At 43.0% G+C, this 56,572-nt stretch carries 68 protein-coding genes and 1 tRNA gene (2 of these 69 cut by a window edge); 15 read left to right on the top strand and 54 right to left on the bottom strand.

Annotated elements, in window-relative coordinates; genetic code table 11:
- A protein-coding gene (locus H2245_RS09150) for an NAD(P)H-hydrate dehydratase (protein WP_182407078.1) crosses the window boundary here: on the bottom strand, window positions 1–917 show its beginning. The gene continues 931 nt to the left of window position 1, outside the view; 917 of the gene's 1,848 nt are visible here — the first part of the coding sequence; it begins with the start codon at window positions 915–917; its stop codon lies off the left edge, out of view.
- 168 nt (window positions 918–1,085) lie between these two features.
- Here H2245_RS09150 and queG point away from each other — a divergent pair, with 168 nt between their 5' ends.
- The gene (gene queG, locus H2245_RS09145; RefSeq protein WP_182407077.1) at window positions 1,086–2,264 is read left to right on the top strand and encodes a tRNA epoxyqueuosine(34) reductase QueG; all 1,179 of its coding nucleotides are present in this window, start codon (window positions 1,086–1,088) and stop codon (window positions 2,262–2,264) included.
- A gap of 157 nt (window positions 2,265–2,421) precedes the next feature.
- On the opposite strand, the gene lysM is transcribed toward queG, so the two are convergent.
- The 6 genes from lysM to H2245_RS09115 form a co-directional block, all read right to left on the bottom strand.
- Window positions 2,422–2,931, bottom strand: a complete 510-nt coding sequence (gene lysM, locus H2245_RS09140; protein WP_182407076.1) for a peptidoglycan-binding protein LysM — start codon at window positions 2,929–2,931, stop codon at window positions 2,422–2,424.
- Window positions 2,932–3,294: 363 nt separating this feature from the next.
- Window positions 3,295–3,531, bottom strand: coding sequence for an acyl carrier protein (gene acpP, locus H2245_RS09135; RefSeq protein ID WP_182407075.1), 237 nt, complete (start codon window positions 3,529–3,531; stop codon window positions 3,295–3,297).
- A 257-nt stretch (window positions 3,532–3,788) separates the two neighbouring features.
- Window positions 3,789–4,523 (bottom strand): 3-oxoacyl-ACP reductase FabG, encoded by a 735-nt coding sequence (fabG, locus tag H2245_RS09130; protein WP_310734131.1) that lies wholly within the window; start codon window positions 4,521–4,523, stop codon window positions 3,789–3,791.
- Entirely contained in the window at window positions 4,514–5,482 is a 969-nt protein-coding gene (gene fabD, locus H2245_RS09125) for an ACP S-malonyltransferase (RefSeq protein WP_182407073.1), read from the bottom strand. Before fabD ends, fabG begins: the two co-directional genes overlap by 10 nt.
- Window positions 5,483–5,765: 283 nt before the next feature.
- Window positions 5,766–5,948, bottom strand: coding sequence for a 50S ribosomal protein L32 (gene rpmF / locus H2245_RS09120; protein WP_182407072.1), 183 nt, complete (start codon window positions 5,946–5,948; stop codon window positions 5,766–5,768).
- A 321-nt stretch (window positions 5,949–6,269) separates the two neighbouring features.
- Window positions 6,270–6,869, bottom strand: coding sequence for a DUF177 domain-containing protein (locus H2245_RS09115; protein ID WP_182407071.1), 600 nt, complete (start codon window positions 6,867–6,869; stop codon window positions 6,270–6,272).
- A 251-nt stretch (window positions 6,870–7,120) separates the two neighbouring features.
- On the opposite strand from H2245_RS09115, the gene H2245_RS09110 reads away from it, so the two are divergent.
- On the top strand, window positions 7,121–7,804 hold the full coding sequence (locus tag H2245_RS09110) for an elongation factor P hydroxylase (protein ID WP_259365150.1): 684 nt from the start codon (window positions 7,121–7,123) through the stop codon (window positions 7,802–7,804).
- Between the two features lie 162 nt (window positions 7,805–7,966).
- Window positions 7,967–8,584, top strand: coding sequence for an L-threonylcarbamoyladenylate synthase (locus H2245_RS09105; RefSeq protein WP_182407070.1), 618 nt, complete (start codon window positions 7,967–7,969; stop codon window positions 8,582–8,584).
- Between the two features lie 151 nt (window positions 8,585–8,735).
- Here the strand turns inward: H2245_RS09105 and rplQ are convergent, their stop codons facing one another.
- From rplQ to H2245_RS08940, 33 genes are all read right to left on the bottom strand, one after another.
- Window positions 8,736–9,095, bottom strand: a complete 360-nt coding sequence (rplQ, locus tag H2245_RS09100) for a 50S ribosomal protein L17 (RefSeq protein ID WP_182407069.1) — start codon at window positions 9,093–9,095, stop codon at window positions 8,736–8,738.
- Between the two features lie 19 nt (window positions 9,096–9,114).
- On the bottom strand, window positions 9,115–10,122 hold the full coding sequence (locus H2245_RS09095; RefSeq protein ID WP_182407068.1) for a DNA-directed RNA polymerase subunit alpha: 1,008 nt from the start codon (window positions 10,120–10,122) through the stop codon (window positions 9,115–9,117).
- 81 nt (window positions 10,123–10,203) lie between these two features.
- The gene (gene rpsD / locus H2245_RS09090; RefSeq protein WP_058025563.1) at window positions 10,204–10,845 is read right to left on the bottom strand and encodes a 30S ribosomal protein S4; all 642 of its coding nucleotides are present in this window, start codon (window positions 10,843–10,845) and stop codon (window positions 10,204–10,206) included.
- Window positions 10,846–10,893: 48 nt separating this feature from the next.
- Window positions 10,894–11,283 (bottom strand): 30S ribosomal protein S11, encoded by a 390-nt coding sequence (rpsK, locus tag H2245_RS09085; RefSeq protein WP_045454458.1) that lies wholly within the window; start codon window positions 11,281–11,283, stop codon window positions 10,894–10,896.
- A gap of 20 nt (window positions 11,284–11,303) precedes the next feature.
- A complete protein-coding gene (rpsM, locus tag H2245_RS09080; protein WP_182407067.1) occupies window positions 11,304–11,660 on the bottom strand; it encodes a 30S ribosomal protein S13 in 357 nt (118 codons plus the stop codon).
- A 258-nt stretch (window positions 11,661–11,918) separates the two neighbouring features.
- Window positions 11,919–12,035, bottom strand: a complete 117-nt coding sequence (rpmJ, locus tag H2245_RS09075) for a 50S ribosomal protein L36 (RefSeq protein ID WP_010196721.1) — start codon at window positions 12,033–12,035, stop codon at window positions 11,919–11,921.
- Window positions 12,036–12,066: 31 nt separating this feature from the next.
- On the bottom strand, window positions 12,067–13,398 hold the full coding sequence (gene secY, locus H2245_RS09070; protein ID WP_182407122.1) for a preprotein translocase subunit SecY: 1,332 nt from the start codon (window positions 13,396–13,398) through the stop codon (window positions 12,067–12,069).
- Window positions 13,399–13,417: 19 nt separating this feature from the next.
- Window positions 13,418–13,858, bottom strand: a complete 441-nt coding sequence (gene rplO / locus H2245_RS09065) for a 50S ribosomal protein L15 (protein ID WP_182407066.1) — start codon at window positions 13,856–13,858, stop codon at window positions 13,418–13,420.
- Complete coding sequence (gene rpmD / locus H2245_RS09060) at window positions 13,858–14,037, bottom strand: 50S ribosomal protein L30 (protein WP_182407065.1); 180 nt, start codon at window positions 14,035–14,037, stop codon at window positions 13,858–13,860. Before rpmD ends, rplO begins: the two co-directional genes overlap by 1 nt.
- A gap of 20 nt (window positions 14,038–14,057) precedes the next feature.
- Window positions 14,058–14,573, bottom strand: coding sequence for a 30S ribosomal protein S5 (gene rpsE, locus H2245_RS09055; RefSeq protein WP_182407064.1), 516 nt, complete (start codon window positions 14,571–14,573; stop codon window positions 14,058–14,060).
- Window positions 14,574–14,575: 2 nt separating this feature from the next.
- Window positions 14,576–14,926 carry a 50S ribosomal protein L18 gene (gene rplR / locus H2245_RS09050; RefSeq protein WP_182407063.1) on the bottom strand — a complete coding sequence of 117 codons (351 nt, stop codon included), beginning with the start codon at window positions 14,924–14,926 and terminating at the stop codon, window positions 14,576–14,578.
- An 11-nt stretch (window positions 14,927–14,937) separates the two neighbouring features.
- Entirely contained in the window at window positions 14,938–15,471 is a 534-nt protein-coding gene (gene rplF / locus H2245_RS09045; RefSeq protein ID WP_182407062.1) for a 50S ribosomal protein L6, read from the bottom strand.
- A gap of 175 nt (window positions 15,472–15,646) precedes the next feature.
- Window positions 15,647–16,045: a 30S ribosomal protein S8 gene (rpsH, locus tag H2245_RS09040; protein ID WP_182407061.1), complete on the bottom strand. Its 399-nt coding sequence runs from the start codon at window positions 16,043–16,045 to the stop codon at window positions 15,647–15,649.
- A gap of 11 nt (window positions 16,046–16,056) precedes the next feature.
- Complete coding sequence (gene rpsN, locus H2245_RS09035) at window positions 16,057–16,362, bottom strand: 30S ribosomal protein S14 (protein ID WP_182407060.1); 306 nt, start codon at window positions 16,360–16,362, stop codon at window positions 16,057–16,059.
- A 12-nt stretch (window positions 16,363–16,374) separates the two neighbouring features.
- The gene (gene rplE / locus H2245_RS09030; RefSeq protein WP_182407059.1) at window positions 16,375–16,911 is read right to left on the bottom strand and encodes a 50S ribosomal protein L5; all 537 of its coding nucleotides are present in this window, start codon (window positions 16,909–16,911) and stop codon (window positions 16,375–16,377) included.
- A gap of 21 nt (window positions 16,912–16,932) precedes the next feature.
- Window positions 16,933–17,250 (bottom strand): 50S ribosomal protein L24, encoded by a 318-nt coding sequence (rplX, locus tag H2245_RS09025; RefSeq protein ID WP_182407058.1) that lies wholly within the window; start codon window positions 17,248–17,250, stop codon window positions 16,933–16,935.
- Window positions 17,251–17,258: 8 nt separating this feature from the next.
- Window positions 17,259–17,627 (bottom strand): 50S ribosomal protein L14, encoded by a 369-nt coding sequence (gene rplN / locus H2245_RS09020; protein WP_010196702.1) that lies wholly within the window; start codon window positions 17,625–17,627, stop codon window positions 17,259–17,261.
- A 182-nt stretch (window positions 17,628–17,809) separates the two neighbouring features.
- Window positions 17,810–18,085, bottom strand: a complete 276-nt coding sequence (gene rpsQ / locus H2245_RS09015) for a 30S ribosomal protein S17 (protein WP_011512856.1) — start codon at window positions 18,083–18,085, stop codon at window positions 17,810–17,812.
- Complete coding sequence (gene rpmC, locus H2245_RS09010; protein ID WP_182407057.1) at window positions 18,082–18,279, bottom strand: 50S ribosomal protein L29; 198 nt, start codon at window positions 18,277–18,279, stop codon at window positions 18,082–18,084. Before rpmC ends, rpsQ begins: the two co-directional genes overlap by 4 nt.
- On the bottom strand, window positions 18,279–18,692 hold the full coding sequence (gene rplP / locus H2245_RS09005; protein ID WP_182407056.1) for a 50S ribosomal protein L16: 414 nt from the start codon (window positions 18,690–18,692) through the stop codon (window positions 18,279–18,281). Before rplP ends, rpmC begins: the two co-directional genes overlap by 1 nt.
- A gap of 3 nt (window positions 18,693–18,695) precedes the next feature.
- The gene (gene rpsC, locus H2245_RS09000) at window positions 18,696–19,421 is read right to left on the bottom strand and encodes a 30S ribosomal protein S3 (protein ID WP_182407055.1); all 726 of its coding nucleotides are present in this window, start codon (window positions 19,419–19,421) and stop codon (window positions 18,696–18,698) included.
- Window positions 19,422–19,424: 3 nt separating this feature from the next.
- Complete coding sequence (rplV, locus tag H2245_RS08995; protein ID WP_182407054.1) at window positions 19,425–19,754, bottom strand: 50S ribosomal protein L22; 330 nt, start codon at window positions 19,752–19,754, stop codon at window positions 19,425–19,427.
- A gap of 10 nt (window positions 19,755–19,764) precedes the next feature.
- A complete protein-coding gene (gene rpsS / locus H2245_RS08990) occupies window positions 19,765–20,040 on the bottom strand; it encodes a 30S ribosomal protein S19 (RefSeq protein ID WP_010196682.1) in 276 nt (91 codons plus the stop codon).
- Between the two features lie 12 nt (window positions 20,041–20,052).
- Entirely contained in the window at window positions 20,053–20,877 is an 825-nt protein-coding gene (rplB, locus tag H2245_RS08985; RefSeq protein WP_182407053.1) for a 50S ribosomal protein L2, read from the bottom strand.
- 11 nt (window positions 20,878–20,888) lie between these two features.
- Window positions 20,889–21,239 (bottom strand): 50S ribosomal protein L23, encoded by a 351-nt coding sequence (rplW, locus tag H2245_RS08980; RefSeq protein ID WP_182407052.1) that lies wholly within the window; start codon window positions 21,237–21,239, stop codon window positions 20,889–20,891.
- Window positions 21,236–21,838, bottom strand: a complete 603-nt coding sequence (gene rplD / locus H2245_RS08975) for a 50S ribosomal protein L4 (RefSeq protein WP_182407051.1) — start codon at window positions 21,836–21,838, stop codon at window positions 21,236–21,238. Before rplD ends, rplW begins: the two co-directional genes overlap by 4 nt.
- A gap of 14 nt (window positions 21,839–21,852) precedes the next feature.
- Complete coding sequence (gene rplC / locus H2245_RS08970) at window positions 21,853–22,491, bottom strand: 50S ribosomal protein L3 (protein ID WP_182407050.1); 639 nt, start codon at window positions 22,489–22,491, stop codon at window positions 21,853–21,855.
- A 49-nt stretch (window positions 22,492–22,540) separates the two neighbouring features.
- On the bottom strand, window positions 22,541–22,852 hold the full coding sequence (rpsJ, locus tag H2245_RS08965) for a 30S ribosomal protein S10 (protein ID WP_010196670.1): 312 nt from the start codon (window positions 22,850–22,852) through the stop codon (window positions 22,541–22,543).
- Window positions 22,853–23,404: 552 nt separating this feature from the next.
- Window positions 23,405–25,030, bottom strand: a complete 1,626-nt coding sequence (locus H2245_RS08960) for an Rne/Rng family ribonuclease (RefSeq protein WP_182407049.1) — start codon at window positions 25,028–25,030, stop codon at window positions 23,405–23,407.
- Window positions 25,031–25,233: 203 nt separating this feature from the next.
- A complete protein-coding gene (locus H2245_RS08955; RefSeq protein ID WP_182407048.1) occupies window positions 25,234–25,968 on the bottom strand; it encodes a nucleoside triphosphate pyrophosphatase in 735 nt (244 codons plus the stop codon).
- Window positions 25,969–26,114: 146 nt separating this feature from the next.
- Window positions 26,115–26,597 carry a rod shape-determining protein MreD gene (gene mreD, locus H2245_RS08950; RefSeq protein WP_182407047.1) on the bottom strand — a complete coding sequence of 161 codons (483 nt, stop codon included), beginning with the start codon at window positions 26,595–26,597 and terminating at the stop codon, window positions 26,115–26,117.
- A gap of 111 nt (window positions 26,598–26,708) precedes the next feature.
- Entirely contained in the window at window positions 26,709–27,563 is an 855-nt protein-coding gene (gene mreC / locus H2245_RS08945) for a rod shape-determining protein MreC (RefSeq protein WP_182407046.1), read from the bottom strand.
- A gap of 74 nt (window positions 27,564–27,637) precedes the next feature.
- Window positions 27,638–28,669 carry a rod shape-determining protein gene (locus H2245_RS08940; RefSeq protein WP_182407045.1) on the bottom strand — a complete coding sequence of 344 codons (1,032 nt, stop codon included), beginning with the start codon at window positions 28,667–28,669 and terminating at the stop codon, window positions 27,638–27,640.
- A 548-nt stretch (window positions 28,670–29,217) separates the two neighbouring features.
- Between H2245_RS08940 and gatC the strand changes: the two genes are divergently transcribed.
- From gatC to H2245_RS08910, 6 genes are all read left to right on the top strand, one after another.
- Window positions 29,218–29,532, top strand: a complete 315-nt coding sequence (gene gatC, locus H2245_RS08935) for an Asp-tRNA(Asn)/Glu-tRNA(Gln) amidotransferase subunit GatC (protein WP_182407044.1) — start codon at window positions 29,218–29,220, stop codon at window positions 29,530–29,532.
- A 67-nt stretch (window positions 29,533–29,599) separates the two neighbouring features.
- Window positions 29,600–31,096, top strand: coding sequence for an Asp-tRNA(Asn)/Glu-tRNA(Gln) amidotransferase subunit GatA (gatA, locus tag H2245_RS08930; protein WP_182407043.1), 1,497 nt, complete (start codon window positions 29,600–29,602; stop codon window positions 31,094–31,096).
- The gene (gene gatB / locus H2245_RS08925; protein ID WP_182407042.1) at window positions 31,096–32,607 is read left to right on the top strand and encodes an Asp-tRNA(Asn)/Glu-tRNA(Gln) amidotransferase subunit GatB; all 1,512 of its coding nucleotides are present in this window, start codon (window positions 31,096–31,098) and stop codon (window positions 32,605–32,607) included. Before gatA ends, gatB begins: the two co-directional genes overlap by 1 nt.
- Before the next feature lie 113 nt (window positions 32,608–32,720).
- Window positions 32,721–32,797 (top strand) — tRNA-Pro (locus tag H2245_RS08920).
- 175 nt (window positions 32,798–32,972) lie between these two features.
- Window positions 32,973–34,037, top strand: coding sequence for a hypothetical protein (locus H2245_RS08915; protein WP_182407041.1), 1,065 nt, complete (start codon window positions 32,973–32,975; stop codon window positions 34,035–34,037).
- A gap of 389 nt (window positions 34,038–34,426) precedes the next feature.
- Window positions 34,427–35,515: a DUF1853 family protein gene (locus H2245_RS08910; protein WP_182407040.1), complete on the top strand. Its 1,089-nt coding sequence runs from the start codon at window positions 34,427–34,429 to the stop codon at window positions 35,513–35,515.
- 16 nt (window positions 35,516–35,531) lie between these two features.
- Here H2245_RS08910 and H2245_RS08905 read toward each other — a convergent pair whose 3' ends face one another.
- The 7 genes from H2245_RS08905 to H2245_RS08875 form a co-directional block, all read right to left on the bottom strand.
- Window positions 35,532–36,038 carry a DUF2726 domain-containing protein gene (locus H2245_RS08905; protein WP_259365149.1) on the bottom strand — a complete coding sequence of 169 codons (507 nt, stop codon included), beginning with the start codon at window positions 36,036–36,038 and terminating at the stop codon, window positions 35,532–35,534.
- A gap of 229 nt (window positions 36,039–36,267) precedes the next feature.
- Window positions 36,268–37,506 carry a LysM peptidoglycan-binding domain-containing protein gene (locus H2245_RS08900; RefSeq protein ID WP_182407038.1) on the bottom strand — a complete coding sequence of 413 codons (1,239 nt, stop codon included), beginning with the start codon at window positions 37,504–37,506 and terminating at the stop codon, window positions 36,268–36,270.
- Between the two features lie 202 nt (window positions 37,507–37,708).
- On the bottom strand, window positions 37,709–39,052 hold the full coding sequence (locus H2245_RS08895; RefSeq protein ID WP_182407037.1) for a folylpolyglutamate synthase/dihydrofolate synthase family protein: 1,344 nt from the start codon (window positions 39,050–39,052) through the stop codon (window positions 37,709–37,711).
- Between the two features lie 265 nt (window positions 39,053–39,317).
- The gene (accD, locus tag H2245_RS08890) at window positions 39,318–40,265 is read right to left on the bottom strand and encodes an acetyl-CoA carboxylase, carboxyltransferase subunit beta (RefSeq protein WP_182407121.1); all 948 of its coding nucleotides are present in this window, start codon (window positions 40,263–40,265) and stop codon (window positions 39,318–39,320) included.
- Window positions 40,266–40,497: 232 nt separating this feature from the next.
- The gene (gene trpA / locus H2245_RS08885) at window positions 40,498–41,325 is read right to left on the bottom strand and encodes a tryptophan synthase subunit alpha (protein ID WP_182407120.1); all 828 of its coding nucleotides are present in this window, start codon (window positions 41,323–41,325) and stop codon (window positions 40,498–40,500) included.
- A 144-nt stretch (window positions 41,326–41,469) separates the two neighbouring features.
- The gene (gene trpB / locus H2245_RS08880; protein WP_220464404.1) at window positions 41,470–42,762 is read right to left on the bottom strand and encodes a tryptophan synthase subunit beta; all 1,293 of its coding nucleotides are present in this window, start codon (window positions 42,760–42,762) and stop codon (window positions 41,470–41,472) included.
- 148 nt (window positions 42,763–42,910) lie between these two features.
- A complete protein-coding gene (locus tag H2245_RS08875; RefSeq protein WP_182407036.1) occupies window positions 42,911–43,582 on the bottom strand; it encodes a phosphoribosylanthranilate isomerase in 672 nt (223 codons plus the stop codon).
- Between the two features lie 202 nt (window positions 43,583–43,784).
- Here H2245_RS08875 and H2245_RS08870 point away from each other — a divergent pair, with 202 nt between their 5' ends.
- Window positions 43,785–45,491, top strand: a complete 1,707-nt coding sequence (locus tag H2245_RS08870) for a deoxyribodipyrimidine photo-lyase (RefSeq protein ID WP_259365148.1) — start codon at window positions 43,785–43,787, stop codon at window positions 45,489–45,491.
- A 10-nt stretch (window positions 45,492–45,501) separates the two neighbouring features.
- On the opposite strand, the gene H2245_RS08865 is transcribed toward H2245_RS08870, so the two are convergent.
- From H2245_RS08865 to ffh, 7 genes are all read right to left on the bottom strand, one after another.
- Entirely contained in the window at window positions 45,502–46,125 is a 624-nt protein-coding gene (locus H2245_RS08865) for a DUF4112 domain-containing protein (protein WP_182407117.1), read from the bottom strand.
- 49 nt (window positions 46,126–46,174) lie between these two features.
- Entirely contained in the window at window positions 46,175–47,098 is a 924-nt protein-coding gene (ubiA, locus tag H2245_RS08860; protein WP_182407035.1) for a 4-hydroxybenzoate octaprenyltransferase, read from the bottom strand.
- Window positions 47,099–47,201: 103 nt separating this feature from the next.
- Window positions 47,202–47,438 carry a hypothetical protein gene (locus tag H2245_RS08855; protein ID WP_182407034.1) on the bottom strand — a complete coding sequence of 79 codons (237 nt, stop codon included), beginning with the start codon at window positions 47,436–47,438 and terminating at the stop codon, window positions 47,202–47,204.
- 63 nt (window positions 47,439–47,501) lie between these two features.
- Window positions 47,502–48,419: a class I SAM-dependent methyltransferase gene (locus H2245_RS08850; RefSeq protein WP_182407033.1), complete on the bottom strand. Its 918-nt coding sequence runs from the start codon at window positions 48,417–48,419 to the stop codon at window positions 47,502–47,504.
- 54 nt (window positions 48,420–48,473) lie between these two features.
- The gene (locus H2245_RS08845; protein ID WP_182407032.1) at window positions 48,474–49,316 is read right to left on the bottom strand and encodes an undecaprenyl-diphosphate phosphatase; all 843 of its coding nucleotides are present in this window, start codon (window positions 49,314–49,316) and stop codon (window positions 48,474–48,476) included.
- Between the two features lie 145 nt (window positions 49,317–49,461).
- A complete protein-coding gene (gene tsaB, locus H2245_RS08840) occupies window positions 49,462–50,145 on the bottom strand; it encodes a tRNA (adenosine(37)-N6)-threonylcarbamoyltransferase complex dimerization subunit type 1 TsaB (protein ID WP_182407116.1) in 684 nt (227 codons plus the stop codon).
- A 217-nt stretch (window positions 50,146–50,362) separates the two neighbouring features.
- Entirely contained in the window at window positions 50,363–51,919 is a 1,557-nt protein-coding gene (ffh, locus tag H2245_RS08835; RefSeq protein ID WP_182407031.1) for a signal recognition particle protein, read from the bottom strand.
- A 287-nt stretch (window positions 51,920–52,206) separates the two neighbouring features.
- On the opposite strand from ffh, the gene H2245_RS08830 reads away from it, so the two are divergent.
- The 5 genes from H2245_RS08830 to ureC form a co-directional block, all read left to right on the top strand.
- Window positions 52,207–52,998 carry a cytochrome c biogenesis protein CcsA gene (locus H2245_RS08830; protein ID WP_182407030.1) on the top strand — a complete coding sequence of 264 codons (792 nt, stop codon included), beginning with the start codon at window positions 52,207–52,209 and terminating at the stop codon, window positions 52,996–52,998.
- Between the two features lie 549 nt (window positions 52,999–53,547).
- Entirely contained in the window at window positions 53,548–54,411 is an 864-nt protein-coding gene (locus tag H2245_RS08825) for an urease accessory protein UreD (protein WP_182407029.1), read from the top strand.
- Between the two features lie 215 nt (window positions 54,412–54,626).
- Entirely contained in the window at window positions 54,627–54,929 is a 303-nt protein-coding gene (locus H2245_RS08820; RefSeq protein WP_062533700.1) for an urease subunit gamma, read from the top strand.
- Window positions 54,930–54,940: 11 nt separating this feature from the next.
- Complete coding sequence (locus H2245_RS08815; protein ID WP_182407028.1) at window positions 54,941–55,261, top strand: urease subunit beta; 321 nt, start codon at window positions 54,941–54,943, stop codon at window positions 55,259–55,261.
- Window positions 55,254–56,572, top strand: the 5' portion of a protein-coding gene (ureC, locus tag H2245_RS08810) for an urease subunit alpha (RefSeq protein WP_182407027.1). It continues 388 nt past the right edge of the window; the window shows 1,319 of its 1,707 coding nt (coding positions 1–1,319); it begins with the start codon at window positions 55,254–55,256; the stop codon falls past the right edge of the window. Before H2245_RS08815 ends, ureC begins: the two co-directional genes overlap by 8 nt.

Raw genomic sequence — 56,572 nt, 5'->3', positions numbered from 1 at the left:
TAGCTGTTCTGTCGACGTGCAGGCATCACCCTTGCCTTTGTTAATAGCATCGCTGTAGGCACTATTTCAGGCTCATAAGGTATTAGCGGTATATCAATCACGGTGCCCGCGTAGTCCATACCGTCTCTTGTATGTAACCCAAATTTACGAGCAATAAGACACAAGGTCACGTCTGCTTGTATTGCCACGTCGTCATAAACCTGACCTGTTGATGCCACAAGTCCACTAGGTATATCAAGAGCAATAACCCACGCCTTATCAGCTTTTGCAAAGTGATTAAAACTTGTGATAGCTTGTTGATAAATACCCATAGGCTTACGGTCAAGCCCAATGCCAAATAGCGCATCGACATAAACTTCTGCATAAGGTAATTGTCTTTGAGATTTAGTCTTATTTAGATTAGTACCAATGTTTACAATATCCTCGAAACGTTGATAAGGGCAATTTGCTATGACTGCCATTTGCTGCGCCTTTCTTGCATCGGATACAGTTATTAAATGGCTATTTTTAGTGACCCACTCATTTACATCAGCGTCTTTAACAATGTCATCATCTTCAGCCTTATCCTGACCAACCGTAATAACCATCACTTCCCAGCCCGCTTGCTGCAAATATAATGCTACCAGCCAACCATCACCCCCATTGTTGCCATTTCCTACCAAAATATTGGCTCGTGGTAGCTGTTTCCTACTATCTTGCTGATAGCGATTGTCATGAGACACATACATGAACTGAGGGTAGTATGCTTTAATAATATGCTGGCTCATCTGCCACGCCGCTTGCTGCATCAGCGCAAAACTACTATACCCTTGAACAAACCATGCCTGTTCCATAGCATATATTTGCTCACTGGTATATAAAGCGACAGGTTTAGTTGCAGTGGATGACGATACCGCAGAATAGTTATATTTATGCATCTGTTATACCTCTATTATTGTCTACTGTTTCAATCAATCGTTAGCACTAGCCTAGCAAACTTTGCATCACTTAACGCCACCATAACCATAATTTTTTGTTTTTTACCCTTGCGTGATAATTTATCTGGCTTATTATAGTGACATTCATTTCAGCCTATTTTGATCTTTATGACTATAAAACCCATTTCAAACAAACCTTCAACAATTACCATTACAACGGCTGAAACTTTAAGTTTCAATACGCCTATTGATGTAAAAAATTGGATTAAATTACAAGCGCAGAGTTTAGGATTTGCCGACTGTGGATTTTTATCGGTACATCATCCGTTATTTGCTGAACAAATCATTCAGTTACAACGTTGGCTGGATAAGGGTTATGAAGGACAATTGCAATTCATGCATAATAATCATGAATTGCGTGCTAATCCTGCTCAACTGGTCGAAGGTGCAAGAACTATCATCAGTGTGCGGATGGATTATATTACCCAAGCGCCAACACCGCGCACTGTTACTGATAATAACCGTCCTAACAGTGGCATCATCGCCCGCTATGCGCGTGGGCGCGATTATCATAAGACCATGCGCAACCGCCTCAAACAGCTTGCCCTAGATATTGAAGCCATGCTTCCTGAATGGCAACACTTAGACATTGGTCATAACACTGATTTTGTATTTCGTCCCTTTAGTGATTCAGCACCTATTTTCGAGCGACCGATAGCAGATGCCGCAGGGCTTGGCTGGACTGGCAAGCATACTTTGCTACTCAATAAACAAGCAGGTTCTTTTTTTGTATTAGGCGAACTGTTTATTAGCTTAGAGCTGCCTGAAGACAAGCCTGTTGCTTCCCATTGCGGTAGCTGCCGTGCCTGTATTGATGTTTGTCCCACTCAAGCGATTGTCGCACCTTATGAGGTGAATGCTGCCGCCTGCATCTCTTACCTAACTATAGAGCATAAAGGTGCGATAGATATTAAATATCGCCGCGCTATTGGTAATCGAATATTTGGTTGCGATGACTGTCAACTGGTTTGCCCGTGGAATCGCTATGCAAAAATAACTGCTATAGAAGATTTCGCCCCACGTCATAATCTTGATAACAGTGACTTACTTACTTTATGGAACTGGAATGAAGATGAGTTTTTGCGAAAAACGCAAGGCAGTCCTATTAGGAGAACAGGCTACGTTAGTTTTTTAAGAAATATTTCTATCGCATTGGGTAATACAACTGGTCAGCAACGTCATATTGACCAGCTACGTTCTAAGCTTGGTATGTATGATGACATGCTTGACGAACATATTATCTGGGCAATCAAAGAACAAGAAATGAAAATAAATGATTCTGAATGAAGCTACCTTAGAATAATGCCTGAATAAGATTTTTCACTCTTAAACACTCATTCTGTGCTAATGAAACCATAAAAAAGCCTTCTGTATTAGAAGGCTTTTTTATGACAAGCTACTTTAAAATAACGTCTCTTACATTAATAGATAAACTGACGTCAAACTATGATTTTGGAATACGTAATACTTGACCCGGATAAATCTTATTAGGATCAGATAACATAGGTTTATTGGCTTCAAATATTTTCATGTAATCAGAAGTGCTTCCATAAACACTTTGGGCAATTTTAGATAAGCTATCACCAGACTTAACGGTATACATGGTTGATTCCGGTGCATCTTGTTCAATACTAATATTATCAATAACTTTAGCAACGTTTTGAACGTTGCCAACAGCAATAATAGCTTTTTCACGGTCAGCTTGAGTCTTGGCTGAACCGCTGATTTCTGCCGTGTCAGTGGTTCCGTTATATTTTACTCTTAAGTCACTAATATTAAGATTCTGTTGTTGAATACGACGTAATAAAATATTAGCTACCGATTGCGCGCTGGGTTCACTTTCTTTGACCGGCGTACTCGTCGAAGCGTGAGTCTCTACTTTTGCTTGATGCTTATCATCATCTCGATTAAAAATTTTATCGCCAATATCTTTTGCAAAACTGAAAACACCCATGTAATACCCCTTACTTTTATTATTAATCATTGTTGTTAGTTATAATCTAAATATGGAAACACACTAAATTAATACGTCATATTGTTTATAATTTCCATTGACCAAAATCATAACAGAGGCAAAATACTTTTATAGTAATCGTATGTTGAATAATGTTGTATTCACGTGGTCTATGTTAATAGAGTTTAGCCCTTCTTAAGAAATTAATAATACTAAAGACGTGACTAAATGAATCATAAAGCTTATAAGCGCTTAATAAATATAAGAAATGTTAAAGCAAAAAAAACCGTCTATCTATCAAGATAAACGGTTACAAACACTGCTTATAACTTAGCTTCATACTATAAAAGTATCAAAGATAAATTATAGTTGTGCTTGTACATAGTCAATAGCTTTTTGGACAGTGGTCAATTCAGCTGAATCTTCGTCAGGAATAGTGATACCAAAATCACTTTCGAATGACATAACAAGCTCAACCAAATCTAATGAATCAGCACCAAGATCTTCCATGAAAGAAGATTCGTTTTTAACATCTTCAATGTTCATACCCAATTGCTCTGCAACTGCTGCTTTAACTCTTTGTTCAGTATCATTACTCATATGTATTGCTCCTATTTATTAATTTAAAAAAAACCATAAAGTTATAGAATTACTTGACTGCCAATCAGGCCATTTAACAGTTTTAGTCTAAGCATATTATTATGTTATAACAGCTTTGGCAGCCATTGAATGCATACTATCAGTAAATAATAATAGCAGTCTTTAATAAAAAGTATCCAGTATTATAGCACCGTTAATTATAGTTTACACTCGTTCACACAGTTTTTTATTATCGAAGTGTAACGTTTTAATTCACGTTACATGTACATACCACCGTTAACAGGAATAACGGCTCCGGTAATGTAGCTGGCTTCATCACTGGCTAAGAATGATACAGCAGCTGCGATGTCTTCAGGTTGTCCCAAACGCCCAATCGGCACTGCATCTAACATAGAGTTCAATAAGCGCTCGTCAAGCTCATCAGTCATATCCGTTTCAATAAGACCCGGTGCTACACAGTTAATCGTTACCTGACGTGACCCTATTTCACGGGCAAGCGTACGGCTAAAACCTTCTACCCCCGCTTTAGTCGCCGCATAGTTTGACTGTCCAGCGTTGCCCATTTGCGCAACCACAGAGCTGATATTGATGATGCGACCACGGCGGGCTTTCATCATGCCACGCACCGCACGTTTGCTCATGCGATATATCGATGTCAAATTGGTATCAACAACGTTTTCCCAATCATCATCTTTCATACGCATTAGCAACCCATCTTGGGTAATACCAGCATTATTGACCAATACTTGCACCGCACCGTATACACTTTCAATCTCTTCAAATAGCTTATCAATCTGAGCGCTATCACGGACATCCAATACTCGCCCGATACCACCCGCATCGTGCAGATAACTATCAATAAGTGCGGCACCTTTTTCAGTAGTAGCAGTACCAATAACAAAATGGCCTTCTTTAGCAAAACGCTTGGCAACGGCTTTACCAATACCACGGCTGGCACCAGTAACTAGAATAATCGTACGGCTCACGATAATACCTCCATTAATTTGTCGAGTCGGGCAGGTTTGTCAACAGGATAGCTGGCAATCGGTTGGGCTTGACGCTTTGCTAAATTACTCAATACATTGCCACTACCACATTCGATTAAAACATTAATTTGTTTCTCAGACAACGCTTGCATGGTTTGTGACCATAATACTGGTTCACTCAGCTGCTCAGTTAGTGCTTGCTTTATGCCCTGAATCCCTGTCTCGACGCGCGCATGACGATTTTGGATGACCGGAATAGTAGCTTGATCAAATTTAATAGCAGCCAAAGCTTCAGCAAGTGCACTACTGGCAGGTGTCATTAATGCACAATGTGACGGTACACTTACCTTTAATAGAATGGCTTTTTTACCAGTATTCTGTACTTTATCAATCACTGCATTAACGCCTGCTGCATTGCCTGATATCACCACTTGCCCAGGACTATTAAAATTCGCCGCGCCAACCACAGCGCCATCCACATGCTCAGTCGCCTGCTCACATAATGTCTCGACTCGATTATCCTCAAGCCCCAATACAGCTGCCATCGCTGTATCAACATCTATCACTGCTTGCTGCATCAACTGTCCACGCTTATGCACCAATTGCACTGCATCAGCAAAAGAGAGCACACCAGCGGCACATAGGGCACTATATTCCCCTAAAGAATGGCCTGCCAAATAACAAGGCACATGCGTAATCTTATCTTGCAAAATACGCCACAGAGCGATACTTACCGTCAATAATGCAGGCTGAGTATACTGAGTTTGATTCAGCTGCTCTTCATCCTGGCAAATTGCCCACAAATCTTCGCCCAGCGCTGCACTAGCTTCAGCAAAAGTTTCATGAATTTGAGGATATATCTCAGCAAGTTCAGCTGCCATATTAACCGCTTGTGAACCTTGCCCAGGAAAGATAACCGCAATGCGAGGTGGCTGTGTTATTTTTATATCAGGTACAGATGCCATAGCCCATATTCCTTAGGTGAGTTGGAGAGGTACTGAGAATAAATAAAACGGTAATTTAAAATAGAAGAACAATCTAGAATCAGGCAAAAATAGAGTTTTAAACTCTATTACAGAAAATTCAAATCACAAAAAAGCCAAGTTATCCAGCCACATAATATATGATAGCGAAATAACTTGGCTTTTGTTAGCTTAACATTTACCGTCTACTAGCAACAGATTAGAATTGTTATGGTTCATAGTAGCGAACACAGCATTTCTAAACCTCCTACTTTATAGTGATAAATTAAGCCTCTTGACTAACTTTGAACAATTGACGGCCACGGTAAAAACCATCTTTAGTCATGTGGTGACGACGATGTTTTTCACCTGTGGTAGCATCAACGCTGAGTTCAGCCACAGTCATACGGTGATGTGAACGGCGCATGTCACGACGTGAACGGCTTTTGCGGCTTTTTTGAACGGCCATGATATAGCTCCTATACTTAAAGGGATAAGCTTGAAATTCAGCTTTAGACGATACTGACACAGGCTATCTAATCACAACAACCTAAGCCTTACGCATCATTAAATTATTTGATGTGCCACATGTTATAAAGGCCGATTAAATCTAAACTCTATGGATAATTTGATCAATCGGTTTTTATTAACAAGTATGCAATAAATCGGCCATTATACGCAGGTTTGAAGCAATAATAAACCCCCATTTTATCGTTCTCATGAAAGCTTATCACCCAAACCTATCTTGACATGTTAAAAACCTGTTTAATAGCTCTCTAGTTAACTAACGTTAGTTAGATAATTTACCTTTTAAAGACAGTAACGCAGCAAAAGGATTCTCTTCTTCCTCTTCCTCTGGTATATCTCCCACTTGCTCAACGCTCATCTCGCAATCGTCATGCTTTGGTGCCAGAGGCGTTTTTAATAACATCTCATCTTCAATTATATTCTTAAGTAACAATAAATTCTCAGGTGTCTGATCACTAACTACTTCTGATAATAATAAGAAATCCTGTTCCTCATTCACGAGACGAACTTGGCTTTCATCTTCAAACAAAGCAATATCATGGTCATCGGATAAATCAACATTAATCGGTTGCAAACAACGTTGACACGTTAACCATATTGCACCAGTAACGGTAAAGGCAAGATGCAATACGTTATTACGACGATACAAATTTACTGAAATCTCTAAATTTGACTGCTCATGCTCGTCACTCAATGCAGGAAGCAGACGCTCAAAAGACAATGGCGCGACTGGTCCTGACCACTCAAAACCAGTATCCGCCCATTTATCCAAAGACAAATATTCAGGAACACTAAGTAACGAAGAGGTTTTAGTATCGTCAGCGCGAACCGCTGATGGTTTGTTTGCTGGAGTGCTGGACATACGCGGCCTCATTAACCAAAACGGTATATAATATTGCCTGCCATACTAGCGGAAAGTGTAATATGACGCTAGGGCTACTATGTTATTATTTTTATATTATTAAGCGTGGCTTAGATTATGGCGCACATCTGATAGAGTATAGATAAAATCAATCCGTAATGTGCTTTAATTAACAGTGCAACTCATTAATCTAACAAATTATTAAAATTCAGGTTCTCTTTATTCACTCTTATTTGGTCAATTGTATCACCATGGTATATCCTCCACCTCACCCAGATTTTAGTATCTTATTTACGCATATTAATAAAATAAGAATGCAGCAGCAGCTTATTAACTTAATTGGTATAGATAATCACCGCGTAGTTCGTTGTGCTGACTTATTGTTCTTAGATAAAACGCCTTTTTCACAAGATGATGAACAGATGGCAACGGAGTGGTTAATGAGCGTATTTAATCAGTTATTTGCCTATCAACATGTCACGCTTGTACGCGGAGAGTGTGAGCCGGAATATTTTCCCGCAACCGAATATCAGACAGCTCGTATACAGTTTGCTCATGGATTTTTTGCCAGCGCGTTGCACGAAATCAGTCATTGGTGCATTGCTGGTAGCAAGCGTAGAGCGTTAATTGATTTTGGCTATTGGTATGCACCTGATGGACGCAGTGCCGCACAACAACATCAATTTGAGCACTTAGAGATTAAGCCGCAAGCTTTAGAATGTTTGTTTACCTTAGCATGCAACAGACCATTTGGTGTATCACTGGACAATCTATTTGCAGACTTCGATACTGAAGGTAGTACCTTTGCCATTGATGTTTATCAGCAAGTGGCTTCTTATATTGATGAGCCGCATCAATTACCGCGCGATGCTAAAATTTGGTTATTAGCATTACTCATGGTCAATAATAGTGAGTCAGTAACTATGGCACTATAAACCCACGTGCGGTTATTTCATCTTAATCATTTTAAGAGTGGAATACGTTTAGTAACGGCATCGCCCTATAACCGCTACTAACTTTACCGCTATAGTAATGTCAGTAGCAAATTGCTCTAACTCAAGAATAACGATAACAGCAGTAATAAATAAGGAATTAATATGCAAACCTTTTATATCCATCCAGAAAATCCGCAACCGCGTCTTATCGAGCAAGCTGTCGATTTATTACGTCAAGATCAGCTCTTGATTTATCCTACGGACACCAGTTACGCTTTTGCTTGTCGTTTAGGTGCTAAAGCAGCACTTGATAAACTCAAACAGATAAGAGAGCTTGACGACAAGCACCAATTTACCTTGTTATGCCGTGACTTGAGCGAGATAGCCATGTATGCAGCAGTAGATAATATGCAATTCAAACAATTAAAAGCACATACTCCTGCTCCCATCACTTTTATTTTAAATGCCACAAAAGATGTGCCTAAGAAAATTGCACATACTAAGAAAAAGACTATTGGTGTACGTGTACCGAGCAATGCAATTGCTCAAGCCTTATTAGCAGCAATGGATGAGCCTATCCTAACCAGCTCCTTGATACTACCCACTCACGAACATGTGCTTGATGACCCTTATGAGATAGAAGAGCTATTGGGTAATCAGATAGATGGGCTGATCAACGCAGGTATGCTAACCATTAAGCTGACCACTATTGTTGATATGACCAGCGGTCAGCCTGAGATTATTCGCCAAGGTGCTGCTGATGTAAGTACTTTATTATGAATATTTAAATTTTTATCCTTAGATAATGGTTAGTCACCCTAAATTATAAGCAAAAAACATAATCTACTCAAAAAAGACATAAAAAAAAGCTCCAATCACTTGGAGCTTTTCTGAAATCATAACATTATTATGCAACAACTTTATCTAATAATTAGTCACGATCAACTAATTCTACATAAGCCATTGGTGCATTGTCACCATCACGATTTCCGCATTTTACGATACGCAAATAGCCACCTGGACGCGTTTGGTAACGAGGACCTAACGTGCCAAATAGTTTGCCTACCATAGCTTTACTACGCATACGGCTGAACGCTAGACGGCGATTTGCAACGCTGTCTTCTTTAGCCATAGTGATTAATGGTTCAGCAACACGGCGTAATTCTTTCGCTTTTGGTAATGTTGTTTTAATCAGTTCATGCTCAAATAGTGAGTTGGTCATGTTCTGGAACATTGCCTTACGATGACTGCTGGTACGACCCAGCTTGACTCCACTCTTACGATGGCGCATGGTCAAATATCCTTAAAGTTTAACGGCTACGATAAGAAAAGCGATCATCAACACGTAAATCAGCTGGTGGCCAATTATCAAGGCGCATGCCCAGCTCTAAATCTTTAGATGCTAGTACGTCTTTGATTTCTGTTAATGATTTCTTACCAAGATTTGGGGTTTTAAGTAGTTCAGTCTCTGAACGCTGGACCAAATCACCGATATAGTAAATGTTTTCAGCTTTCAAACAATTGGCTGAGCGAACCGTTAGTTCAAGATCGTCAACAGGGCGTAATAGCACTGGATCGACCTCTTCTTTTTCTTTCACAGGCTCAGGCGCTTCTTCAGCTTCTAAATCAACAAAGATAGAAATCTGTTGTTGTAGAATCGTTGCTGCTTTACGAATTGCTTCTTCTGGATCGATAGTGCCGTTAGTTTCAAGCTCAATGATAAGACGGTCAAGATCAGTACGTTGTTCTACACGTGCGTTCTCAACCTGATAAGCGACTCGCAGTACTGGACTAAAACTTGCATCAAGTTTTAAGCGACCAATAGCTTTGGTATCGCCATCTTCACGGCGTTGATTTGCAGGCTCGTATCCACGACCCATCACCACACGCAGACGCATTTTTAAATGACCACGCTCACTTAATGTACCCAATACCAATTCTGGATTGATAATATCAACATTATGCGGTAAGGCAATGTCTGCAGCAGTGATAGTGCCTGGACCTTGTTTATCCAAGGTCAAAAATACTTCATTTTGGTCATGAAGCGTAATGGCCAAACCTTTAAGATTTAAAAGTAAGTCCAACACATCTTCTTGCAAACCTTCAAGAGTTGAGTATTCATGGTTAACACCATCAATCTCAGCTTCAATAACAGCAGCACCAGGTAATGAAGATAGCAAGATGCGACGTAGGGCATTACCTAAGGTGTGCCCGAAGCCGCGCTCTAACGGTTCGAGTGTGACTTTCGCGATCGTTTCATTAACCGTGTCCACGTTAATGGCATTAGGCGTTAGAAACTCAGTTGCATTTAGCATCATGATGTCACCTCGATTTATTTAACTGATTTAATTAACGTTAATTGCCCAACGCTGTAAGTACAGCATTGAGCAACACGTTATTTACTTAGAGTATAGCTCAACGATTAAGCTTTCGTTGATTTCAGCAGGTAGGTCGATACGATCAGGCGCTTTTTTAAACGTGCCTTGAAGTTTGCTGTGATCAACATCTAGCCATTCTGGAATACCACGTTGGGTAGCCAGCTCAATTGCGTTTTTAATTCGCAACTGTTCGCGAGACTTCTCTTGGATAGCGATGACATCACCATCTTGTAACTGGATTGATGGAATGTTCACACGAACAAATTCATCACGACCAGCTTTTTTTACCATAACAGTACGATGACTAACTAGCTGACGTGCTTCAGCGCGTGTTGAGCCAAAGCCCATGCGGTAAACAACATTGTCTAGACGACTTTCTAGCATAGCCAGTAAGTTTTCACCAGTAGCGCCACGCTTACGAGCCGCTTCTTTATAATAGTTAGCGAATTGGCGTTCTAAAACACCATAGATACGCTTAACTTTTTGTTTTTCACGCAGCTGTAATGCATATTCCGAAGTCTTATTACGGCTAACGCCATGTTGACCAGGTGGACGTCCAGCTTTTTTCGTTTTTACGTCATAAGGTTTAACACCAGACTTAAGACCTAAGTCTGTGCCTTCACGACGTGATAATTTGAGTTTTGGTCCAATATAGCGGGCCATTTGTATGTCTCCTTAAGCTTTTGGGATAAAAAAGCTTCGTCTTTAATATTAGACGCGGCGCTTTTTCGGCGCACGGCAACCATTGTGTGGAATTGGGGTTACATCAGAGATGCTATTTACTTTATAACCCAATGCACCTAGCGCTCTTACCGCAGACTCACGACCCGGTCCTGGTCCTTTGACCAAAACATCGATATTCTTAACACCATATTCTTGAGCCGCTTTACCAGCGACCTCAGCTGCAACTTGAGCTGCAAATGGTGTAGATTTACGTGAACCACGGAAGCCTTGTCCACCTGAAGTGGCCCAAGCCAATGCATTACCCTGACGATCGGTAATCGTAACAATGGTGTTATTAAAAGACGCATGGATATGGGCAATGCCCTCCGATACCGAACGACGAGTCACCTTTTTGCGACTGCGAGTGTCTTTTGCCATCTTTTAGCTTCCTAAGTTAATTATCTTTTGAGAGGGCGTGTCGGACCCTTACGAGTACGAGCGTTATTCTTGGTGTTCTGACCTCTAACTGGTAAGTTACGGCGATGGCGGATGCCACGGTAACAACCAAGATCAACCAAGCGCTTAATATTCATTGACACTTCACGACGAAGATCACCTTCAGTCGTGTATTCTGCAACTTGTGCACGGATAGCATCTAACTGTGTATCATCTAACTGACTGACTTTAGTAGTAGGGGCAATGCCAACTGCTTCTAAGATTTTCTGAGCAGTGGTACGGCCTACACCAAAGATGTAAGTTAGTGAAATAACAGCATGCTTATTATCCGGAATGTTTACGCCGGCAATACGAGCCATTGATTTCTCTCCATTAAAGAAAAATAAGTCTTGTTGGTTACAACAATGGCTTATTTTTCAGATTTGTTGCTGTCAATATCTATATTCTTATGTCTATTATTATCAGCTAACTTGCATAACAAGCCAGAAAAAACGTTAAGGTATAAAAATTATCGATATAAACTACGGCAAGTGGCGGATGATATCGCATCCGCCGTTATATTTCAAGTATTAATTCAATAAGTAAGACAGCAATTTAAAGCTGTTTTACATAAATTATTAACCTTGACGTTGCTTGTGACGTGGTTCTGCTGTGCAAATAATATGCACACGGCCTTTACGACGTACAACTTTACAGCTACCACAAATTTTCTTAACTGATGCTTGAACTTTCATAGCATGCTCCTTGAGAGATCACACCGCTCATTTAAGGTTGAGTGGGCGATTGAATTAACGTCTGATCGTGATATTGATGGGTCATCAAATGCGCTTGAATCTGTGAGATAAAGTCCATGACTACAACTACCATAATTAGTAACGATGTACCACCAAGGTGGAACGGTACTCCAAATGAAGACTGGATAATCATCGGCATTAAACAGATAACTGTCATATATATCGCCCCAATAAAAGTTAGGCGATTTAATACATGATCAAGATAACGCTGAGTTTGTTGTCCGGGACGAATACCGGGAATATACGCACCACTACGTTTAAGGTTTTCAGCAACTTCACGTGGACTAAAGACTAATGCAGTATAAAAGTAGCAAAAGAAAATAATCATCGCCCCAAACAACACCAAATAAAGAGGTTGTCCTGGAGACAATACTAAAGCCATATTTTGCAGTATCTTCTGCGTAAGCGTTGGATCTGACGATTGACCGACCCATTGCCCTAAACTTGCAGGAAACAGTAACAAGGAGCTTGCAAAAATAGCAGGAATAACCCCTGCCATATTTATCTTCAGTGGCAAATGTGACTGCTGCTGAGCATAAATTTTGCGACCTTGCTGCTGCTTTTGTGCATAGTTAACCGGTACACGACGCTGAGCACGTTCAATATAAACGATACCAGCTGTAACCGCGACACCCAATACTACAAATATGAAAAGGACAATAAGGTTCATTTGACCTTGATTGACCTGTTCAATAGACTGTGAAATCATACCTGGCATACCGGCAACAATACTGGCAAAAATCAGCATTGAAATACCATTTCCTACACCGCGTTCCGTAATCTGCTCACCGAGCCACATTAAGAACATAGCGCCCGCTACCAATGAGGTAACTGCTGGAATATAAAAGGTAAGACCAGAAGATAAGGTTAGGTTTTGACTGATAAGTCCGGCACACATCCCAAGAGACTGTACTAGTGCTAAAGCAAGCGTTCCTTGACGGGTATACTTGTTAAGCTTACGTCGCCCTGCCTCACCTTCTTTTTTCAATGCTTCAAGCGACGGTAGTACCGCCGACATCATTTGCACAATAATAGATGCTGAAATATAAGGCATAATCCCAAGTGCCATGATAGACATCCGCTCAAGCGCACCACCAGAGAACATGTTAAACATGCTTAAGATGGTATTTTCATTGCGCGAAAACAGATCTGCTAAGCTGACTGGATTAATACCAGGTACTGGTATATGAGACCCTAAACGATAGACAATCAATGCACCAATCAAAAACAGTAAGCGTGTCCAAAGCTCGTCATACTTTCGTATAAAAGCAAAAGGATTTAGCGGAATACCAGCCGAGGACATTGATTGTTTTGACACGTTGTTACTCCTCGATGCTACCACCAGCAGCTTCGATTGCTAGCTTAGCGCCTTTAGTCACTTTAATACCTTTAAAGGTATAAGCTTTAGTGACATCGCCTGATAACATGATACGCGCACGCTTCATGTCGTGACGAATAAGGTTAGCCGCTTTTAAAGTTGCAATGCTAACCACATCGCCTTCAATTTTATTCAGTTCAGACAAACGAACTTCAGCAGTCGTCATTGCCATTTTACTGGTAAAACCAAATTTCGGTAGACGGCGATATAATGGCGTTTGACCACCCTCAAATCCTGCACGAATGCTAGAACCTGAACGCGATTTTTGACCTTTTACACCACGACCACCAGTTTTACCAAGACCTGAACCGATACCACGACCACGACGTTGGGCAGTTTTCTTTGCGCCAACACCTGGTGATAATTCATTTAATCTAAGTCCCATTACGCTTCCTCCACTTTTACCAAGTAGTTAACGCGATTAACCATACCACGAGTTGAAGGAGTATCTTCAACTACAACTGAATGATTAATTCGGCGTAAACCCAATCCTTTCAAGCTCGCTTTGTGGCTCTTGAGGCGATGGGCACCTGATTTCACTTGAGTGACTTTCATTGTTTTCATTGTAACTCACCTAGTCTAAGTTAGCCCAAAATTTCGTCTACAGATTTACCACGTTTCGCTGCCATCTTTTCTGGAGTTGACATATCACGTAAACCATTGAACGTCGCGCGAACAACGTTAGCAGTGTTGGTAGAACCATAACATTTAGTCAAAACGTCTTTGACACCAGCAACTTCTAATACAGCACGCATTGCGCCACCAGCGATTACGCCAGTACCTTCAGATGCAGGTTGCATATAGACTTTACTTGCACCATGACGTGCTTTGATTGGATGATGCAAAGTCGCTTCATTCAATTCAACAGTAATCATATTGCGTTTGGCAGCTTCTAGTGCTTTTTGGATAGCAGCTGGCACTTCACGTGCTTTACCACGACCAAAACCAACGCGCCCATTACCATCACCCACTACAGTCAATGCAGTGAAAGAAAAAATACGACCACCTTTAACGACTTTTGCAACGCGATCAACGGTAACTAAGCGTTCTACTAGACCGTCAGTCTGTTCATTTTTATCATTTTTATCATTTCTAGCCATGATTAAAACTCCAATCCGTTTTCGCGAGCGGCTTCAGCTAAAGCTTTAACTCGACCATGATATTTAAAACCACTACGGTCAAAAGCAACTTTGGTAATGCCAGCTGCTTTTGCGCGTTCTGCGATCATTTGACCTACAGAAGTGGCAGCCTCAGCATTGCCAGTCGCGCCTGAACGCAAGCTGCTGTCTAAGGTTGATGCCTGAGCAATCACTTCACCACCGGTTGGAGAGATAATTTGGGCATAAATATGTCTTGGCGTGCGAGTAACCGTTAAGCGATGAACGCCTAAAAAACGGATATGCGCGCGGGTTTTCTTAGCTCGACGCAGACGAGCTGCTTTTTTATCAAACATTTCAACTCACCTTATTTTTTCTTAGCTTCTTTACGAATCACATGTTCGTCGCTATAGCGAATACCTTTGCCTTTATAAGGCTCTGGTGGGCGGAAACCGCGGATTTTAGCCGCTGCTTGACCAAGCTGCTGCTTATCGTTAGATTTTAAAACGATTTCAGTTTGCGTTGGGGTTTCAGCCGATACACTTTCAGGTAACGTATATTCTACTGGATGTGAATAACCCACATTTAGGGTGATTTTATTACCAGTAGCTTGAGCGCGATAACCAACACCAATCAACTGAAGACGTCTTTCAAAGCCTTCGTTAACGCCAATTACTAAATTGTTTAGTAAAGAGCGCATGGTGCCAGTATGCATCATGGCTTCTTTTGAGTCGGCTACAGGTGAGAGAAGAATTGCATCATCTTCCTGTTTTAGCTCGACCAATTCATGCAGGCGTAAAGACATATTGCCGTTCTTGCCTTTAACTTCGACCTGCCGATCGTTCAAAGTAACGCTCACGCCGTTTGGCAGCGTCACTGGGGCTTTAGCCACACGAGACATAGGATTATTCCTTAAAAAATTAACTTCTTTATATTGGCGAAAAAACTAACAGGCTAAAAAGCGTGTTAGTTTAGCATAGTTGACTGCGTTAGACACCTATCAATATGAAATAATTAATTACTACATAATTAATAGATATCTAAGCAAAGCCAAATAGACTTTATCGTCGTATAGCTTACGCTACAAATGCAACGATTTCACCACCGATACCAGCAGCACGTGCAGCACGATCACTCATGATGCCTTGGCTGGTAGAAACGATAGCAACACCCATACCCTGCTTAACAGTGGGGATAGCGTCTTTACCGCGATGCTGGCGTAAACCAGGACGGCTAAAACGTTGGATGGTTTCGATAACCGGCTTACCTTCGAAATATTTCAATTCAATAGATAAGGTAGCTTTGTTATTTGCTTCTTCAGTAACAACAGCATTTGCTACAAAGCCTTCGTTAACCAATAAATCAGCAATTGATTTACGTAGTTTTGAGCTTGGCATTGCTACAGAAACTTTATTAGCCATTTGTGCGTTACGAATACGGGTTAGCATATCCCCAACTGTATCTTGCATACTCATGTAGTTACCCCTTACCAGCTAGCTTTACGAACACCAGGCACATCGCCTTGCATGACACGCTCACGTAACATATTACGTGATAAGCCAAACTTGCGGAAATAGCCATGAGGACGACCAGTGATAGCACAACGATTACGTAAACGTACTGGAGATGAGTTGCGTGGTAGGGCTTGTAGCTCTAACATCGCATCCATACGCGCTTCGTCAGTTGCATTAATATCACTGATAGTTTCTTTTAGCTTAATACGCTTCTCTGCATATTTAGCAACTGTTTTTTCGCGCTTCAATTCGCGATTAATCATGCTTTTCTTTGCCATAACGTCTTTACCTTATTTAAATGGGAAGCCGAATGCTTTAAGTAACGCACGACCTTCATCATCATTAGCTGCTGACGTGGTAATGGTCACATCCATACCGCGGATACGATCAATTTTATCGAAGTCTACTTCTGGGAATACAATTTGCTCTTTGATACCCAATGAGTAGTTCCCACGGCTGTCAAAAGCTTTAGGTGAAAAACCACGGAAGTCACGAATACGAGGAATTGCAACGGCAATGAGACGATCTAAAAATTCGTACATTTGCTCGCCACGTAGCGTTACTTTACAGCCGATTGGCCATTCTTCACGAATCTTGAAGCCAGCAATTGATTTGCGCGCTTTGGTTACTACAGGTTTTTGACCAGCGATAGCGGTCATATCAGCTACAGCACCTTCAAGCAATTTCTTGTCTTGAGACGCGCCGCCTACACCCATATTAAGTGTGATTTTAGTGATTTTAGGCACTTGCATCACATTGTCTAAACCAAGCTCTTCTTTGATCTGCTGCTTTAGTTCGTTGTTATATAAAGATCTTAATCTTGCCATTACCATTACACCCTTAGTGTCTTACGCAGTCGCCACAACTTCACCATTTGAGCGGTAAACACGGTTTTTAACGCCGTCTTCGCCAGTCTGGTAAGATATACGGTCTGCTTTTTGGGTTTGCGCATTTAGAATTGCGACATTTGAGATATGCAGGAAAGCTTCTTGCTTAAGAATGCCGCCTTCAACGCCAGTTGCCTGATTTGGCTTCTGGTGTTTAGTGACAATATTAATGCCTTCAACTTTGATGCGATCGTTTTTTACGGCTTGAACAGTGCCTTGCTTGCCTTTGTCTTTCCCAGCAATCACAATAACTGTATCGCCTTTTCGTAATTTAGCCATGGGTTACCTCACAATACTTCTGGTGCTAGGGATACAATTTTCATAAACTGATCACCACGTAGTTCACGAGTTACCGGTCCAAAAATACGAGTTGCAATCGGTGCTTTGTTTTGGTTCAACAATACCGCAGCATTGTCATCAAAACGTAAAACCGAACCATCAGGACGACGAACGCCTTTTTTGGTACGTACAACTACCGCATTCATCACATCGCCTTTTTTAACACGACCGCGAGGAATGGCTTCTTTAACCGTTACTTTAATGATGTCGCCGACTGATGCATAACGACGATGAGAGCCACCCAGTACTTTAATGCACTGAACTCGTCTTGCACCGCTATTATCTGCAACTTCCAGCATAGATTCAACCTGAATCATAGCGTTACTCCACACGTATGAGCAATAAAAGCCAGTTGCTGCCGCGAGCACAGTATGAGTCGGCGGCATTGTAGTAATAATAACCGCAGCTTACTCTTAATATATACCATATACGCTCGGCGCAATCAGCATTCTTAAAAAGGCGGACATTTTAACAGCTTCTAGCTTTTAATGCAATTTACTTAGATTTTCTCTACTTTTTCAACCACATCAACTAAAGTCCAAGACTTAGTTTTTGAGATTGGACGCGTTTCTTTGATGCGGACAAGGTCGCCTTGTTGGCAAACGTTATTCTCATCATGGGCTTTGATCTTAGTAGAACGACGAAGCTGCTTGCCATATAAAGGATGACGAACCAGACGCTCAATCAAAACCGTGATGGACTTGTCCATCTTGTCACTGACAACTCGGCCTGTCAGAACACTAGCATTGGTCGTTGCTTGATTGTTATCGCTCATGAGTCGCCTCGTTGTTTCTCGTTAATCAAAGTCTGAAGCTGAGCAATCGCACGACGATTGATACGCACTTCATGGGTACTCCCCAACTGACCAGTTGCTTTAGCCATACGAATACGGAAAGCATCAAGTTGCTTTTCATCAAGTAACTGAGTCAGTTCTTCTAATGATTTATCACGTAATTCACTGATCTTCATTACATTATCGTCCGCTTAACAATGGTAGTTTTAAAGGGCAATTTTGCTGCAGCAAGCGTTAAGGCTTCGCGAGCAAGCTCTTCTGAGACCCCTTCGAGTTCATATAGCATTTTACCAGGTTTGACTTCGCATACCCAATATTCTACAGGACCTTTACCTTTACCCATACGTACTTCTAAAGGTTTATTAGAAATAGGTTTGTCTGGGAAAACACGAATCCAAATCTTACCACCACGCTTAATTTTACGAGTAATGGTACGACGTGCTGCTTCAATTTGACGAGCAGTCATACGACCACGAGTCAAAGATTTTAGACCAATTTGTCCGAATGCAACGGTGCTTCCACGATGAGCGAGCCCTGTGTTACGACCTTTGTGCATTTTACGAAACTTGGTACGTTTTGGCTGTAACATAGTTTAACCTCTGTCTGTGTTTCGACGGTTTCCACCACGACCACGGCGTTTTGGCGCACGAGTCTGCTCTTCTTTGACGGGATTGTATACACTGTTCATACCGTCAAGGATTTCGCCACGGAAAATCCAAACTTTTACACCGATAGTGCCGTAAGTGGTTTCTGCACGTACTGACGCGTAGTCAATATCGGCACGTAACGTATGTAACGGCACACGACCTTCACGGTACCATTCAGTACGAGCAATCTCAGCACCGCCGAGACGGCCAGACAGCTCAACTTTAATACCTTTAGCACCAGAACGCATGCTGTTCTGTACCGCACGCTTCATTGCACGGCGGAACATAACACGGCGCTCAAGTTGGCTACCAATACCATCAGCTACCAAACGAGCATCAAGGTCAGGAGATGTGATTTCTTCAATGTTGACCTGAGCAGGTACGCCCATCATTTTGGTCAATTCTTTTTGAAGCTTCTCAATATCTTCGCCTTTTTTACCAATAACGATACCAGGACGCGCAGTAGCAATCGTGATTTTAGCAGCGCCAGTAGGACGCTCAATAGTGATATGACTGATCATAGCACTAGCTAGCTTCTTACGTAGATATTCACGTACACGAATATCGTTGATTAGGTATTCTGAGTATTGTTTTGGGCTAGCATACCAGTTTGCGTTATGCTTCTTGACAACACCAAGACGAATTCCGATTGGATGTACTTTTTGACCCATAGCTTATTCTCCTACCTTTATAGTGATGTGACAGGTACGCTTGCTGATACGGTCAGCGCGACCTTTAGCACGTGGTAGGATACGCTTTAGCGTGATGCCTTCATCAACAAAAATAGTAGCGACTTTTAGGCCGTCAATATCTAAGCCGTGATTATGCTCGGCATTAGCGATGGCTGAGTTAAGACATTTCTTAACAAAGACAGCGCCTTTTTTATTGCTATACGTCAGGATATCCAAAGCACGCTCAATAGATTTGCCACGAACTTCATCAGCAACGAGTCGAACTTTTTGTGCCGAAATGGCGGCACCGCGTAATTTTGCAGTTACTTCCATGGTGAGCACCTTATCTCTTAGCTTTTTTGTCAATGCCATGACCACGATACGTACGAGTCGGGGCAAATTCACCTAGTTTATGACCAACCATCTGCTCACTTACGATAACCGGTACGTGAGTACGGCCATTGTGAACGGATAAAGTTAGGCCAACCATTTGTGGCAGAATCATCGAACGGCGCGACCAAGTTTTAATTGGCTTGCGTGAGTTGGTGTCTAATGCATTCTCAACTTTAGCAAACAGGTGCGCGTCTATGAATGGACCTTTTTTCAATGAACGAGGCATGAAATTCTTCCTTTATTTCTTCTTGGCGCGACGGATGATCATACTGTCAGTACGCTTATTATGACGCGTTTTAAGTCCTTTAGACTTCTGACCCCAAGGGCTAGTAGGATGGCGACCTTTGTTACGACCTTCACCACCACCATGTGGGTGATCAACAGGGTTCATCGCCACACCACGAACTGATGGACGAATACCGCGCCAACGTGAAGCACCAGCTTTACCAAGTGATTTCAAGTTGTTTTCAGTGTTAGATACTTCACCAATAACGGCACGGCAATTAACGTGTACGCGACGAGTCTCGCCTGAACGTAAACGAATGATTGCGTAAATACCATCACGACCTAATAACTGAACGCTTGTACCCGCAGCGCGAGCAATCTGTGCACCTTTACCGATTTTAAGTTCGATATTGTGAATCACAGTACCCAATGGGATATTTTTAAGCGGTAAACAGTTACCTGGACGAATTGGTGATGCTTCACCTGACATTACTGTATCGCCAACTGCTTGTTTTTTAGCAGCAATGATATAACGACGTTCGCCATCAGCGTACTTAAGTAGCGCAATATGTGCAGTACGGTTAGGATCGTATTCAATACGCTCTACCGTTGCTGGAATATTGTCTTTCGTACGTTTGAAGTCAATAATACGATAATGTTGTTTATGACCGCCGCCAATATGACGAGTGGTGATACGACCATTATTATTACGACCACCTGTCTTGCTTTTTGATTCTAGAAGCGCTGCAAACGGACGACCTTTATATAGGTGCGGATGCACTACTTTTTCAACAAAACGACGGCCTGGTGATGTTGGCTTTGCTTTTACGATAGGCATGAGTGTTATCCTTATTCGTTGTTCGCTGTTTCACTAGTAGAAGCAGTCGTATTCGCGACCTCTTCACCAGCATCAGCCATTTGTACATCGTGACCAGCTTTTAAGGTGACATAGGCTTTTTTGTAGTCATTACGACGGCCGATGTTTTTACCAAAACGCTTTGTCTTACCTTTAACATTCAAAGTGTTTACTTTTAAAACTTCAACACCTTCAAACATCAGCTCAACTGCTTTTTTGACTTCAAGCTTAGTAGCATTAGAGTCAATTTTAAATACCTGCACGCCAAGTGAATCACCAAGCATTTGAGATTTTTCTGAGAATACAGGTCCTCTTAAGACCTGATAAAGTCTTGCGTTGTTCATGCTAGTGCTTCCTCAAATTGTTTCGCAGCTTCAACTGACATGATTACTTTATCAAAAGCAATCAAGCTCACTGGATCCACTTCACTTGTATCAAGTACATTGACATGTGGAATGTTGCGTGCCGCTAAGTATAAATTCTCATCAACTTCTTTGGTGATGATCAATGCACGTGGTGCATTCAATTCACTTAACTTCGCAATCAGCTCTTTAGTCTTAGGTGCAGAAATGGTCAATTCTTCAACCAAAATTAAACGCTCTTGGCGAATCAATTCGGCTAGAATGCACTGCATAGCACCGCGATACATTTTACGGTTAACTTTTTGTGACCAATCTTGTGGTTTCGCGGCAAATGCACGTCCGCCCCCACGCCAGATTGGGCTACGAATAGAACCTGCACGAGCGCGACCAGTACCTTTTTGGCGCCATGGCTTAATGCCACCGCCAGAAACTTCGGCACGGGTTTTTTGTGCACGTGTACCTTGGCGAGCACCAGCAAGATATGCGGTGACAACCTGATGCACTAGCGCTTCGTTGAATTCACGACCGAAAGCCGTATCAGAAAGCTCAACTGCCGCCCCTGTAACTGTTTTTAAATCCACGTTAATCCCCTTGCTTAGGCTTTGACTGACGGACGTACGATGACATCGCCACCGGTGGCACCTGGGATAGCACCCTTGATGACAATTAACCCTTTTTCAACATCAACCGATATCACTTCTAGGCCTTGAACGGTAACGCGTTTGTTACCCATCTGACCAGGCATTTTTTTGCCTTTGAAGACTTTACCTGGTGACTGATTCTGACCAGTCGAACCAATGGCACGGTGAGATACTGAGTTACCATGGGTGGCATCTTGCATGCTAAAGTTGTGACGCTTTACGCCGCCTTGAAAGCCTTTACCTTTACTATTACCTGTGACATCAACCATCTGACCTTGTTCGAACAAGTCAGCTAGGATCTCACCGCCAATTTCACGACCTTCAAGATCGCTATCATTGGCACGAAATTCCCAAACACCACGACCAGCTGCAACGCCAGCTTTAGCGAAGTGACCTTTTTGTGCGGCTGTTACGCGGCTGTCACGACGGGTACCTGTGGTAACTTGAATGGCTTGATAGCCATCTACATCAGTATTTTTTACTTGAGTAATGCGGTTCGCACTGATCTCAACTACTGTTACAGGGATAGATGCGCCTGCTTCAGTGAAGACACGGGTCATGCCGCATTTTTTACCGACTAAACCAATCGCCATTTTAAACCTCTTTATATCTTCTATTAATGGTTTGGGTGTTTAATGTGCATTAACCCAAAGCAATTTGAACGTCAACACCCGCCGCTAAATCTAACTTCATTAACGCGTCCACAGTTTTGTCAGTAGGCTGAACGATATCAACCATGCGCTTGTGAGTACGGATTTCGTACTGGTCACGAGCGTCTTTATTGACGTGTGGTGAGGTTAGGACGTTGAAACGCTCAATACGAGTCGGCAACGGTACAGGACCACAAACTTGCGCACCGGTGCGCTTTGCTGTATCAACGATCTCTTGTGCTGACTGATCAATTAAGCGATGATCAAAAGACTTAAGACGGATACGGATTCTCTGGTTAGCCATGCCAGCAAGCTCCTAATATGTGCTTTTGCCATCTTTGCAGTGCAATATGATGACTAAAAGCCGTTTGGTTAAAGATTCACTTCAAGTGGCTTCTATTCTTTATCAGAATCTATTCTCTAGGAGAACCAGCAGCGTACTAAAAGCGAAATAATTTAAAGCCCCGCAGACCTTCCGTATTTATATGGATGTCAGCAGAAGCATAATGAAATAGTGCCAGAAACGATGCTCTAGCTGTCATAGCGCTAACGGTTGTACCGCGCGCTTATAATTCAGTAGGGTATATTATACATAACATTTCGCTGATTGCAAGGCTAATATCAGGGCAGAACGATGGCTCATAATAGGTAGGAGCGGTAATCACAGTTTAACTATGTCTGAAGCAGGATACTATAAATAGGTTGGCATCATGTATTATAGATAAATCAACAATGCTTTATTAACGTTGCCCTACTCCAGCTGACTTTGATACCTATGAGAAAATATGTGATAAATACGAAATAGTGTCCATTTATAATTTGCTCCGTTTAATCGCTGGGCGCCTTAGCACTGTTTTTAATCTAACACAATATCGTATTGCTCTTGGGTATATAAACTTTCAACTTCAAAGGTAATCACTCGACCTAACAGATACTCTAAATCGGCGACGGTATCCGCTTCCGAGGTGAGTAACAAGTCAATGACCGCGGCATGAGCCACGACCGTGAATTTTTTAGGCGAATTATAAGTACGGGCACAGCGCATGATTTCACGGAATATTTCAAAGCAGACGGTTTCCGCTGTTTTGACAAAACCGCGACCTTGACAGGTAGAGCACGGCTCACATAATTGCTGCCCCAGCGATTCGCGGGTACGCTTACGGGTCATCTCAACCAAGCCCAGCTCACTCACTTGAGTAATATTAGACTTGGCGTAATCTTGGGCTAATTGTGCTTGCAGACTTTCTAAAACATCATCTTTATGCGGTTGCTCTAACATATCAATAAAATCTAGAATGATAATCCCGCCTAGATTACGCAGTCGTAGCTGACGCGCTATCGCATGAGTGGCTTCTAAGTTGGTCTTATAAACAGTGTCTTCTAAGGAGCGACCACCGACGAAAGAGCCGGTATTGACATCAATAGTGGTCATAGCTTCGGTTTGATCAATGATTAAATAACCACCAGATTTGAGATCCACTCGGCGCTTTAGTGCATCACTTAAATCGTCTTCAACGCGGTGCACATCGAACAAGGCAGGCTCAGCGGTATAATGGACAATCCGATCATAGACAAAAGGCACAAACTCTTTGGCAAACGCTCTTACTTCAGTATAGATTTTTTCATTATCAATAATAACCTTTTCAGTATTACCATGAACCAAGTCGCGAATAGAGCGTAAGGGCAAGGACAACTCTTGGTAAATGAGCTCCGAGCTTCTTTGGTGATTTATTTCTTGACGGCGGGCGCAGATAGTACGCCACAGTTGCACAAGATAATAGATGTCCTCTTCAAGCTTATCTACCGGTACGCGCTCAGCCGCCGTTCGGGCAATTAATCCGCCTTTTAAGTTGACAGTCTGCATGAGGCTCGTCAGTTCAGTCTTTAAGCGGGTGCGTTCTTCATCCCCATCAATCCGCTGTGAGATACCAATATGGTCGCTTGACGGTAAGTAGACCAGATAACGGGATGGCAAAGAGATATTGGTAGTAAGACGTGCGCCCTTACTACCCAACTGATCTTTGGTGACTTGGACAAGAATGCGCTGACTTTCATGAAGTCTGTGCTGAATTAAACTTTTACCTGAGGTCGTTACGGTGCTAATCGTCGTGACAACATCAGTAGTTTGAGCACTCACGACGGGCGGAGTTACAGCTAGGTCGGTATCCAAGATAACAGCTGCCGTTTCCTCTGTGATGTCTGTTTCTGCTGTGATGTTTACAAATTTTGCCTTTTTATTGACCACAGGACGCGGTTCACGCTGCATGTCATTAACATGTAAAAATGCGGTGCGCGATTGTCCAATATCAACGAACGCTGCCTGCATACCCGGCAGCACACGTACCACGGTACCCAAATAGATATTACCTACCAAGCCCAGTTTATGGTGGCGCTCAATATAAATCTCGCCCAATACACCATTATCTAAAACTGCCACACGGGATTCCATCGGACTGACATTAATCAGCAGCTCTTCAGACATAGTGCTTCTTCTCTTGTTATAGTTTTATCAATATAGGTGCTATTAAAGGGGTTTCTTTACGGTATGACTGTGTATTACTTAACGCATTATTTTACCGAGCTACCATTATATTTAACGATTGATACTAGTAACATAATAGCAGTCATAAGTGCAGCTTAGTGTAGCAAACGCGCCATAACTGTACTTACTATCCTGCTGTGACATTATGTATCTGCACAGCTTAAGGCGTTCAGTATACTCTCACACTCGTGGTGAGCGTGTTGTACTAAGGCTAAGGTTTGCGCTAAGGGTAGACCAACAACATTGGTATAGCTGCCATTAATGCGCGTTACCCATGCTGCTGCTAAACCTTGAATACCATAACCGCCTGCTTTATCAGCAGGTTCACCAGTATTCCAATATGCTGCCATCATCTCTGTGGTTAGTGGTACAAAGGTAACATCGGTACGTTCAATAATATGTTGTTGCCAGATGATTGGCAATGCGCCCTTATCAACACCGTTATCATTAGTATATTCATTATCGTTATCAACACTACATCTAGCCAGCACAGTTGCTTGTACTGCTGTCCATACTTGATGCGTGCTGTCAGACATTTGCTGCCACATGCTGTAGGCGTGTTCGCGATCTGTGGGCTTGACCAAAACGGTTTTGCCATCTGGTAGTACACCAATGGTGTCCGCGGTCAAGATAAGTAGCGGTGAATAATGGGTATCTAACGATAGACAAGGCTTTGATTGAGAGCTGCCCCACTCTGCCTGTAATTGAGAAACGGTTGCCTCAGCTTTGGTTACTACCATCCGCTGGATATAATCTTGGGGACTTTCATGTTGATGGGGCGTTTCATCGATATCAACGCTCATGATAGTGAAATCGAGCTGGGCGCTGGTCAAGAGTTCGCGGCGGCGCGGTGAACCAGAAGCCAGTAGGATATCCATAATGACTCTCTTTTATCTTGTTTGGTAAATAATACAACAGTTAAAAGGGTGATTTATCAGTTAATAAATATCTTAATAAGATAGTGACTTACATGTTAATGATAAAAAGCTTCTAAAAGCAAAATGTTTAATTGATGGTGAGCTAATCAGCGAAAACGACGCAACAGCAGCAGTACTAGTGGCCAGCTGACTATACTCACCAGCAAGGGCAACGCTGATGGAGTTGCCGCAGTATTTTGCAGCATCGGCAGTAACAACCATAGGCAGAGCTGATAACTCAACAGTCCTACTGCCGCCATCAACCACGCTGTCCCTATTGCTAATGACTTTAGCTGCCTGCTCATTAGGTTCATAACCAATACCACCATCACTGCTGCAAAGGTATGCAGACCCAAGCGGCTGTCCATCAACAAGTCAATAATAATACCAATAGCAAATGCCGTCTTTAGTCCAACATAGCGGGCTTGAAATATCAGCCAAAAAATCAGTACCATTACCATCAGCATGGGGCGCAGCATCGCAACGCTAGGACTGAGTGGATAAACACTAAGCGATGAAGCGATGATAAAACTTAGAAAAATAACGCTGAATAAAAAATCAGTGCTGTACTCAGAGTGAGCATGCGCCATAACTATGTGCCTTAACAATGTGCTTTAACGGCTTGCTTTAATTACTTGCTTGGACAAAGATAATGTAGCAGCTATCGTAGTGGATGTTTACCTCGTAACCGAGCTAGGAATTTATTCAGTTACTTGATCAGTAGCTGCTACTGGCTTAGGTTGTAAAATCAGCACGTAGGCATTATTCATAAAGTTAGCCGCTGGCGTCACCTCGATGGTTCTAAAATTGTCCGCTTGGGTGTCTTTAACCCGAGCAATACGTCCAATTTGGTAGCCCGCCGGCATACGTCCGCCAAGCCCTGACGATATCAGCTCATCACCCACACGTATATCTGAGCTTTTAAACACATAGTTGAGCCTTAAAGCCGTTGGTATTCCTTTACCAGTGACGATACCGCGCTGACCGGTACGCTTGACCATCACTGCTACCGACTGCTGCTCGTCTGTGATTAACATCAAGCGACTGGTATTGGGATAAACGGTGATAATTTGCCCAAGAATACCTGACTCATCAATGACCGTTTGCCCAACTTTCACCCCGTCTTGTGCACCTTTATTCAGCACCACAATTTGTTTAAGTGGATTAGTATCCGTCCCAATCGTTTGAGCTAAATGTAAGGTAAATTGTTCAGGAATGGTAGTCGATAACATCGCTTGCAAACGGGTGTTTTCTGCCACGATATAATCTTGCTGTTGCAGTTTGGCATCGGCATGCAGCAATTGCGCTTTAAGCTGCACATTTTCGCGACGTAATGCTTCTTTTGACACCGTACGCCCACTTGCCCAGTGGGTTGCTTGACTGGGTAAGAGTGACAACTCATAAATCGGCTGGAGCGCCGCCTGACTGATATGACGAACAGGCGCAAACCATGTGGGGTTTTTATAATCCATCCACATCACAATCACCGCCACCACTAAGGCGATAGCAATCATACGCAGAGATAATGGCTGGCGGGCAAACATACTTGGCGTCATAAAGGTTCTAATAGGTCGATGTGCAGTGCGCGTATAGTAATAATGTTCATAGTGCCTAATATTCAGACAACCTTTTAAACAAAAATGGTACTAAGAGTTCTATTATCAATAAAGCTAAGCGCCATACCAGCACCGCGACTGACGCACGTTAATGGATCTTCAGCAACGCTCACCGGTAAGCCTGTCTCCTTAGAGATAAAGGTATCCAAGTCGCGCAGCAATGCGCCGCCGCCCGTTAAGACAATACCACGCTCGGCAATATCTGACGATAATTCAGGTGGCGTGTCCTCTAATGCAGATTTAATGGCATTAATAATACTGTTTAAAGGCTCACGCAATGCACTATGAATGTCCGCAGAATTGACCATTAATGTTTTGGGCATACCGTCTGCAATACTACGTCCGCGAACTTCCACTTCTATTTGCTGGCGCTCATCATTAATCGCAGTGCCGACTTCTTGCTTGACACGCTCAGCTGTGGTTTCGCCAATCACGCAGCCATGATTACGGCGCACATAACTAATAATCGCCTCATCAAACATATCGCCGCCGATACGAATAGACTGCGCATACACACAACCGGATAGAGCAATCACTGCAATTTCTGTCGTGCCGCCACCAATATCAACCACCATTGAGCCACTGGCATCATGAACCGGCAAGCCTGCGCCAATCGCTGCTGCCATTGGTTCTTCTAATAACAACACTCGACTTGCCCCTGCCGATAATACCGCGGCACGAATGGCTTTGCGCTCAATCATCGTTGACTTGTAAGGCACACAAACCACGACTTTGGGCTGCGCTAAAAAACGCTTGGCTTTTACTTTAGCAATAAAGTGCCTGAGCATCTGCTGAGTCACATCAAAGTCAGAAATCACCCCATCTTTTAACGGTCGAATGGTAGTGATATTGGCTGGGGTACGCCCAAGCATTTGCTTGGCATCAACGCCAACGGCAGCAACCACAGGGTTTTGCATTGGCTGAGTGCGTAGGGCAACGACCGTCGGTTCGTTCAACACGATACCTTTATTGGGAATAAAGATAAGGGTATTGGCAGTACCAAGGTCGATTGCGATATTATTTGATAAAAATCCAAATAGGTTCATGACTAATGTATCCAGCGACTTGCACATAAGGCGAATGAGAGATTTGAGCATTACCCGTCAGCAGAGATTAAGATGGCGCTATATTTATCGTTGCCATACTCGACCTGCCTGACCCATTGAACCTAAACGATAATGCTAAAAATGGGCTAAATTATACCGACTTAGGGCACAAAAACATAGGTCTTTACCCAGCGAAGCCACGTTACTTTTTATAAACGTCCCCATTAATCATAAAATGCTTATTAGTGTAAGCTCGTAAAATTGAGTAGCATTCCATCATTTTACTAAGAACTTGATTTACCTATTAAAATAGCAAAGCTCAGCTCGTGCCTCTTCACTGCTATGTCAAGTTGAGGCTGCTATAAGGTTGACGGTTTGTGCAGCAATCGTACGTCGCACTCTGTAAACTTGGGTCAGATGCTTTATAATAAGTTATTAATCGTTTTAAAGTGGTTATGAACTGATAAACAGCTTTAGCTTTGTAGAATATTTTTGTGCCACATTCTAAGTTCAAATTCTAATAAATACTGTCCTACAGTGGAGAAATTATGTCACAACAACCGTCAACGACTGACAGTAGTGTTAGCCGTCAAGAAATCCTCGAAGTTGCCAATTTAGCCAGATTGGGTGTCGATATAGATACGGCTGATAGTTATGCCAGTGATATCAGCAAGGTATTAGAATTGATGCATACCTTAGCAGGTGTAGATACTAGCGAACTGACCCCATTGGCAAATATTCATGAAGCTTGCCAAGAGCTGCGCGCAGACGTCGCCAAACATGATATTAATCGCGAACGTAATCAGTCGATGGCACCAGCGGTTGAGCAAGGCTTGTACTTAGTACCGCAAGTGATTGAGTAACCAATCACTAATCTCACCTCCTTTTAGTCTTATCTTATGCAGTTAACATTTTGACGGACGACCCCTTATGTCTGAGTTACATCATTTAAGTACCGAGCAGCTGATTACAGGCTTACAAGACAAACAATTTAGCAGCCTTGAACTGACTGACCATTTTATTAAGCGTATTGATGCGCTAGATGGCAAGATTAATAGCTTTATCACCCATACTTCTGAGACGGCACGTGCCCAAGCGCAAGCAGCAGATGAGATGCGCGCGCAAGGCGATATGCGTCCTCTGCTTGGTGTACCTATGGCGCATAAAGATATATTTTGTACCCAAGGTGTGTTGACTACATGTGGCTCAAAAATGCTGCATAACTTTATCTCGCCGTATGATGCGACCATCGTTACCAATATTGATAAAGCAGGCATGATTAGCCTTGGTAAGCTGAATATGGATGAGTTCGCAATGGGCTCTGATAATAGCAGCTCTTATTATGGGTCGGTGCAAAATCCGTGGAATCTTGAGCACGTACCGGGTGGCTCATCAGGTGGTAGTGCTGCCGCCGTCGCCGCTGGCTTTGTGCCCGTTGCAACCGCTAGTGATACAGGTGGCTCGATTCGTCAACCAGCATCGTTTTGTGGTTTAACCGGTATTAAACCCACTTATGGACGTATTTCACGCTTCGGGATGATTGCCTATGCATCAAGCCTTGACCAAGCAGGTAGTTTAGGGCGTAGTGCTAAAGACTGTGCTTATCTACTGCAACCGATGATTGGTCATGACCCACGTGATGCCACTTCTATTAAATATGATATGCCCGATTACGTTCAAGATATGAATGAAGCAGTGGCGAAAGCAGATGATAAACCATTTGCTGGATTGCGTATTGGCGTGGCAAAAGAATATTTCGGTGAAGGATTAAATACTGAAGTCAATGAGTTGGTACGCGCGGCATTACAGAAATATGAAGAACTTGGCGCAACGATTGTAGAAGTGAATATTACCGATCCTGAAATCACCCTTGCTACTTATTACATGCTTGCCCCTGCTGAAGCATCATCAAATCTATCGCGCTTTGATGGCGTACGCTTTGGCTATCGCTGTGAAAACCCAAAAGACTTAACCGACTTATATACGCGCTCACGCTCTGAAGGCTTCGGTCCTGAAGTACAGCGCCGTATCTTGATGGGTACTTATGCCCTATCCGCTGGTTACTTCGATGCCTATTACACCAAAGCGCAAAAAATTCGCCGTATTATTGTTAAAGACTTCGCCGATGCGTTTGCCCATTGTGATGTGATTGCCAGCCCAACTGTACCGACTGCAGCGTATAAGCTGAGCGAAAACTTAGATCCAGCGTCCATGTACCTAGGCGATGTGTATACGATTGGGGTAAACCTTGCGGGCTTACCTGCCCTTAGTCAGCCAGTCGGTTTGACAGCTAATGGCTTGCCTGTTGGTTTACAACTGATTGGTCAACATTGGTGTGAGAGCCAATTGCTCACCACCGCGCATTTGTTCCAGCAGCACACCGACCATCATCTACAACACTCTGCCATCGCCAAGGAGACGGTATAATGAGCACAGCAAATAGCACTAACCATACCGTGCGTCGCGAGCTATTCGTTGACGGCTATGAAGTGGTCATCGGCATCGAAATCCATTGCCAGCTGAATACAGAAAGTAAAATATTCTCAAGCGCCCCGACGGACTTTGGTCATGAGCCAAATAGCCAAGCCAGCATTGTTGACTTAGGATTACCGGGCGTTTTGCCTGTACTTAATGCCGGCGTGGTTGAACGAGCCCTCAAATTCGGCATTGGCGTTAATGCTGAGCTGGGTTTATTTAACACCTTTGATCGTAAAAACTACTTTTATCCTGATTTGCCAAAAGGCTATCAAATTACCCAAATGGCAAACCCTATCGTCGGTGAAGGTTATATCGATGTTGTGGTTAATGAAGGCGATAAAAACGAATATCCTAAACGTATGGGCATCACGCGCGCGCATTTAGAAGAAGATGCAGGCAAATCCGTTCATGATGCTGTCGAAGGTATGACTGGTGTCGATCTTAACCGCGCTGGCACACCTTTGATTGAAATCGTCTCTGAGCCGGATATGCGTTCTGCTGCCGAGGCGCTTGCCTACATTAAAGCCATTCATCAGCTGGTCACTTGGCTTGGTATATCCGACGCGATTATGGCAGAAGGCTCATTCCGCTGTGATTGTAACGTCTCTATCCGCGAGCCTGGCGCTGAATTGGGCACACGTACTGAGTTAAAGAACTTAAACTCGTTCCGCAATATTGAACGCGCCATCAACCGCGAGATTGAGCGTCAAATCGACATCATCGAAGATGGTGGCAAAGTTCTGCAAGCAACGATGCTCTACGATCCAGAGCGCGATGAAACTCGTGTGATGCGTACCAAAGAAGACGCCAACGACTATCGCTATTTCCCTGACCCTGACTTGCTACCGGTGCGCATTGAACAGCATACAGTTGATAGCATTCGCGCAGCGATGCCTGAGCTACCAGTTGCTCGTCGCGCGCGTTTTGAAGAAGCATTTGGTCTATCAGAATACGACGCGCGTATCTTAACCGGCAGCCGTCAGCTTGCTGATTATTTTGAAGCCGTAGTTGCTGAAATTGGTCAACAAGATGCGAAGATGGCGGCTAACTGGGTCATGGGCGACTTGCTTGGGGCGTTAAATAAGGACGATACCGATATCATCAACTCGCCCATTAGCGCCATACAATTGGCAAATATGCTCAAACGTATCAATGATGACACCCTATCAGGTAAGCTTGCCAAAAAAGTCTTTAGCGCTTTATACGAACGTGCAGGCGGTGATGCTGATGACGCCGCTGATCAGATTATTGAAACTCAAGGTCTAAAGCAAGAAACCGATACAGGCGCAATCAAAGCCATCGTTGAAGAGGTCATCGCTAAGAATGCAGTGATGGTCGAAGAATATCGCGGCGGTAAAGAAAAAGCCTTTAACGGTCTGGTCGGTCAAGTGATGAAAGCCAGTCGCGGTAGTGCCAATCCACAACAGGTCAATCAAATCTTAAAAGAGCTGTTGGGTTAAGTAAATAAAGTTAACAATAAATACTGACTATTGAACGTAAACATTCAGCAATAAACATAGGCAACAATTAACCCTTGCAATACGTACGATTTTGCGTAAAATAGTCAGTCATTCGGGGCGTAGCGCAGTCTGGTAGCGCACTACACTGGGGGTGTAGGGGTCGCAGGTTCGAATCCTGCCGTTCCGACCAAAGACAGAAGTAAGAATAAGGTCAACTATTATTTATAATGGTTGACCTTTTTTTTGGGTTAGAATTGAAGAAAATTAGCAAGGCTAGGATTAATTGTCCGAACGATAGCTATTCATACATTTATGCTGTCACTGCTTTGTACTTACTTTGATTTAAGGGTGTAGGGGTGTGAATTGTGAGTCATAATGATATAGCATTAAGCTTTGATACAGCAGAATATTACAATCTACAAGAAGCTTGCGACTACTTAAACAGAAAATTTGAAACCGATAACATAACGCCAAAAAAACTACTTAAAAGAATTTATGAGTTTGATTTAGACGCTTACGTTTATGGTAGAGGGTTTTATTTAATGGGAAGTCATTACCTCGATGAAGACAAGTTAGACTTTTTAGATGAATTAGACAAAGACAGTGAAGACTATCAAATCTACACAACACAAATAGACGCATATTTGTTTTTTTGCGATGTAAAGCCCTCGCTAACTTGTAAAGAATTAGGCGTTTTTATCCAGCTAAGCCACAGAATGATTAGCAACCTACTTCTATTGGAGCGAACTGAAATTAGTGACGAATGGGCAGATATTGAGGGATTATTACCACATAATAGACTAAACGCTAATCCAACAGACGTAGAAGAGTTTCTTTTGCCTAGTGACAGACCTAGCACATATAAAGGTCAAGATTATAACTTTGATAAAATCAAAGTAGTAGAAAGCAGGTATCAGCCGATATTACCTAAAGAAAGCATCGAAGAGTACGGACTTGAAAAAGCACTATCAAGAATTAATATGAAGGTATTGGATTATTATCATTTAGAAGATTATCAAATAGAATATTACGAAGGGGTTAATAGTGCCTTTAATAACAAAGAAACGTACGCACTTAACCTAGAAGCAACGCCTGATGATATTTTGATTTTGCACAAGGATTTAGAGCTCTTAGTAAACCTTATTATTGAAAACAAACCACCAGCAGAAAAGCCAGAAATATTATTTAAGAAGAAAGGTGTTAGTCCAAAGTTACTAAAAGCAAAGATGATTGCTGATGCACATGCACAATACTTATGGTCAAAAGACCATGATAAAAAAATTAGAATTGGTGAAATGTGTGAGCTTGTATGGAGCTACCTAATTGATACGGGACATGGTGAAATGCTTCCTGAAAGAACAGCTACTTTAAAAAGCTGGCTTAGTTCTATACCTCAATATGCTAGTGAAGCTGGCAGACCACAATCATAACTTTAATATGCTTCAACCTATGTTTATGTATATTAAGCTAGGCTGAGGGAATTTTCTTAGTTAGACCATTCCCTTAACATAACCCATGTAAGCCGTAGCGCACTGTTACGGCATATCATGGAGCTATACCAATGACCCAACAAAACAAACCTGCCAAGCTAAAATTCTATAAATCCGCAAAATGGCAAATTAACGCCCTCACCTTTTTACTGCCTATTCTCATTCCGATACTGATAAACCCATCCACTCTTCATTTAAATATTTATATCATCACTACTATTTCGTAAAGATAATAGAACCTCATTTACCCTAACTCATACGTATGATAGCTAGACATTTATCAGGCGAGCCGTTAGGGTAATCTTTTAACCTTTATTATGGTTCACCTTATGAACGAGGCAACCGCTCTTCCCTTACCGACGCTTAGCAATCATTCAAATATTAGCGATAATGCCCCTTGGGAGCAGTATCAGCGTCCGTATGTCCGCGATTTAGCCTTTGCGCTTGCCTGCCCAAACGTGCTGACCCATTGGATTGATTTTACTGATCATCAAAACAATGATGGAAGCGGTGGTGAAAGCGCTGTTAATAATACGGATAAAAATACTGCTAAAATTTCGGTACATAGTGCAGACTTTTGGCACGCGCAATACAAGGCATATCAAGGGCGTTTACAGATACTTGACAGCACCAACGCTTATCAAGCACTCACCCGCTATTTATTAGCACGACCCAGCCCGAATCGTTTGGGCTTTCATTTTGAAGGGTTATTATCATTTTGGATAACGGATGGTTTCGCTCATGGACACCATCCTTACGAGATACTGGCAAGCAATGTGCAGCTATATTGTGGTAAGCAAACGTCTGGAGAGTTAGATTTAGTTTTGTATAACCATCAAGAGAAGCTCACTGAACATTGGGAATTAGCAATTAAGTTCTTTATGGGTTCTGCGCCATTTGCACCAGTGAATTGGGTGGGGATTAATCCTAATGATAATTTGCAGCGTAAAATGGCGCATATGCAAACCAAGCAATTTTGTACGTTAGCCATAGATACCAAAAATCATGGTGAAGTAAAAATTGATAAGCGCTATGCATTGATAAAAGGGCGGTTCTTTTTGCCCATGACCAATAATAATTTCGTTTATCCTGATTGGTTTACGCCAAGCTTTCCACTACATCGCTGGCTGGCTGCTCCGAGTAATCAAAACAATCAAGCCGACCAAATATCCGAGATAGCTCAAACGGATGATATTACTGAGCTATTGACGGATGTCGTCGCTATCCGTCAAGCGCATTATATAGAATGGTTTACTCAGCGCAATTTTTATAATAAAGAGGATAATAAGGTGTCGCCTACTATAGCGACTTTGCAGCAAGGACTATATTTTGTCCAACGGTCTTCTCAAGGAGGCTATGAGCCTGTTGTGATTTTGCAAACTGCGGTTAATGCTGAGCAAAATAGCGTAAAGGATTAAGACTATAGAATCAGTTTTAATAAGTCTCAATCACTTGCATCAGCTCATGTCTGAGCATCGCAGCACTGGGCATGCGCTCGGCATGAAAGCGCACAATAGGAATACCCGCACTGGCTAATGCTTTGTCTTTTTTATCATCTGCTTTTTGCCGCGCTTTACTATTATGTGTCCAATCATCAAGCTCGATCGCCACTAAGGTGGTCTGCGCGTCGCTATCAACAATCACATAATCGACACTTTGGCGACAAATTCTATTAAACCAAAAACGACGTTCAGCAGCGTCATCACTATTACCAGCAATAATGCGTGAAAGCTGAACTTGCACAAAAATATGATAATCCGGTAGCGCGTCTTTCAGCTTATCAAAAAATAACACTTCGGTATTGGTCATGATGGGCATTGGCGCAAAGGGCCAAATAGCTAGCTCGTCACCGCGCACAGACTCAGAATCAGTTACGGAATTAAGGTCAGATTCTGTACTTTTAACCATCGCCTCAGATTCGGGTGCAGACTTTGACCGCATAATAAGCCATAAAAACATAAGGGTGAATACTAAAAATATCAGACCAACGAGCATGGTTTTACCTTGTAACAGGAAGTGAAAAATAAGAGCGTGAATAGCCGTCTAGTAATACGTAAACATCGCTAATCTAAAACGCACAAAACACGACCATAAAAGCCGTGTTTTGAGAAATTTATCTCTGAATTTAATCGGTAAGTATTCTTAAGAGGATATCTAAGGATAAGCTTACTTACCAGTACAGCACCCACGCACTGGTAGTATTGACGTCTGGATCACTATTTACTTTATCTTTTAAGGCTAATGCAGCAAGCTTACCGCGTTCAGGTCCCACAACCACGCGTACACCGCGACTGGTTTTGCTGGTTTTCACCTGGTATCCTGCCGCTTTAAATTTCTTCGCAAGGTCATCAGCTGCGGCTTGATTGGTTGCCAATGCTACTTGTACGCCGAAGCTGCCTTTAGCATCGGTCTCCTTGACCTCTTTACGGGCGACGCTCAGTTTTTTTTGGGCATCCTGTCTTGCATCTACCGACTTCTTGGCTAAAGCTTCTTCTTTTTTGCGTTTTTCTTCACGTTTTTCAGCACGTACTTTTTCAGCTGCTGCTGCATCGCGTTCTAAACGCTCGATTTGCTTACGCGAAGGAACGGTTAAAACTTGTCCTATCTGCAAGGTTGCGGAAGGGTCCATCTTATTGGCTTGTGCTAACGCCGCTACAGAAACATTATATTTCTTCGATAATTTTAATAAACCATCACCTTTTTCAATGGTGTAATCAACGGCAGCTTTAGGGGCTGCTTTCTTATCTTTATCTTCTTCTTTATATTTCTTTGCACTGGCTGCTTTTTCTTTTTCTTCATCCTGCTTTTTTTGTTCGGCAGCGGCTTTTGCATCTTCTTTTTTCTTAGCAGCGTCTTTATCTTTTTTATCTTCAGCTTTTTTGTCCTGAGCTTTTTTATCGTCGGCTTTCTTGTCTGCTGCTTTTTTAGCGTCCTCTTTTTTTGAATCACTATCTACTTTTTTAGTAGTAACAACAGGCGTAGCGTTGGTCGAAGTGACGATAGGAGCAGGGCGAGGTTGTAGTTTTGGATAAGTGATATCGCTTTGACTTTCGACAACTTCTGCTTTCGGCTTGTTACTATTACTATATTGTTGGTTCTCTGAGCGTGCCTTTGCCAATGCTTGCGATTCAGCACTAGCTTGCGCTTCTGAGAAGAGTTCAGCTTGTTTTTCTTGATTGGCTACCCGTCGCTCACGCTCTTGTTGCTTTTGCGCCAAAATCCGCTTTTCAGTTGCCACATCTATGGTTAATGGCGCTGATGACGAGATATCAGCATCTGCTGCATTAACTGTAGTGGGCACTAGGTCTTTTTCTTCATGATTACCCAGTTGTTGCACCATGGCAGATAGCATTACGATGCCACCTACAATCATGCCAACACCCAATAAGGCTTGTCTTGAAAAGTTCATTCGTTGCCATCTCTTAGCTGATAATAAGGTAGATTAATCGGTGTATCTATCATTTTCGCGTCCTAACAAGCAGAACTGATGCGGCTTTTACTCATATACGCGTGTACCTAAACATCTTGATTATAAGACATATTTTTCATGCTGTCTGCTATTAGACCGCTCTTAATATGAGGTTTAGACAAAATTTGTTTACTGTTTCACATTATTCAACTTCAAGTGCCAATAGCGCTTCGCCAATCGTATGAAAAGAGCCGCAAACGACAATCAAATCTGCTGCCTGACTATTATCAATAACAGCATGAGTCGCCTGTTGTAAATCAGGCAGTACATGTATGTGAGATGGTTCGACATATACGGCTAAGGGGCTTTGTAATTGTGCAACAGTGGCCGCGCGTGGATGATCAATCTCAGCAATAAACCACTCACTAATTGGTAAGTTGGCAGCTGACAAATCTTGAACGACCAGCTCGATATCTTTATCGCCTAACATTGAAAACAGCATTTTAATCGTGCCGGATTTATTTTCTTGCTGGTCACTATGCTGTTGCCAAAGTGGCACGAGCTGAGCTAATAAAAAACTCACCCCTTGTTCATTATGCGCCACATCAAACAGCCAATGACGATGAACAAGTTCACGATAATCAAAGCGTCCGGCTAATTTAACCGTGGTAAGCGCGTGATTTATTGCAGCTATATCAACCTTAAGTGGACTTGCCAGCACTGCAGATAAGGCATTGGCAGTATTTATTAACGATAATGCTGGGCGTGGCAGCTGTAAGGTAACAGCGGCATTACTATATTGCCATATTTCGCTATTATCTACTCGATAACTAAAGTCCTGTCCTGCTTGATAACAAGTAACATTGTGCGATGTGATAAGCTGTTGTACACTATCTGGCATCTCAGCCGCACCGTAAATTAAGGTAATATCATCGCGTAAAATGCCCGCCTTTTCCGCGCCAATTGCCTCGACATTATCACCCAACCAATCGACATGATCGATACCGATATTAGTAATCACCGCCATATCAGGGTCAATGATATTGACCACATCTAAGCGCCCGCCTAAGCCTACTTCTAACACCCACACATCACAATCCGCTTCAGCAAATATCAAGAGCGCAGCTAGCGTCGTCATCTCAAAAAAAGATAAGGTCAATTCACACTGTAAGCGTGCGTCCTCAACCTTGCTAAAGGCAGCAATCAAGGTTTCATCACTCACCATCTCACCATCAATGCGCACACGCTCATTAAAATGGCTTAGGTGTGGTGATTGATAAAGCGCCGTTTTGTAGCCCGCAGCTTGACACATAGCACTGATAACTGCGGTCGTCGACCCTTTACCATTAGTACCTGCAACGGTGAATACATAGGCATCATCTTTTGCCGACTGCACCACGCCCAGATACTCAGCCACAGGCAACACACGTGATAGCCCCATATCTATGGCAGATACATGGATTTGCTGCATATAATCAAGCCATTCTGTTAAGTTAGATTGACTGGTAGGTGTATGAGCAGCATAGGACGATAGAGAGGCAGACATGAACAAAACCTATAATAAAAATGGAAGATAATTAGGGATAATCAACAATGAGTCAGGAGTACGGCAGCAGTAAGATAAAAATCTTACATAACAGGCAAAAAAACAATACGTCATTTATTGCTTAATCAAGTGTATAACAAGCGCACCTAAAACCAAAGTTGAAAACCAAAAATAGCATTTACCATCCATTGATGATAAATGCTATTCGATTGTTTAATAATTACTTATTTTATCAATAAAGCCAAATGAAATAAGAAACTAAACATTAGGCCATAACGTTTGGCTGACTGCACAATTTTGCTAATAAGCGATAAATGGTGTCAATCAATTGATGACGATGTACCACCTCATCGACCACGCCATGCTCTAGCAAGAACTCAGCACGTTGGAACGGTTCTTCTAATGTCTCACGCACGGTTTGCTCAATCACGCGCTTACCAGCAAAGCCAATCATGGCTTTTGGTTCAGCCAAATGAATATCGCCAAGCATAGCAAGAGACGCCGTTACGCCACCGTATACAGGATTAGTCAATACCACGATATACGGAACGCCAGCTATACGCAAACGCTCGATGGCAGCAGCCGTACGCGCCATTTGCATGAGTGAGAGCAGACCTTCTTGCATACGCGCGCCGCCCGATGCTGCAAAGCAAACTAATGGCTTACGTTCTGCCAATGCTTTTTCTGCTGCTTGCACAAAACGGTCACCCACAACCGAACCCATAGAGCCACCCATAAAGCGGAAATCAAAGGCACAAGCCACGATATCCAAATTACGCAATTTACCGTACATGACGATTAGGGCTTCAGACTCGCCCGTTTTGGTTTGGGCTTCCTTCATACGCTCAGGATAAGGTTTGCTATCCACAAAACGTAGCGGATCTTTGGCAACAAACTCTTGCCCAAGCTCGCCATCGACTTGCTCTAATAACCATTGTAAGCGTTCACGTGCCGACATCGGCAGATGATGATCGCAATGCGGGCAAACATAACAGTTAAAAATCAGCGCCGTATTGGTAATCATCGAGTGACAGCTGCTGCATTCGGTTGATGGTTCAGTCTCAACCGCAGTCAAAGGCGCAGACAGTTGCTGCTTAACACCCGGAACTGGGCGGTTAAACCAAGAGTGACCTGCGACATTACTATTATCAGTATCTGTAGTCGTATTATTATTTTGAGAAGTTGTTATGGTATCAGTCATATTATTCGCCATTATCAGAGGCTTAGTAACAAGCTGGCTCATCGCCTTGTCATAGGGAGTGAATGAGGGTCTAACCTTCTGTCATCACATGAGCCATTATGAGACAGGCACGCGCTAATCTTGCGCGGCAGATAATCGTTTATATATTATAGCTTATACATGATATTAGTTTACACACGTAAACTAGATTTAGCAAAGTCATTCCACATCATTCACAATAAAATATAGCGAGCGTCATTTAAAATTAAGCCGTTAAGCTGTCTAATGCCGCACGCAGCTCATCCATTTTTGCCATAATTTTTTGCTGAGCAATGGCAATCGCTTCATTATCATGAGCATCTATATTTGCGAAATGTTCAACCAGCACGCTACCGACAATTACACCATCGGCATGCGCACCAATGGCTTTCGCCGATGCCCCATCACGGATACCAAAGCCAACGCATACTGGCAAATCTGTTTCCGCTTTAATCGCTTTTACATGGGTCGCCACATCATCGGTGTCTAGCGTTGCTGAGCCAGTCACACCTTTAAGCGATACGTAATAAATATAGCCGCCACAATGCGTTAAGACTTGCTGGCGACGTTCCGCCAAAGTGGTTGGTGATAATAAGAAAATCTCATTCATGGCATGGTCGGTCAGATGTTGCGTAAAACTGCCTGCTTCTGCAGGTGGCAAATCAACCATCAATAAGCCATCAACGCCTGATTGCTCACATAACGCCACAAAATTATCATAACCGATAATCTCAACAGGATTCAGATAACCCATCAAAATAATCGGAGTTTGCATGTCTTGTTTGCGGAATTCTGCAACCATTTTCAAGGCTTCACGGGTACTAGTGCCTGCCGCTAATGCGCGCTCGCCTGCCAACGCGACGGTTGGACCATCCGCCATTGGGTCTGAAAATGGTAAGCCTACCTCAATCATATCTGCGCCATGCTTTACTAAATCATGGAGTAGATTAACGGTCACGCTAGGATTAGGATCACCTGCCATAAAGTAGGGAATCAGGGCTTTTTTATTTTGTACTTTTAAGGTTGCAAACGTGCTTTCAATTCGTGTCGTCATTCGAGTCATAATGGTCTCTTATTATTTTTAAATACTTTTTAAAGTGAGTGTGACTTAATTCATTGCTGATACTGACAGGCGATAAATGGGGTAATCACTGATGACGCAATCACCCCATTTACAATCACTAAAGGTTATTAAGTTTTAAAACTCAAGGCCTTCTGCTTTCATGACAGAATGCAAATCTTTGTCACCGCGACCAGACATATTGACGATGATGGTTTGGTCAGGCGTCATGGTTTTGGCAAGTTTAAGCGCATAAGCAACGGCATGAGCGGTTTCAAGTGCGGGGATAATACCTTCTTTGCGCGTGGCTTCATGGAAGCCTTCTAGCGCTTCTTTATCCGTACAGCCCACATATTCCACACGCTTCATATCTTTTAAGAAGCTGTGCTCAGGACCCACACCTGGGTAATCAAGTCCGGCTGAGATAGAATGGGTCTCTTGAATTTGACCGTCATCATCTGCCATCAAATAAGTACGATTGCCATGTAATACGCCGATACGACCAGCAGCAAGCGGTGCTGAATGGCGACCGGTTTCGATGCCGTCACCAGTGGCTTCAACACCATACATTTTCACATCAGTATCATTTAGGAAGTCAAAGAATAGACCAATAGCGTTTGAACCGCCACCCACACACGCCACTAACGCATCCGGTAACTTACCGGTTCTCTCTAAATGCTGAATGCGCGCCTCTTTACCAATAATCGCTTGGAAATCACGGACAAGCAATGGATAAGGGTGCGGACCGGCAACCGTACCAATAATATAATAAGTGGTATCAACGTTAGTGACCCAATCACGCATGGCTTCGTTCATCGCGTCTTTTAGGGTGCGTGAGCCAGAGGTTACTGGTACGACGGTCGCGCCCAATAAACGCATACGATAAACATTCATTTTTTGGCGCTCAACATCGTCAGCACCCATATAAACGATACATTCTAGCCCCAATCGGGCGGCGATCGTTGCTGTTGCAACACCATGTTGACCTGCACCAGTCTCAGCGATAATGCGTTTTTTGCCACACATTTTTGCCAGTAACGCTTGCCCAATGGTGTTATTGACCTTATGAGCACCCGTATGATTTAAGTCTTCACGTTTAAAATAAATCTGCGCGCCGCCAATCTCATCGCTCAAACGTTTGGCATGATACAGCGGTGTTGGACGACCGACATAATTGACCAAATCGGTATGATACTCTTCCCAAAATGCAGGGTCTGCCTTCACTTTGTTATATAACGCTTCTAACTCTTCTAATGCTGCCATCAACGTTTCCGAAACAAAACGCCCGCCATGGACGCCAAAATGCCCACGCGCATCGGGATATTGATTAAAGTCTTTGACGTCTTTTGGATTGCTAAAAGTATTCACAGAATGCGCAGTCGTTTCTGGAGATTGGCTTGCTTCTGAGATTTTATTGTTGGCATGACTCATGATAATTCCTACGATAAGTGGTATTTTTTAATGGAAAATTAAGGCTGTGGAAATAAGGAATAAAGTAATACAGGACTAACAGAAAAGATCGGAATGACGAACAGGTAAGGCTAAAGTATTTGCAAAAGAGCACGCAACACAAGCTGGCTTAGCTGACGTCAACACCCGTCACATTTTGCCATCGGTCATGCTTGACCGCTTTCATAAAGGCGCGCATTTTTGCCGTGTCTTTTTTACCTTTTTCAATCTCAATACCGCCGCTGACATCAACACCATAAATGGGCAAATCACGGGTTGCTGCCACGTTTTGCGCATTCAAACCGCCTGCTAAAATAATCGGCAGTGCACTGTCATGCGGGATTAAACTCCAATCAAAACGTGCGCCTGTGCCACCATATTTATGTTGATGATAGGCATCAAGTAAAATACTGCTCGCACCCGCAGCGGCAAAGTCATTAATCTGAGCGCGTACACTGTCTAGCGCATCGGTATCGGTATTGATACGCAGGGCTTTTATCCAGCGTTTATTGACTACTTTGGCAAGCTGTTGGCAGTGTTCAGGGCTTTCATCACCATGAAATTGAATAACATCAAAAGGGACGTTGTTTGCCAGCTCTATCAGCTCGTCTTGAGGCATATTGACCACCAGCGCCACCACAGTGACAAAAGCAGGCACCGCTTTCAACAAAACTCGCGCTTGTTCAGACGTTACAGCACGTGGGCTTGGCGAATAGAATACCAAGCCCACCGCATCCGCACCCAATTGGGCAGCAGTCTGAATATCAGCAAGCTGAGTAAAACCACAAAACTTAACGTGCATGTTGTGACCCTAAAAAAGACCGCGAGTTATCAAGCGTCTGATTAAGCATATAACAGAAGTAATATAAAAAGAATAGGGATAAAGATTGATAATAGGAAAGATAGCAATTTGTTAAGCAAATGGTAAATTGATTGCATACAAAAACTTATCCTAGCATACTTTTATTCATAGTTTTGTTTATGATTAAAAAAAGGATACGCAAATGGCAATAAAGATGCCCTTAACTGACGATATACGCTTTGACAGTAAGGAAGTAGCTCAAGAAAACGACTCTTCTAGTACACTTCATTATCTGATGTGGTTTCGCCGTGATTTGCGTCTGCACGACAATACAGCGCTGACTGTACTTTGCGAACGTGCTAATGAAAAAAACGCGCAGGTCTCGGCTATCTTTTTTTGTACCCCTGAACAATGGCGCGCTCATGATATCTCTTTAGCACAAGTTGATCATATTGCACGCACCTTACCGCTATTGGCACAAAATTTACAAGAGCAATTAAACATCCCATTATCAGTTTATGTTTGTGATAATTTTTCTGATTGCACCAATGCCATTATTGATATTTGCCGCACTAAGAATATCGATGTTGTTATGGCAAATCATGAGTACGAGGGCAACGAGATTGCCCGTGATGAACAATTAACCAAACAGCTCGCCAAAAATAATATTGAATTTATCCGCTACCATGACCAATGTATTTTACCGCCACAAAGCATCACCACTAATGATGGCAGTATGTATCAAGTCTTTACCCCATTTTATAAAAAGTGGCGGCATACCTTGGAAGTTGGTGAACTACAAATACATGACGCGCATGCCATTATTAACCATAAAAACAGTGCTTTAAAGCTATTAACGGAGAAAAAGTCGTCAGAAGTCAGTGCGGACACCTTTGAAGATATACAAGAATTATGCAAAAAAGTCGTTATCGATTATCAACAGTGTTTACAACGTCATGCTTCTTACCAGTATATTAATACAGAATCCCAGCTTAGTCATGCCCGTAATGCCTATCCTGCTAGCGAAAATGCTGCGTGCCAGCGTCTAGACGCATTCATTGCAGATGATATTGACAACTATGATGTCAGCCGTGACGTACCTAGTCTACAGGCAACCAGTCAACTATCCGCTTATCTAACGATTGGCGCGATTAGTCCTAGGCTTTGCTACTTAAAAGCAACCGAAGCCTTGCAAGACTTTAATAAGGACAATACTAATAGCTTTGATGCCAGTTCTGAAAATAACTCTGACAACAGCTCTGATAACAACGATATCAATCGCTGGATCAGTGAGCTCGCTTGGCGCGATTTTTATCGACATGTTTTAGAGCATAAACCTGAGCTTATCCGTCATCAAGCGTATAAACATGAAACTGATAGCAAGATTAATTGGTCATACAATAAAGATGATTTCACGGCATGGTGTCAGGGCAAAACAGGTGTGCCACTGGTAGATGCAGCCATGCTTTGCCTAAATGCAACCGGCTTTATGCACAATCGCTTGCGTATGGTCACGGCAATGTTTTTGACCAAAGATTTATTAATTGATTGGCGCTTAGGTGAGCGTTATTTTATGCAGCAGCTGATAGATGGTGACTTTGCGTCTAATAATGGTGGCTGGCAATGGAGCGCCTCAACAGGTACGGATGCAGCGCCCTATTTTCGTATTATGAATCCTTTTAGCCAAGCCAAAAGTCATGACCCTGACGCTGAATTTATCAAAACATGGCTGCCTGAGCTGACAGACGTGCCGCCCACAATTTTGCACAGCGAAGATAAAATGCGTAAAGAGCTGGCAAAAGGGGGTAAATTCTCCAAAATTGATTACCCGTTGCCAATGGTTGAGCACAAAGCAGCACGATTACTGGCTATTGCTGCCTTTAAAAATGAGCCTCAACAGCTATTATAAGCGTACGCCATTAATTAAAACCGGTCATTTTACCAAAAAGGCTAACGACCCAGCCAATGACTGCCCACAACCCCCAAGCCAATAATGCAATGAACACAACTCCGAGCATATCAGGAATGTGTAAATACAACCAAGCAGCAATGGGATGTCGCCAAAAACGGCTAGTTTTCTGCTTATCTTCTAACTGTTGATGTAAAAATGGTCTGTCCATATGCGTCGTTTCAGTGATGCCATACTCATTATGCAGATGCTGATGAACGATGCTTAGTGTCTTGCGACTGGGACGAATAAAGATATCTAGCAGCGTACCAACGACTGGCACGATACCCACGACCATATCAATCAATGCCAGTCTGACCGCAGGAAGCATTTTATGCGCCGGCACACCCAATTGACGACCCAATATAAAGGCATAACTGGTTAATGCGAGACCTGCCAAGTCACCTGCCAGCGGTAGCGTCGATAATGCGGCATCTGCACCAACGCCTTGGTTAGTAAAAGGGATACGCACTATTGAATCCATGGCATTCGCAAACTTGGCCAATTTACGCTCAGTCGCAATGACTTGTGCGCGTGTCAGTCCCTGTTCTGCAAGGTTAAGCTGATAGTTTTTTTGACTTTCATCAGATGACATTTCATCAGAAGCTCGTTTTAGATCGGGTCGTTTTAGCGATTCACGCAATTTACCCATTTAGACTCGTCCATATACAAGATACCGCAACCAAAATAAAGACATAACGCCCTACCCAAATATTCGCTAAAAATGCTTGGAAACAGGCTGTAGGATTGCGACTGGCACACGCGCTATTTTGTTTAGCAAACATCATGGCTACCAATGCCAGTCCAAATACGGGCGTGATACCTAAACTGGTTGGCGTAAAATAATGCCAAAACACCACACCCATAATCAGTAAGAACAAGGTTTGTAATATCGAGATAATCACCACATCAAAACGACCGAATAATATCGCCGTTGATTTCACCCCAATTTTTACATCATCCTCCCGATCCGCCATCGCATATTGGGTATCGTACGCCACCGTCCAGCACATATACGCCAAAAACAGCAACCAACACCAAATATCCGTTGTGCCCGTTATTGCCACATAGGCCATCGGTATTGCCCAACCAAAGGCGGCAGCCAAAAAGACTTGTGGTAAATGCGTATAGCGCTTCATAAACGGATAAATAAAGGCCAAAACTACCGCACCAAATGACCAATAGAACACCTTAATGGGCAAAAAGAATAATAAACTACCACTTAATAATACCAATATTAAAAACGCAGCAATCGCCTCTTTACTAGATAAACGACCATCGGCAAGCGGACGCCCTTTGGTACGAGTTACATGACCATCGACTTTACGATCAGCAAAATCATTAATCGCACAGCCTGCTGCCCGCATCAATATCGCACCCAAAGCAAAAATGACAAAGATGCTTAAACTCGGCAGACCTGCTGTAATGCTTTCACCTTGCTGCTGTGCCTGCCCCATCGCTGCAAACAACACACCCCATAGCGTTGGCCATAGCAGCAGTTCAATCCCAACCGGCTTATCGAAACGCGTCAGTTGAATATAGGCTTGTAGTTTGTCGTTAAATGTCATGGATGAGCACTTATATATCATTGATTTATGGTTTCTATATTTATAATCTTTATAGCTTCTATTTTTACAATTGCTATTTTTGCAGTGTCTATATTGATAGCTTCTATCTTTGCTGCCACAGTTTATTGGCATCTATCAGCGACAGTTCAAAATACTGTTTGCGTAATGCTTTAATCGCTGCGATTTTGTCATTCTTCGCAGGTAGCTGACGTAAATACGTCATATACTCTGTACTGCGCTCCTGCTTTAACGCGGCTTCTAAGCGCAGCATACGCGTACGTAGCAAGATATTGATAATAAGTAAGCCTGCACCTACTACCCAAATAATGATGGTTGACATCTTTTTCTCCTTTTCGACTATTCAAGCTTGCGTGTCATTTACTTATTACAATGATAAAAACAGTTATAAGAAATAGCCATCAAAACGCACCGCTTCATTGTGCCAGCTCTCTTTTGGTAGTTGATTGGCAAATAAGGACGCATCTTTGGGACGCTTGACGATTACGCGACCCTGTTGCTTATGCTCATTAATAAGAGAACTGACCATCACTTGTGCGCCTTGTAGAAATTGCAATTCCTGCGCGGCTGTCGGCGGACTGGCTAGATGATGTAAAGCCTGCATTCGTTTACCCACTTTAGCGCCCTTCCCCGTTTTGCTGTCCTGATAGCTATCATCGGGAAACATAGGATCGAGATATATCACGTCGATAGCGTTATTATTTGCTGCATTACCTTGAAAATCAGCAAAATAACTCAGCGCATCAGTATTAATAATTCGCAAGCGCGCCATCAGTTTTTGCCAATTCGGCTGCGTACTCATGCGCTGCTGTTCGGCAAGCAACAACAATGCCATAATCGGCTGCTGCTCAAGCATAATGACCTGCGCGCCGGTACTCGCCAGTATTAAGCTGTCATGCCCAAAGCCAGCGGTTGCATCAATTACCTGACTGTCAGCGGTGATTTTTGCGGCTTGTAATAGCAGCTCCGTCTTACGACCTGCGCTGACCACCCGCCGTTGCAATTTATCCCACTCCGGCGCGACACTGAGACCATTACTCAGCCATGACAGCTTATTTTTATCGTCTAATAATAAAATCGGCTGCGTAGACTCTGCGCATAATTGCTCGCGAAGTTTTTGATTTAACTTAACTGCGACCAATTCTGCGATTAGATTCAATGGCAATTGGTGCTGACGTGCCAATGCCAGAAAACTGTCAACCTGTGGCTGTTGGGACTCATTAATATACAACAATCGACAGTGGCTTAATGCGACATCTGAATTACAGACATTATCAATTTTAGACACTAATGGTTCGCTCATTTGGTCATACCTGCTCTTTTATTACAAGTTTTTAGCGCTAAAATTAATAATCGTTTAACCCGCCATCTGATAGCCAAAACCCCAAGCTGCTATCAACACAATGATACCGGTAATAATACGCAACCAAGCAAAAACCTTAAAGTCACGGCGACTGACCCAAGCAACCAGCAAGCGAATACATAGTAAAGCGACGATAAAGGACACTACGGTGCCAACACCAAGCACCAGCCAATCCTCGCTGCTAGTCATCACATCGCCATGCTTGATTAAATCAAGTAACGCGGCTCCCACAATAACCGGAATACCTAAAAAGAAGGAGAACTCTGCTGACGCCTTACGCGATACGCCAAGCCACAATGCGCCTACAATGGTCGCTCCTGAACGTGATGTTCCCGGTATCAAGGCAAAGCATTGAATCAGTCCAATCATCAATGCCGTCTTTAAGCTGACATCTTCTGCTTCTTCAGCAATGATAGTTTTTGGGCGATTTTCTACATAAAATATCAATAAGCCACCGATAATGAGCATGATAGCGACGGTAACTGGATTGAATAAATACAGCTTAATTTCATCGGCAAAGGTAAAGCCAAGTATCATTACAGGAATGGTTGCTACAATAATGCTAAGGCCAAGCTGACGCGGATTTTTCAACCCTTCTGCTTTCCCTGTTACTAAACCAACCAGCGCGTGCCAGAGTCTACCCCAATAATCATAAATGACCGCTAGGATTGCGCCTAGCTGAACAACGACGACGAATAAATCGACTTTTTCTTTTGTCCAAAAGCCCATGATATCTGCTGAGAGAATCAAATAGCCAGTACTAGAAATGGGTAAAAATTCGGTGACACCCTCAACAATACCCATGATGACGGCTTGAATTAATAAAATGATATCCACAAATATTTTCCTGAAAACTGACCTGCTGGTCGCTTTATATTATCGTAATAGAGTTGGGCTCAGACGTTTAGCAATTTTGGATAAAGCGTCTTGCCGTTATAAATAAGGTTGTATGTACAATGTGTTTTTTATTTTTGTGCCAGTATTACGCTTTGCCTTGCTCTTTAAGCGTTTTCCAAGCTTGGTTGCGCAGATATTTTGGTAATGCTTGTGCCGCATCTGTACCGCCTGCACGCTTAAATTGCGCCACACCCAGCTGCCCAATAATCGCGGCATCCGGACGGATATCCGCATGAATTATCTGACCATCATGCAGAGTTAATAAGCTTGCACCATCGCCAACGATAGGAATATTTAGCAAGGTTGGACGATCGTAATCAAGCAGCTGCTCGGAGTCTTCTCCATTTTCTTGATGGACAGGCTGCATAAAATTATCTATAACAGTAAAATGCCCAAAATAAACTTGCTGCATACGCGCATCAAGAGCGCTATAAACCTCGGTCAAACCGTATTGTTGATACGCCGATTGGGCGATGGCTTGCAAGCTTGATATGCCAACACAAGGTACATCATGGGCAACAGACAGCGCTTGTACTACGGCAGTATTGATACGAATACCACTAAACGCGCCCGGACCACGATTGAATATTAAGGCCTGCATATCCGCAAGGCTCAGCTGAGATGTCGACAAAGCCGCATCAATCATCGGCAGTATTTGCTGCGTCTGCATGCGCTTGCCCGTTTCAGTCTGGAGCGATACAACTTTACCTGTGTCATCAAGTATCGCGATTGAGCACTGATCAAATACGGTATCCATTGCTAAAAACATCATGACCTCGGCTGATACGTCTGGCATTACCCAAAATAAATAGCGCCTATAATAGCATTTAGCATAGCATTTAGGGTTGGCAAGTTTTATTACTTACTATGTTTTTCCTCGTTTACTTATCTCGTTTAGTTTGCCCATAAAAAATCCCAAAACCGATAAGGGTTTTGGGATTTTCGTGAAATAAGGATAATTAAAATAATTAAATAGACACCCTCATTTAAAAGCGTTTTTTAAAGTTTTTCGGGGCTTGGTTTTGCAACGCTTGCATTTGTTTCTGCATCTCTTCGCTGCTTGGCAAATTATTTGGATCCAGTCCCATTTGCTTGGCGATTTGGGCTTGGTTGACATCTTTCATGCCGCCTTGTGCTTGACCACCGCCGCCAAATAATGGACCTGCGGCAGCTGACGCACCGCCGCCACCACCGCCCATCAATCCTTGCATGGATTTCATCATTTTACTGATGCCTTCCGGCTTCGATATCATTTTCATCATTTTTGCCATTTGCTTATGTTGCTTTAGCAAACGATTGACGTCTTGAATCTCACGGCCAGAACCAGCGGCGATACGGCGCTTACGGCTTGGGTTAATTTTATCTGGATTTTGACGCTCAAACGGTGTCATGGAATTAATCAATGCTTCCATCTCGCGCACTTTTTCTTCAGGTTTGGCATCTTCGACGGCTTTTTGCATATCCGAGCCGCCCATACCGGGCATTTTATCAAGGAAACCTGCCATGCCACCCATGTTTTTCATTTGCTGAAACTGGGTTAAGAGATCTTCAAGGTCGAACTCGCCGCCCTTTTGCATCTTTTTCGCCATTTTTTCCGCTTTTTCACGGTCGATTTTTTGCTCCACTTCTTCAACTAAACTTAAGACGTCACCCATGCCAAGAATACGTTGAGCGATACGTTCAGGGTGGAATAATTCTAGCGCATCTAATTTTTCACCGCGCCCTAAGAATTTAATCGGCTTACCGGTAATGGCGCGTACTGATAAGGCAGCACCGCCACGAGCATCACCATCGGTTTTGGTTAAAATCACACCGGTCAATGGTAAAGCATCATTAAAGGCTTTGGCAGTATTTGCCGCATCCTGACCAGTCATCGCATCAACGACGAACAAGGTCTCAGAAGGATTAACGGCAGCGGTTAATGCCTTAATCTCAGCCATCATAGTTTCGTCAATCGCTAGGCGACCCGCTGTATCGATAATCAAAATGTCTTGATACTGAATTTTGGCTTCTTCAATGGCACGTAGCGCAATATCAATCGGGTTTTCATCAGTCGTTGAATTGACGAACTTAGCATTCACCTGACCGGCGACTTGTTCTAACTGCTGAATCGCTGCTGGACGATAAACGTCAGCTGATACCAGCATGACTTTCTTTTTATGGCGCTCTTGTAAAAATTTTGCCAACTTACCCGCAGTTGTGGTTTTACCTGCACCTTGCAAACCTGCCAGCAAGTAGATAACCGGCGGCTTACCAGTCATTTCTAGCTGCTGATTGGCACTGCCCATCATTTCAGTCAGCTCATCGTGAACGATTTTTACAAAGGCTTGTCCGGGCGCTAACTCTTTGAGCACTTCCGCACCCATCGCTTGCTCTTTCACGCGTTTCACAAAATCGCGCGTCACTGGCAATGCCACATCGGCTTCAAGAAGTGCCATGCGCACTTCACGCAACGTGTCTTTGATATTGTCTTCAGTCAGCTGCCCTGTGCCTGCAATGTTGCGCAGGCTGGAGGTCAGGCGTTCGGTTAAGGTATCAAACATAAATAACTCTCAATAAATAATGGGTCAAAATAATGGATTAGTAAATGCGGCTTATAATATATAAGGAGTAACTTATAAGAAGTGACTTGGGCTAAACACTTCTTGTTAAAGATATAAGATAAATAATTTTGTTAAAGTATAACAATGAAAATGATTCTCAAAAAAGGTCTATTTTATGATAAATTGAATGTTTGTTCTAATCATACCATTTTAGCATTAACTTGAGCGTCCGTAAGTGACCATATCCATAAGTTAAGGATGCTCCTGCTATTCAATGAGGCTTGCCTGTGGTCGTTGCGTTTTTAATCGCTAGTATGGCGTATATTTTGGTCGGTATCTATTTGGGTTGGGCGTTGGCAACCGATAGACCAATCCATAAATGGGGCACGCTAAGTGTTCTGCTCATCGGTATGCTGGCGCACGCGATTCTGCTCTATCCTTATATCGTGACTTTGTATGGGCTAAATTTCAATTTATTCAATACGTTAAGTTTAATCAGCTTATTTTTCTTATTGTTTTATGGGCTATTTTGTTTATACCGACCCATTGTCAGCTTAGGTATTCTTGCTGCGCCAACCGCACTTATTGGTGTCACTATCGGTTATATTGGGCGTGCGCCTTATCAGCCGCTAACCGATGTCAGTATGGGGCTTGAGGCACATATCATCCTCTCACTTGCCGCTTATTGTGTGCTACTCATGGCAGCGGTGCAAGCACTCTTCTTACGTCTACAAATTCGCGAGTTAAAACAAACCACCATTCATCGTTTTTGGGTCAATAAGTTGCCGTCATTACAAAGTATGGAGGCATTATTATTCGATATGATCATGGTTGGCTTTGTGCTGCTCAGCATCGCGTTGGGTCTCGGCTTGATTTATGTGCAAGATTTAATGGCACAGCACATCGCCCATAAGACGGTATTCAGCGTGTTGTCGTGGTTGCTATTTGGAATGTTATTAGTCGGCAATTGGCGCGCAGGCTGGCGCGGCAAGCAAGCAGCAAATATCACTATTTATGCCTTTATTTTGCTGGCAATTGGCTTTGTGGGTAGTAAATTTGTGCTGGAATTATTACTTTAATTTTGTCGAGAGTACAATATTTTTTTCATTTTTTTCTGTTCAATCATAAATGATAGGCGTAAAATTCATTCGAAATGAGGTAGCGAGGTTACTTGAGCTACTGATAATGATAGCGACTCAGTAATGGTGCTTGGCGATACTTTACGCTACTAGTTACGTCTAATAAATATCATCATCACTGACTGATATTCGCCATGCCTCTTTGCGATACCCTATAATTATTATTAAAAAATACCATAAATAATCACCATATGATTATTATTAAAAAATATCATAGACAGTCACAACATATAATTATCATAAAAATATCATTTTTGCATCGTTGCCTATGCCTCACTATTTTTACCGTTTTTTAGGTTGCTTTACCTCTTTTATCGCCCATTTTAGTTTCCAGCGTACCTGCTGACTTTTATAACCGTCATCCTATATTCATTACAAAGCCTGTTTTTGTGTGGTAATAATAGTGGTCTGTGTAGCACGCCATGTTATCTACTGCCCTTTTTTATTCCAACATCCTTTTTATCTTAATATCACCACACGGTTATGACCATGAATACAGTGTCCAGCCCCACAGCCGCGCTTGGTTACGGTACCGATAGACAATGGCTCGCCAAGCTTGATCTAAAGCTGGTACCAACAGGCGCTAAAACCCACCTCAAACAACTGGCTTTTACCGGTCCTTTACGTATTCAACGGCCTTTTTATCCGGAAGGCGGTGTTTGCCATCTTTATGTGCTGCATCCGCCTGGTGGTTTGGTGTCTGGCGATAAACTCACTATCAATATTCATGGCGCTGCTAATAGTCAAACGCTGCTAACCACGCCATCTGCGGGCAAAGTCTATGGGCGCGACAGCGATGGCGTGGTACAAGGTCAATCTGTTCATATTACGCTGGCAGATAATGCAGAATGTGAGTGGTTACCACAAGAAACCATCGTATATAGTGATGCTAATGCCCTGTTAGATACCCATATTGAACTGGACACTGGCGCGCGTTTTATTGGCTGGGATTTGGTATGTTTGGGTCGTCCGGCATCTGATGCACGCTTTACTAAAGGGTCATTAAACCAACGTATTCGCTTGTCGAGAGATGGACGCTTACTGTTCAATGAGCATTTGCAATTGGTTGCCGATAGTAGCTTGCACCACAGTCGTGTGGGATTACATAATCAGTCCGTTTTTGGCACGCTAGTCGCGTATGGCGCAGATTTCAACCCCGAACTGACAACGACGCTCCGCGCTGAGCTTGCCAGCCCTGCCTTTACGGTTACCCAGCGCTTGGGCGTGTTACTGGTGCGCTATTTGGGTGAGGATATGAATGAGTGCCGCGCGGGTATGTGGCGCGCATGGGCGTTGATTCGCCCGCCATTATTAGGACGACCGGCTTGCACGCCGCGTATTTGGCTGACGTAATAAGCATTCGCTGCATCACGATTCATTTACAGTCTAATCCTCTATTTTATTAAACATACGATTACTAATTCGATTGGCAACGGTTAATTTTAAAACAAAAATTTTAGTACTAATTCTAGAAAATATTTTCAAAATCAACACCTTTTAACACCGCTGTTTTTTATTTACCTACATTTGGTGGACTAAAAAATGGCTTTCTAGCAAGGATATACATTATGGAATTGACGCCAAGAGAAAAAGACAAACTGCTGTTATTTACCGCAGGCTTGGTCGCAGAGCGCCGTCTAGCACGTGGTTTAAAGTTAAATTATCCAGAGTCGGTGGCGTATTTGTCCGCGGCTATTTTGGAAGGCGCACGTGACGGTCGTACGGTGGCAGAATTGATGGGGAGCGGTCGTAATTGGCTCACACGCGAGCAAGTGATGGATGGAGTACCTGAGTTAATTCATGAAGTACAAGTGGAAGCCACGTTCCCTGATGGGACTAAACTGGTCACTTTGCACGATCCGATTCAGTAAAAGGAATACCAATGAAGCCAGGAGAATTACAACTGGGTGCAAACGATATTGAGCTAAATATCGGACGTGAAAAACGCACTATTATGGTCGCTAATACCGGTGATAGACCCATTCAAGTCGGCTCACATTATCACTTTGCTGAAGTTAATCCAGCACTATTGTTAGACCGTGCGCTGGCACGTGGCTTTCGCCTTGATATCGCAGCCGGTACCGCCATTCGCTTTGAGCCCGGTCAAAACCGTGAGGTCACCTTAGTGGCGCTGGGTGGATTGCGCCGCGTTTATGGGTTTCGCGGTGAGGTTATGGGCACATTAGGAGATCAAAATGTCTAGAATCAGTCGCAGTGCGTACGCTGAGATGTTCGGTCCGACCACGGGCGATAGAATTCGCTTGGCGGACACCGATTTATGGATTCAAATTGAGCACGACCATGCCATTTATGGCGATGAAGTCAGCTTTGGTGGCGGTAAGGTCATCCGTGATGGCATGGGTCAAAGCCAACTTGGCGATGCCGATACCGTTGATACGGTGATTACCAATGTGGTGATTCTAGACCATTGGGGTATTGTCAAAGCCGATGTCGGTATTAAAGATGGACGTATCGTTGCCATTGGTAAAGCGGGCAATCCTGATATTCAAGACGGCGTGACCATCAATTTGGGCGCTTGTAGTGAAGTGATTGCTGGTGAAGGGAAAATACTCACGGCAGGCGGCGTCGATACGCATATTCATTATATTTGCCCACAGCAAATTGAAGAAGCGTTATGTTCAGGTGTAACGACCATGATTGGTGGCGGTACAGGTCCAGCAACGGGAAGTAAAGCAACCACGTGTACGCCTGGCGCATGGCATATCTCACGCATGCTACAAGCGACCGATGAGCTGCCGATGAACTTTGGCTTTATGGGTAAAGGCAGTGCTAGCGTGCCTGCCCCATTGCGCGAACAGCTTGACGCTGGCGCTATCGGCTTAAAAATCCATGAAGATTGGGGCTCAACCCCTGCGGTGATTGATTGCTGCTTAGCGGTTGCGGAAGAATATGATGTGCAAATTGCCATTCATACTGACACGTTAAATGAGTCCGGCTTTGTCGATGACACACTAGGCGCATTTAAAGGGCGCACCATTCATACCTATCACACAGAAGGCGCTGGTGGCGGTCATGCCCCTGATATTCTAAAAGCCTGTAGCTTGTCCAACGTGCTGCCCTCTTCAACCAATCCTACGCGCCCCTATACGGTGAATACTGTTGACGAGCATTTGGATATGTTGATGGTCTGCCATCATTTAGACCCCAATATTCCAGAAGATGTGGCGTTTGCAGACTCGCGTATTCGTAAAGAAACCATTGCGGCTGAAGATATTTTGCAAGACTTGGGTGTTATCTCAATGATTTCATCTGACAGTCAAGCGATGGGACGTGTGGGCGAAGTGGTCTGCCGCACCTGGCAAACGGCACATAAAATGCGTCAACAACGCGGCTTATTACCCGAAGATGAAAAACTAGGTTGCGATAATTTCCGCGCTAAGCGTTATGTTGCCAAATACACCATTAATCCTGCCATTGCTCATGGCATCTCGCATGTGGTCGGCTCTATTGAGATTGGTAAGCTTGCCGATTTAGTCTTATGGGATCCAGCATT

It is taken from the genome of Psychrobacter sp. GP33, assembly GCF_014119005.1.
Lineage (GTDB): Bacteria > Pseudomonadota > Gammaproteobacteria > Pseudomonadales > Moraxellaceae > Psychrobacter.
The sequence above is the reverse complement of the archived record's forward strand: the minus strand, read 5'-3'. Positions and strand labels throughout refer to the sequence as shown.

Bases quoted from the DNA above. Each gene is read 5' to 3' on its own strand.
- queG (WP_182407077.1), top strand. From the start codon at position 1,086: ATGACTATAAAACCCATTTCAAACAAACCTTCAACAATTACCATTACA.
- lysM (WP_182407076.1), bottom strand. From the start codon at position 2,931: ATGGGTGTTTTCAGTTTTGCAAAAGATATTGGCGATAAAATTTTTAAT.
- acpP (WP_182407075.1), bottom strand. From the start codon at position 3,531: ATGAGTAATGATACTGAACAAAGAGTTAAAGCAGCAGTTGCAGAGCAA.
- fabD (WP_182407073.1), bottom strand. From the start codon at position 5,482: ATGGCATCTGTACCTGATATAAAAATAACACAGCCACCTCGCATTGCG.
- rpmF (WP_182407072.1), bottom strand. From the start codon at position 5,948: ATGGCCGTTCAAAAAAGCCGCAAAAGCCGTTCACGTCGTGACATGCGC.
- H2245_RS09115 (WP_182407071.1), bottom strand. From the start codon at position 6,869: ATGTCCAGCACTCCAGCAAACAAACCATCAGCGGTTCGCGCTGACGAT.
- H2245_RS09110 (WP_259365150.1), top strand. From the start codon at position 7,121: ATGGTATATCCTCCACCTCACCCAGATTTTAGTATCTTATTTACGCAT.
- H2245_RS09105 (WP_182407070.1), top strand. From the start codon at position 7,967: ATGCAAACCTTTTATATCCATCCAGAAAATCCGCAACCGCGTCTTATC.
- rplQ (WP_182407069.1), bottom strand. From the start codon at position 9,095: ATGCGCCATCGTAAGAGTGGAGTCAAGCTGGGTCGTACCAGCAGTCAT.
- H2245_RS09095 (WP_182407068.1), bottom strand. From the start codon at position 10,122: ATGATGCTAAATGCAACTGAGTTTCTAACGCCTAATGCCATTAACGTG.
- rpsD (WP_058025563.1), bottom strand. From the start codon at position 10,845: ATGGCCCGCTATATTGGACCAAAACTCAAATTATCACGTCGTGAAGGC.
- rpsK (WP_045454458.1), bottom strand. From the start codon at position 11,283: ATGGCAAAAGACACTCGCAGTCGCAAAAAGGTGACTCGTCGTTCGGTA.
- rpsM (WP_182407067.1), bottom strand. From the start codon at position 11,660: ATGGCTCGTATTGCCGGCGTAAACATTCCGGATAATAAGCATGCTGTT.
- rpmJ (WP_010196721.1), bottom strand. From the start codon at position 12,035: ATGAAAGTTCAAGCATCAGTTAAGAAAATTTGTGGTAGCTGTAAAGTT.
- secY (WP_182407122.1), bottom strand. From the start codon at position 13,398: ATGTCCTCGGCTGGTATTCCGCTAAATCCTTTTGCTTTTATACGAAAG.
- rplO (WP_182407066.1), bottom strand. From the start codon at position 13,858: ATGGGACTTAGATTAAATGAATTATCACCAGGTGTTGGCGCAAAGAAA.
- rpmD (WP_182407065.1), bottom strand. From the start codon at position 14,037: ATGAAAACAATGAAAGTCACTCAAGTGAAATCAGGTGCCCATCGCCTC.
- rpsE (WP_182407064.1), bottom strand. From the start codon at position 14,573: ATGGCTAGAAATGATAAAAATGATAAAAATGAACAGACTGACGGTCTA.
- rplR (WP_182407063.1), bottom strand. From the start codon at position 14,926: ATGTTTGATAAAAAAGCAGCTCGTCTGCGTCGAGCTAAGAAAACCCGC.
- rplF (WP_182407062.1), bottom strand. From the start codon at position 15,471: ATGTCTCGTGTGGCTAAAGCCCCAGTGACGCTGCCAAACGGCGTGAGC.
- rpsH (WP_182407061.1), bottom strand. From the start codon at position 16,045: ATGAGTATGCAAGATACAGTTGGGGATATGCTAACCCGTATTCGTAAC.
- rpsN (WP_182407060.1), bottom strand. From the start codon at position 16,362: ATGGCAAAGAAAAGCATGATTAATCGCGAATTGAAGCGCGAAAAAACA.
- rplE (WP_182407059.1), bottom strand. From the start codon at position 16,911: ATGGCAAGATTAAGATCTTTATATAACAACGAACTAAAGCAGCAGATC.
- rplX (WP_182407058.1), bottom strand. From the start codon at position 17,250: ATGGCTAAATTACGAAAAGGCGATACAGTTATTGTGATTGCTGGGAAA.
- rplN (WP_010196702.1), bottom strand. From the start codon at position 17,627: ATGATTCAGGTTGAATCTATGCTGGAAGTTGCAGATAATAGCGGTGCA.
- rpsQ (WP_011512856.1), bottom strand. From the start codon at position 18,085: ATGAGCGATAACAATCAAGCAACGACCAATGCTAGTGTTCTGACAGGC.
- rpmC (WP_182407057.1), bottom strand. From the start codon at position 18,279: ATGAAGATCAGTGAATTACGTGATAAATCATTAGAAGAACTGACTCAG.
- rplP (WP_182407056.1), bottom strand. From the start codon at position 18,692: ATGTTACAGCCAAAACGTACCAAGTTTCGTAAAATGCACAAAGGTCGT.
- rpsC (WP_182407055.1), bottom strand. From the start codon at position 19,421: ATGGGTCAAAAAGTACATCCAATCGGAATTCGTCTTGGTGTTGTCAAG.
- rplV (WP_182407054.1), bottom strand. From the start codon at position 19,754: ATGGAAGTAACTGCAAAATTACGCGGTGCCGCCATTTCGGCACAAAAA.
- rpsS (WP_010196682.1), bottom strand. From the start codon at position 20,040: ATGCCTCGTTCATTGAAAAAAGGTCCATTCATAGACGCGCACCTGTTT.
- rplB (WP_182407053.1), bottom strand. From the start codon at position 20,877: ATGCCTATCGTAAAAGCAAAGCCAACATCACCAGGCCGTCGTTTTGTT.
- rplW (WP_182407052.1), bottom strand. From the start codon at position 21,239: ATGAACAACGCAAGACTTTATCAGGTCTTAAGAGGACCTGTATTCTCA.
- rplC (WP_182407050.1), bottom strand. From the start codon at position 22,491: ATGGCGATTGGTTTAGTCGGTAAAAAATGCGGCATGACCCGTGTCTTC.
- rpsJ (WP_010196670.1), bottom strand. From the start codon at position 22,852: ATGGCTAACCAGAGAATCCGTATCCGTCTTAAGTCTTTTGATCATCGC.
- H2245_RS08960 (WP_182407049.1), bottom strand. From the start codon at position 25,030: ATGTCTGAAGAGCTGCTGATTAATGTCAGTCCGATGGAATCCCGTGTG.
- H2245_RS08955 (WP_182407048.1), bottom strand. From the start codon at position 25,968: ATGGATATCCTACTGGCTTCTGGTTCACCGCGCCGCCGCGAACTCTTG.
- mreD (WP_182407047.1), bottom strand. From the start codon at position 26,597: ATGGCGCATGCTCACTCTGAGTACAGCACTGATTTTTTATTCAGCGTT.
- mreC (WP_182407046.1), bottom strand. From the start codon at position 27,563: ATGACGCCAAGTATGTTTGCCCGCCAGCCATTATCTCTGCGTATGATT.
- H2245_RS08940 (WP_182407045.1), bottom strand. From the start codon at position 28,669: ATGAACCTATTTGGATTTTTATCAAATAATATCGCAATCGACCTTGGT.
- gatC (WP_182407044.1), top strand. From the start codon at position 29,218: ATGTCACAACAACCGTCAACGACTGACAGTAGTGTTAGCCGTCAAGAA.
- gatA (WP_182407043.1), top strand. From the start codon at position 29,600: ATGTCTGAGTTACATCATTTAAGTACCGAGCAGCTGATTACAGGCTTA.
- gatB (WP_182407042.1), top strand. From the start codon at position 31,096: ATGAGCACAGCAAATAGCACTAACCATACCGTGCGTCGCGAGCTATTC.
- H2245_RS08910 (WP_182407040.1), top strand. From the start codon at position 34,427: ATGAACGAGGCAACCGCTCTTCCCTTACCGACGCTTAGCAATCATTCA.
- H2245_RS08905 (WP_259365149.1), bottom strand. From the start codon at position 36,038: ATGCGGTCAAAGTCTGCACCCGAATCTGAGGCGATGGTTAAAAGTACA.
- H2245_RS08900 (WP_182407038.1), bottom strand. From the start codon at position 37,506: ATGAACTTTTCAAGACAAGCCTTATTGGGTGTTGGCATGATTGTAGGT.
- H2245_RS08895 (WP_182407037.1), bottom strand. From the start codon at position 39,052: ATGTCTGCCTCTCTATCGTCCTATGCTGCTCATACACCTACCAGTCAA.
- accD (WP_182407121.1), bottom strand. From the start codon at position 40,265: ATGGCGAATAATATGACTGATACCATAACAACTTCTCAAAATAATAAT.
- trpA (WP_182407120.1), bottom strand. From the start codon at position 41,325: ATGACGACACGAATTGAAAGCACGTTTGCAACCTTAAAAGTACAAAAT.
- trpB (WP_220464404.1), bottom strand. From the start codon at position 42,762: ATGAGTCATGCCAACAATAAAATCTCAGAAGCAAGCCAATCTCCAGAA.
- H2245_RS08875 (WP_182407036.1), bottom strand. From the start codon at position 43,582: ATGCACGTTAAGTTTTGTGGTTTTACTCAGCTTGCTGATATTCAGACT.
- H2245_RS08870 (WP_259365148.1), top strand. From the start codon at position 43,785: ATGGCAATAAAGATGCCCTTAACTGACGATATACGCTTTGACAGTAAG.
- H2245_RS08865 (WP_182407117.1), bottom strand. From the start codon at position 46,125: ATGTCATCTGATGAAAGTCAAAAAAACTATCAGCTTAACCTTGCAGAA.
- ubiA (WP_182407035.1), bottom strand. From the start codon at position 47,098: ATGACATTTAACGACAAACTACAAGCCTATATTCAACTGACGCGTTTC.
- H2245_RS08855 (WP_182407034.1), bottom strand. From the start codon at position 47,438: ATGTCAACCATCATTATTTGGGTAGTAGGTGCAGGCTTACTTATTATC.
- H2245_RS08850 (WP_182407033.1), bottom strand. From the start codon at position 48,419: ATGAGCGAACCATTAGTGTCTAAAATTGATAATGTCTGTAATTCAGAT.
- tsaB (WP_182407116.1), bottom strand. From the start codon at position 50,145: ATGTTTTTAGCAATGGATACCGTATTTGATCAGTGCTCAATCGCGATA.
- ffh (WP_182407031.1), bottom strand. From the start codon at position 51,919: ATGTTTGATACCTTAACCGAACGCCTGACCTCCAGCCTGCGCAACATT.
- H2245_RS08825 (WP_182407029.1), top strand. From the start codon at position 53,548: ATGAATACAGTGTCCAGCCCCACAGCCGCGCTTGGTTACGGTACCGAT.
- H2245_RS08820 (WP_062533700.1), top strand. From the start codon at position 54,627: ATGGAATTGACGCCAAGAGAAAAAGACAAACTGCTGTTATTTACCGCA.
- H2245_RS08815 (WP_182407028.1), top strand. From the start codon at position 54,941: ATGAAGCCAGGAGAATTACAACTGGGTGCAAACGATATTGAGCTAAAT.